50 protein-coding genes, 2 tRNA genes and 3 pseudogenes (1 of these 55 only partly in view) are annotated in these 57345 nt (G+C 60.1%); 35 read left to right on the forward strand and 20 right to left on the reverse strand.

Translation table 11 applies throughout. The annotated features are described in order from the left end of the window. Positions 1-22 precede the first annotated feature (22 nt). Positions 23-142: pseudogene (locus ACIOVD_RS04740) on the reverse strand (GTP-binding protein); the annotation flags it as partial. 88 nt (positions 143-230) lie between these two features. Beyond that, positions 231-1685, reverse strand: coding sequence for a tRNA uracil 4-sulfurtransferase ThiI (thiI, locus tag ACIOVD_RS04745; RefSeq protein ID WP_401126393.1), 1455 nt, complete (start codon positions 1683-1685; stop codon positions 231-233). Between the two features lie 331 nt (positions 1686-2016). Between thiI and glnA the strand changes: the two genes are divergently transcribed. The 4 genes from glnA to ntrC all read left to right on the forward strand — a co-directional run bounded on the left by glnA (position 2017) and on the right by ntrC (position 6778). Next, positions 2017-3423: a type I glutamate--ammonia ligase gene (gene glnA / locus ACIOVD_RS04750; RefSeq protein WP_095167345.1), complete on the forward strand. Its 1407-nt coding sequence runs from the start codon at positions 2017-2019 to the stop codon at positions 3421-3423. Between the two features lie 213 nt (positions 3424-3636). Continuing rightward, positions 3637-3999, forward strand: coding sequence for a hypothetical protein (locus tag ACIOVD_RS04755; RefSeq protein ID WP_159993224.1), 363 nt, complete (start codon positions 3637-3639; stop codon positions 3997-3999). Between the two features lie 260 nt (positions 4000-4259). Continuing rightward, positions 4260-5345, forward strand: a complete 1086-nt coding sequence (glnL, locus tag ACIOVD_RS04760; RefSeq protein ID WP_159993222.1) for a nitrogen regulation protein NR(II) — start codon at positions 4260-4262, stop codon at positions 5343-5345. Then, a complete protein-coding gene (gene ntrC, locus ACIOVD_RS04765; RefSeq protein WP_095167349.1) occupies positions 5342-6778 on the forward strand; it encodes a nitrogen regulation protein NR(I) in 1437 nt (478 codons plus the stop codon). Before glnL ends, ntrC begins: the two co-directional genes overlap by 4 nt. A gap of 512 nt (positions 6779-7290) precedes the next feature. Here ntrC and ACIOVD_RS04770 read toward each other — a convergent pair. Then, positions 7291-7731, reverse strand: a complete 441-nt coding sequence (locus ACIOVD_RS04770; RefSeq protein WP_095167351.1) for a hypothetical protein — start codon at positions 7729-7731, stop codon at positions 7291-7293. Between ACIOVD_RS04770 and ACIOVD_RS04775 the strand changes: the two genes are divergently transcribed. Then, on the forward strand, positions 7730-8185 hold the full coding sequence (locus tag ACIOVD_RS04775) for a tRNA (cytidine(34)-2'-O)-methyltransferase (protein WP_032862277.1): 456 nt from the start codon (positions 7730-7732) through the stop codon (positions 8183-8185). The two genes, ACIOVD_RS04770 and ACIOVD_RS04775, sit on opposite strands and share 2 nt — an antisense overlap. A 111-nt stretch (positions 8186-8296) precedes the next feature. On the opposite strand, the gene secB is transcribed toward ACIOVD_RS04775, so the two are convergent. Genes secB through ACIOVD_RS04790 form a run of 3 tightly spaced genes read right to left on the reverse strand, consistent with a single transcriptional unit; the run spans position 8297 to position 9488 of the window. Next, positions 8297-8779 carry a protein-export chaperone SecB gene (gene secB / locus ACIOVD_RS04780; protein ID WP_095167353.1) on the reverse strand — a complete coding sequence of 161 codons (483 nt, stop codon included), beginning with the start codon at positions 8777-8779 and terminating at the stop codon, positions 8297-8299. 39 nt (positions 8780-8818) lie between these two features. Next, complete coding sequence (grxC, locus tag ACIOVD_RS04785) at positions 8819-9073, reverse strand: glutaredoxin 3 (RefSeq protein WP_095167355.1); 255 nt, start codon at positions 9071-9073, stop codon at positions 8819-8821. A gap of 1 nt (position 9074) precedes the next feature. Beyond that, positions 9075-9488: a rhodanese-like domain-containing protein gene (locus ACIOVD_RS04790; protein WP_095167357.1), complete on the reverse strand. Its 414-nt coding sequence runs from the start codon at positions 9486-9488 to the stop codon at positions 9075-9077. 155 nt (positions 9489-9643) lie between these two features. Between ACIOVD_RS04790 and gpmI the strand changes: the two genes are divergently transcribed. The 5 genes from gpmI (at position 9644) to ACIOVD_RS04815 (ending at position 16204) form a co-directional block, all read left to right on the forward strand. After that, positions 9644-11173 (forward strand): 2,3-bisphosphoglycerate-independent phosphoglycerate mutase, encoded by a 1530-nt coding sequence (gpmI, locus tag ACIOVD_RS04795; RefSeq protein WP_401126398.1) that lies wholly within the window; start codon positions 9644-9646, stop codon positions 11171-11173. A gap of 243 nt (positions 11174-11416) precedes the next feature. After that, positions 11417-12712, forward strand: coding sequence for a murein hydrolase activator EnvC (locus ACIOVD_RS04800; protein WP_095167361.1), 1296 nt, complete (start codon positions 11417-11419; stop codon positions 12710-12712). Positions 12713-12743: 31 nt separating this feature from the next. After that, the gene (locus tag ACIOVD_RS04805; RefSeq protein ID WP_095167363.1) at positions 12744-14051 is read left to right on the forward strand and encodes a S41 family peptidase; all 1308 of its coding nucleotides are present in this window, start codon (positions 12744-12746) and stop codon (positions 14049-14051) included. 1 nt (position 14052) lies between these two features. Further along, positions 14053-14829 (forward strand): divergent polysaccharide deacetylase family protein, encoded by a 777-nt coding sequence (locus ACIOVD_RS04810; protein WP_095167365.1) that lies wholly within the window; start codon positions 14053-14055, stop codon positions 14827-14829. Positions 14830-14932: 103 nt separating this feature from the next. Continuing rightward, positions 14933-16204: a Vps62-related protein gene (locus ACIOVD_RS04815; RefSeq protein WP_401126400.1), complete on the forward strand. Its 1272-nt coding sequence runs from the start codon at positions 14933-14935 to the stop codon at positions 16202-16204. Positions 16205-16219: 15 nt separating this feature from the next. Here ACIOVD_RS04815 and ACIOVD_RS04820 read toward each other — a convergent pair whose 3' ends face one another. The 7 genes from ACIOVD_RS04820 to ACIOVD_RS04850 form a co-directional block, all read right to left on the reverse strand. After that, positions 16220-16975, reverse strand: coding sequence for a substrate-binding periplasmic protein (locus tag ACIOVD_RS04820; protein ID WP_401126402.1), 756 nt, complete (start codon positions 16973-16975; stop codon positions 16220-16222). A 66-nt stretch (positions 16976-17041) separates the two neighbouring features. Beyond that, the gene (hisF, locus tag ACIOVD_RS04825) at positions 17042-17812 is read right to left on the reverse strand and encodes an imidazole glycerol phosphate synthase subunit HisF (protein ID WP_017126987.1); all 771 of its coding nucleotides are present in this window, start codon (positions 17810-17812) and stop codon (positions 17042-17044) included. Positions 17813-17821: 9 nt separating this feature from the next. Next, the gene (gene hisA / locus ACIOVD_RS04830; RefSeq protein WP_095167373.1) at positions 17822-18559 is read right to left on the reverse strand and encodes a 1-(5-phosphoribosyl)-5-[(5-phosphoribosylamino)methylideneamino]imidazole-4-carboxamide isomerase; all 738 of its coding nucleotides are present in this window, start codon (positions 18557-18559) and stop codon (positions 17822-17824) included. Between the two features lie 92 nt (positions 18560-18651). Further along, the gene (locus tag ACIOVD_RS04835; RefSeq protein ID WP_401126405.1) at positions 18652-18912 is read right to left on the reverse strand and encodes a DUF2164 domain-containing protein; all 261 of its coding nucleotides are present in this window, start codon (positions 18910-18912) and stop codon (positions 18652-18654) included. Continuing rightward, entirely contained in the window at positions 18913-19551 is a 639-nt protein-coding gene (hisH, locus tag ACIOVD_RS04840; RefSeq protein WP_159993210.1) for an imidazole glycerol phosphate synthase subunit HisH, read from the reverse strand. After that, positions 19551-20144 (reverse strand): imidazoleglycerol-phosphate dehydratase HisB, encoded by a 594-nt coding sequence (hisB, locus tag ACIOVD_RS04845; RefSeq protein ID WP_095167520.1) that lies wholly within the window; start codon positions 20142-20144, stop codon positions 19551-19553. The genes hisH and hisB overlap by 1 nt, the downstream gene beginning before the upstream one ends. 243 nt (positions 20145-20387) lie before the next feature. Then, a complete protein-coding gene (locus ACIOVD_RS04850) occupies positions 20388-22049 on the reverse strand; it encodes an OFA family MFS transporter (protein ID WP_320333438.1) in 1662 nt (553 codons plus the stop codon). 251 nt (positions 22050-22300) lie between these two features. Here ACIOVD_RS04850 and ACIOVD_RS04855 point away from each other — a divergent pair, with 251 nt between their 5' ends. The 5 genes from ACIOVD_RS04855 to ACIOVD_RS04875 all read left to right on the forward strand — a co-directional run bounded on the left by ACIOVD_RS04855 (position 22301) and on the right by ACIOVD_RS04875 (position 27231). Beyond that, a complete protein-coding gene (locus tag ACIOVD_RS04855) occupies positions 22301-24526 on the forward strand; it encodes an AsmA family protein (RefSeq protein ID WP_401126406.1) in 2226 nt (741 codons plus the stop codon). Beyond that, positions 24523-25590 carry an A/G-specific adenine glycosylase gene (mutY, locus tag ACIOVD_RS04860; RefSeq protein ID WP_159993204.1) on the forward strand — a complete coding sequence of 356 codons (1068 nt, stop codon included), beginning with the start codon at positions 24523-24525 and terminating at the stop codon, positions 25588-25590. Before ACIOVD_RS04855 ends, mutY begins: the two co-directional genes overlap by 4 nt. Beyond that, positions 25587-25859, forward strand: a complete 273-nt coding sequence (locus ACIOVD_RS04865; RefSeq protein ID WP_095167384.1) for an oxidative damage protection protein — start codon at positions 25587-25589, stop codon at positions 25857-25859. Before mutY ends, ACIOVD_RS04865 begins: the two co-directional genes overlap by 4 nt. Before the next feature lie 103 nt (positions 25860-25962). Continuing rightward, positions 25963-26038 (forward strand) — tRNA-Phe (locus tag ACIOVD_RS04870). Positions 26039-26151: 113 nt separating this feature from the next. Then, positions 26152-27231: a hypothetical protein gene (locus tag ACIOVD_RS04875; protein ID WP_401126409.1), complete on the forward strand. Its 1080-nt coding sequence runs from the start codon at positions 26152-26154 to the stop codon at positions 27229-27231. A 49-nt stretch (positions 27232-27280) separates the two neighbouring features. Here the strand turns inward: ACIOVD_RS04875 and ACIOVD_RS04880 are convergent, their stop codons facing one another. After that, positions 27281-27730, reverse strand: a complete 450-nt coding sequence (locus ACIOVD_RS04880) for a hypothetical protein (RefSeq protein WP_095167388.1) — start codon at positions 27728-27730, stop codon at positions 27281-27283. Between the two features lie 260 nt (positions 27731-27990). Here ACIOVD_RS04880 and ACIOVD_RS04885 point away from each other — a divergent pair, with 260 nt between their 5' ends. The 16 genes and pseudogenes from ACIOVD_RS04885 (at position 27991) to ACIOVD_RS04960 (ending at position 43702) form a co-directional block, all read left to right on the forward strand. Then, positions 27991-29043 (forward strand): YhcG family protein, encoded by a 1053-nt coding sequence (locus ACIOVD_RS04885; protein WP_401126411.1) that lies wholly within the window; start codon positions 27991-27993, stop codon positions 29041-29043. A 71-nt stretch (positions 29044-29114) separates the two neighbouring features. Continuing rightward, complete coding sequence (locus tag ACIOVD_RS04890; protein ID WP_401126413.1) at positions 29115-30089, forward strand: alpha/beta fold hydrolase; 975 nt, start codon at positions 29115-29117, stop codon at positions 30087-30089. A 39-nt stretch (positions 30090-30128) separates the two neighbouring features. Then, positions 30129-30545, forward strand: a complete 417-nt coding sequence (locus ACIOVD_RS04895; RefSeq protein WP_095167392.1) for a hypothetical protein — start codon at positions 30129-30131, stop codon at positions 30543-30545. Between the two features lie 5 nt (positions 30546-30550). After that, positions 30551-31003 carry a hypothetical protein gene (locus ACIOVD_RS04900; protein ID WP_159993196.1) on the forward strand — a complete coding sequence of 151 codons (453 nt, stop codon included), beginning with the start codon at positions 30551-30553 and terminating at the stop codon, positions 31001-31003. A gap of 600 nt (positions 31004-31603) precedes the next feature. Further along, a complete protein-coding gene (locus ACIOVD_RS04905) occupies positions 31604-32377 on the forward strand; it encodes an ABC transporter ATP-binding protein (protein WP_095167396.1) in 774 nt (257 codons plus the stop codon). A gap of 13 nt (positions 32378-32390) precedes the next feature. Then, positions 32391-33146 carry an ABC transporter substrate-binding protein gene (locus ACIOVD_RS04910; RefSeq protein WP_095167398.1) on the forward strand — a complete coding sequence of 252 codons (756 nt, stop codon included), beginning with the start codon at positions 32391-32393 and terminating at the stop codon, positions 33144-33146. A 77-nt stretch (positions 33147-33223) separates the two neighbouring features. Further along, positions 33224-33919: an ABC transporter permease gene (locus ACIOVD_RS04915; protein WP_159993188.1), complete on the forward strand. Its 696-nt coding sequence runs from the start codon at positions 33224-33226 to the stop codon at positions 33917-33919. Continuing rightward, positions 33916-34605, forward strand: coding sequence for an ABC transporter permease (locus ACIOVD_RS04920; RefSeq protein WP_095167402.1), 690 nt, complete (start codon positions 33916-33918; stop codon positions 34603-34605). The genes ACIOVD_RS04915 and ACIOVD_RS04920 overlap by 4 nt, the downstream gene beginning before the upstream one ends. After that, positions 34586-35815 (forward strand): methyltransferase, encoded by a 1230-nt coding sequence (locus ACIOVD_RS04925; protein ID WP_401126417.1) that lies wholly within the window; start codon positions 34586-34588, stop codon positions 35813-35815. The genes ACIOVD_RS04920 and ACIOVD_RS04925 overlap by 20 nt, the downstream gene beginning before the upstream one ends. A gap of 354 nt (positions 35816-36169) precedes the next feature. After that, entirely contained in the window at positions 36170-36991 is an 822-nt protein-coding gene (locus tag ACIOVD_RS04930; RefSeq protein WP_401126418.1) for an FkbM family methyltransferase, read from the forward strand. 78 nt (positions 36992-37069) lie between these two features. Further along, positions 37070-37145, forward strand: a tRNA-Thr gene (locus ACIOVD_RS04935). Between the two features lie 172 nt (positions 37146-37317). After that, positions 37318-38652 (forward strand): tyrosine-type recombinase/integrase, encoded by a 1335-nt coding sequence (locus tag ACIOVD_RS04940; protein WP_401126420.1) that lies wholly within the window; start codon positions 37318-37320, stop codon positions 38650-38652. Between the two features lies 1 nt (position 38653). Continuing rightward, the gene (locus tag ACIOVD_RS04945; protein WP_401126422.1) at positions 38654-38983 is read left to right on the forward strand and encodes a hypothetical protein; all 330 of its coding nucleotides are present in this window, start codon (positions 38654-38656) and stop codon (positions 38981-38983) included. A gap of 897 nt (positions 38984-39880) precedes the next feature. Then, a pseudogene (locus ACIOVD_RS04950) lies at positions 39881-40861 on the forward strand (integrase domain-containing protein). Further along, positions 40858-41133, forward strand: a pseudogene (locus ACIOVD_RS04955) (hypothetical protein). Before ACIOVD_RS04950 ends, ACIOVD_RS04955 begins: the two co-directional pseudogenes overlap by 4 nt. 196 nt (positions 41134-41329) lie before the next feature. Continuing rightward, a complete protein-coding gene (locus ACIOVD_RS04960) occupies positions 41330-43702 on the forward strand; it encodes a TOTE conflict system archaeo-eukaryotic primase domain-containing protein (protein WP_401126424.1) in 2373 nt (790 codons plus the stop codon). A 393-nt stretch (positions 43703-44095) separates the two neighbouring features. Here the strand turns inward: ACIOVD_RS04960 and ACIOVD_RS04965 are convergent, their stop codons facing one another. From ACIOVD_RS04965 to ACIOVD_RS04980, 4 genes are all read right to left on the reverse strand, one after another. After that, a complete protein-coding gene (locus ACIOVD_RS04965) occupies positions 44096-45433 on the reverse strand; it encodes an MFS transporter (RefSeq protein WP_095167408.1) in 1338 nt (445 codons plus the stop codon). Positions 45434-45543: 110 nt separating this feature from the next. Beyond that, positions 45544-46482, reverse strand: coding sequence for a hydroxymethylglutaryl-CoA lyase (locus ACIOVD_RS04970; RefSeq protein WP_095167410.1), 939 nt, complete (start codon positions 46480-46482; stop codon positions 45544-45546). After that, positions 46479-47672 (reverse strand): CaiB/BaiF CoA transferase family protein, encoded by a 1194-nt coding sequence (locus ACIOVD_RS04975; RefSeq protein ID WP_401126426.1) that lies wholly within the window; start codon positions 47670-47672, stop codon positions 46479-46481. Before ACIOVD_RS04975 ends, ACIOVD_RS04970 begins: the two co-directional genes overlap by 4 nt. Before the next feature lie 115 nt (positions 47673-47787). Further along, the gene (locus tag ACIOVD_RS04980; protein ID WP_095167414.1) at positions 47788-48699 is read right to left on the reverse strand and encodes a LysR substrate-binding domain-containing protein; all 912 of its coding nucleotides are present in this window, start codon (positions 48697-48699) and stop codon (positions 47788-47790) included. Positions 48700-49254: 555 nt separating this feature from the next. On the opposite strand from ACIOVD_RS04980, the gene ACIOVD_RS04985 reads away from it, so the two are divergent. Genes ACIOVD_RS04985 through ACIOVD_RS04995 form a run of 3 tightly spaced genes read left to right on the forward strand, consistent with a single transcriptional unit; the run spans position 49255 to position 53489 of the window. After that, positions 49255-50799, forward strand: a complete 1545-nt coding sequence (locus tag ACIOVD_RS04985; protein WP_401126428.1) for an OmpA family protein — start codon at positions 49255-49257, stop codon at positions 50797-50799. Between the two features lie 18 nt (positions 50800-50817). Then, positions 50818-52656 carry a hypothetical protein gene (locus ACIOVD_RS04990; RefSeq protein ID WP_401126430.1) on the forward strand — a complete coding sequence of 613 codons (1839 nt, stop codon included), beginning with the start codon at positions 50818-50820 and terminating at the stop codon, positions 52654-52656. After that, positions 52656-53489, forward strand: a complete 834-nt coding sequence (locus ACIOVD_RS04995; protein ID WP_401126432.1) for a hypothetical protein — start codon at positions 52656-52658, stop codon at positions 53487-53489. Before ACIOVD_RS04990 ends, ACIOVD_RS04995 begins: the two co-directional genes overlap by 1 nt. 246 nt (positions 53490-53735) lie before the next feature. On the opposite strand, the gene ACIOVD_RS05000 is transcribed toward ACIOVD_RS04995, so the two are convergent. Continuing rightward, the gene (locus ACIOVD_RS05000) at positions 53736-55022 is read right to left on the reverse strand and encodes an OprD family porin (RefSeq protein ID WP_095167420.1); all 1287 of its coding nucleotides are present in this window, start codon (positions 55020-55022) and stop codon (positions 53736-53738) included. A 291-nt stretch (positions 55023-55313) separates the two neighbouring features. Beyond that, positions 55314-56009: a DsbA family protein gene (locus ACIOVD_RS05005; protein WP_401126435.1), complete on the reverse strand. Its 696-nt coding sequence runs from the start codon at positions 56007-56009 to the stop codon at positions 55314-55316. 228 nt (positions 56010-56237) lie between these two features. Here ACIOVD_RS05005 and ACIOVD_RS05010 point away from each other — a divergent pair, with 228 nt between their 5' ends. After that, positions 56238-57345, forward strand: partial view of a TonB-dependent receptor gene (locus ACIOVD_RS05010; protein WP_401126437.1) — the 5' portion only. Its footprint extends 989 nt past the window's final position; the window shows 1108 of its 2097 coding nt (coding positions 1-1108); it begins with the start codon at positions 56238-56240; its stop codon lies beyond the right edge, outside the window.

Raw genomic sequence — 57345 nt, forward strand, 5'->3', positions numbered from 1 at the left:
TGCCGGATTGAAGCAAGAGTTAGTCTACCAGGGTGGTCTTACCATGGTCAACGTGAGCAAAGATGGCGATGTTGCGTAGATTTTCGATCACTTGTGTATCTCGATCAGAGGATTCGGTGTGCTGACAGGTCGTGGCAGCGATTTACAGTAGAGTCAGGCCTTGCCGTTACAGCTTGACGGCAGAGTCGGGGGGCCGGTGACGCAGGCCACAGGCAAACAGCCCCGGGCTCTTAGCTCGGTCGATAAACGCGCACATTGGCATGCCCCTCACTGAGCAAATGGTGGGCATGCAGGCGACTCATCACGCCTTTGTCGCAATACAGCAGGTACTGGCGAGTAGGGTCCAGTTCCTTGAAACGAGCGTTCAGTGCATAAAACGGCATCGTTTGTACCTCGACGCCAGCCAGGGCGAGCGGGTCGTCTTCAGCAGCATCCGGGTGACGGATGTCGATGACGATCTGACCTGCCAGCGCTTCGCTGACTTCTTCAATTTGCACGTCCTGGCCCAACTCGTCGATTACCCGATCGATCGGCACCAGTTTGGCGTTCTCGAGCGCACGCTCAAGGACTGCCATGTCGAATTCTTTCTCTTCATGCTCCACGCGTGGACGCTTGGCGTGGGTCTTGGGGTTCACCGAGATGACCCCGCAGTACTCTGGCATGTGCTTGGCGAAGTCGGCGGTGCCGATTTCGTTGGCCAGGTCGATGATGTCCTGCTTGTGACTGGCGATCAGCGGGCGCAACACCAGCTTCTCGGTCACGCAGTCGATCACCGACAGGTTCGGCAGCGTCTGGCTGGAAACCTGGGAGATCGCCTCACCGGTCACCAGCGCCTCGATGTCCAGTCGATCGGCGATTCGCGAAGCAGCGCGCAACATCATACGCTTCAATACGACGCCCATATGACTGTTATCTACTTTGCCGAGAATTTCTCCCAGCACTTCCTCGAACGGCACACTGACAAATAACACGCGTTGCGAGCTGCCGTACTTCTTCCAGATGAAGTGCGCCACTTCCATCACGCCCAATTCGTGGGCACGCCCGCCGAGATTGAAGAAGCAGAAGTGCGCCATCAGCCCGCGCCGCATGATCTGGTAGGCCGCCACCGTGGAATCGAAACCGCCGGACATCAGTACCAGGGTCTGTTCCAGGGCGCCCAGCGGGTAACCGCCGATGCTGTTGTGCTGGTTGTGGATCACAAACAACCGTTTGTCGCGAATTTCGATGCGGACTTCAATTTCCGGGTCTTTCAGGGAAATTCCGGCGGCGCCGCACTGGCGACGCAGTTGGCTGCCGACGTATTTCTCGACATCCATGGAGCTGAATTCGTGCTTGCCGGCGCGCTTGCAGCGCACCGAGAAAATCTTCCCTGCCAGCGCCTCGCCAAAGTGCTGCTTGCACTTGGCGACCACGTCGTCGAAGTCACCCAGCGGGTACTCGTCGACCTGCAGGAAATGCGCGATGCCCGGCATGCAGCTCAGGCGCTCGGTCATGTCCTTCAAGGCTTTGGGGTCAGTCAGCTGCGTTTCCAGCTCGAGATTGTCCCATACACCGTTCACCACCACAGCCGGGTCCAGATCGCGGAGCACGGCACGGATGTTCTTGGCCAACTGACGGATGAAACGCATCCGTACCGGGCGGCTTTTGATGGTGATCTCGGGGAAGACTTTTACGATTAGTTTCATGAAAACAGCGCGCGCTGGGCCAGCCGAAAAAGGGGGGCGCGGATTATAGCGGAAATTGCTCAAGGTTTAACCAGTTAATGTGCAGAAGGTTTTCAGTGCACCAAAACGGGTCATTTATGCTTTTGAGCGCTACATTAGGGGGCGCGATTTTGCCCTTTTTCACGCTTTGCGCCTTTATAAGCGTGATATTGGGGCAAAAAACCCAACTCGGGGCACTGGCATGCAATTTGCTCCCTTGTGAGGCAGGTTGCCTTGGCAGAGTATTCGCGCCGGCATCACCCACATTCTAAGGGCATCCACTACTCAAGCCCGAAGCCACCCGGAGGACACTATGTCGAAGTCGGTTCAACTCATCAAAGATCATGACGTCAAATGGATTGATCTGCGCTTCACAGATACCAAGGGCACTCAGCACCACGTGACCATGCCGGCTCGCGATGCGCTGGATGATGCTTTCTTCGAAGAAGGCAAAATGTTCGACGGTTCCTCCATCGCTGGCTGGAAAGGCATCGAAGCTTCCGACATGATCCTGATGCCGGACGACAGCACCGCTGTCCTCGATCCGTTCACCGAAGACCCAACCCTGATCATCGTCTGCAACGTGATCGACCCTTCGACCATGCAAGGCTACGACCGCGACCCACGTGCGATCGCCAAGCGTGCCGAGGACTACCTGAAGTCCACCGCTATCGGTGACACCGTATTCGTCGGTCCTGAGCCTGAGTTCTTCATCTTCGACCAGGTCAAGTTCAAGTCCGATATCTCCGGTTCGATGTTCAAGATCTACTCCGAACAAGGTTCGTGGATGTCCGACCAGGACGTGGAAGGCGGCAACCATGGCCACCGTCCAGGTATCAAGGGCGGCTACTTCCCGGTTCCACCGTTCGACCACGACCACGAAATCCGTACCTCCATGTGCAACGCCATGGAAGAGATGGGCCTGACCATCGAAGTTCACCACCACGAAGTGGCGACTGCCGGCCAGAACGAAATCGGTGTGAAGTTCAACACCCTGGTTGCCAAGGCTGACGAAGTTCAGACCCTCAAGTACTGCGTACACAACGTGGCTGTAGCTTTCGGCCGCACCGCTACCTTCATGCCTAAGCCTCTGTACGGCGACAACGGCTCGGGTATGCACGTTCACCTGTCCATCGCCAAAGATGGCAAGAACACCTTCGCTGGCGAAGGTTATGCCGGCCTGTCCGACACCGCCCTGTACTTCATCGGCGGTATCATCAAGCACGGTAAGGCCCTGAACGGCTTCACCAACCCGGCGACCAACTCCTACAAGCGTCTGGTACCAGGTTTCGAAGCACCAGTGATGCTGGCCTACTCGGCTCGCAACCGCTCCGCTTCGATCCGTATTCCTTACGTGTCCAGCCCACGCGCTCGCCGTATCGAAGCTCGCTTCCCGGATCCGGCTGCCAACCCGTACCTGTGCTTCGCCGCACTGCTGATGGCTGGCCTGGACGGCATCCAGAACAAGATCCACCCTGGCGACGCTGCTGACAAAAACCTGTACGACCTGCCGCCTGAAGAGGCGAAAGAGATCCCACAAGTTTGCGGCAGCCTGAAAGAAGCCCTGGAAGAGCTGGACAAAGGTCGCGCGTTCCTGACCAAAGGCGGCGTGTTCTCCGATGACTTCATCGACGCTTACATCGCTCTGAAAAGCGAAGAAGAAATCAAGGTTCGGACCTTCGTACACCCACTGGAATACGAGCTGTACTACAGCTGCTGATCCAGTAGCGCTGCGGCACGCGGCGTGACAATGAGGCCTCCTACGGGAGGCCTTTTTTTATGGAAAATTCCGACACCACGAAACATCGACTGCTCGCTGATTCAGCGTCGCGCCTGACATCCAGTGCAGGCCCGGGCACTTAGTCTTTCACAAGGCCGCACCGCAACACCCCAGCTCGCCCGCCCTTCCCCTTACGTCAAAAAGGAATCTGCCATGCGCTCATTGAGGTGGTGCCTGCTTATATGGCTCGCCCTGTCTGCCGCCGCGCTGAGCGCACCGCGCCCCACCTACTGCGTACTGGCCCTCAGCGAGCTGACCGACGGCCAGGCCCTGCGCGCCAATAACGGTTCATTCAGCGTTGGCGTACAGATCCAGCCACCGCTGCAGGCCACTCATCGCTTGCGCCTGCTGCTCGATGGCCAGCCCTACGGCCCAGCGAGCGAAACCACCCGACTGCACCTGCTGAACATCGATCGCGGCGAGCACAGCCTCGCAGTGCAGGTGTTGGCCGCAGACGAGGTGATCCAACAGAGCCCAACCCTCAGGTTCACCGTGCTGCGAGTACGCAAGCGCTAGGGCAGGCAAACTCATTTTGCAGCGATTGAGGCGCCATTCAGGTTTGCGCACTATATTGGTGCAACGACTTGCACGCTTGCCACTTATCAACCCATTTTGGTTCGAAAATACCCGGCAAAGCTGGCAGAACGCCACGCAAGGCAACTTAAAGCGCCCATTTCAGGGAGTTATTGCTTCTTTTCGGAGCCTTGGTTTGGTTTTTGCATTTTCCTCGCAACAGCGCCTCCTTCTCGCGCGCGCCTGCTCCAAAAGAGGTCCTCATGACCATCAGCGACGCACTGCACCGCTTGCTACTCGACAACTTGACCACCGCGACCATCCTGCTCAATGCCGAACTGCGTCTTGAGTACATGAACCCGGCGGCGGAAATGCTCCTGGCCATCAGCGGCCAGCGCAGTCATGGGCAATTCATCAGCGAGCTGTTCACCGAGTCGACCGAAGCGCTGAACTCCCTGCGCCAGGCGGTCGAACAGGCCCACCCCTTTACCAAGCGCGAGGCGATGCTCACCGCCCTGACCGGCCAGACCCTAACCGTCGACTACGCGGTGACGCCGATCCTGAGCAACGGTGCCACCCTGCTGCTGCTTGAAGTGCACCCGCGCGACCGACTGCTGCGGATCACCAAGGAAGAAGCGCAGTTGTCCAAGCAGGAAACCAGCAAGATGTTGGTGCGCGGCCTGGCCCACGAGATCAAGAACCCGTTGGGCGGGATTCGCGGTGCGGCCCAGTTGCTGGCCCGCGAGTTGCCGGAAGAAAGCCTCAAGGACTACACCAATGTGATCATCGAGGAAGCGGATCGCCTGCGAAACCTCGTCGACCGCATGCTCGGCTCGAACAAACTGCCATCGCTGGCCATGTGCAACATCCACGAAGTGCTGGAGCGCGTGTGCAGCCTGGTGGAAGCGGAAAGCCAAGGCTGCATCACTCTGGTGCGCGACTACGACCCGAGCATCCCGGACGTGCTGATCGACCGCGAACAGATGATCCAGGCCGTCCTCAACATCGTGCGCAACGCGATGCAAGCCATCAGCAGCCAGAACGAGCTGCGCCTGGGCCGCATCACCCTGCGCTCGCGGGCCATGCGCCAGTTCACCATCGGCCACGTGCGCCATCGCCTGGTGACCAAGATCGAGATCATCGACAACGGCCCCGGGATTCCCGCAGACCTGCAGGAAACCATCTTCTTTCCCATGGTCAGCGGCCGTCCGGACGGTACCGGACTGGGCCTGGCCATAACCCAGAACATCATCAGCCAGCACCAGGGCCTGATCGAATGTGACAGCCATCCAGGCCACACCACCTTCTCGATCTTTCTGCCACTGGAACAAGGAGCCACATCGACATGAGCCGTAGTGAAACCGTGTGGATCGTCGATGACGACCGTTCTATCCGTTGGGTCCTGGAAAAAGCCTTGCAGCAGGAAGGCATGACCACGCAGAGCTTCGACAGCGCCGATGGCGTGATGAGCCGCCTGGCGCGCCAGCAACCGGACGTGATCATCTCTGACATCCGCATGCCGGGTGCCAGTGGCCTGGATCTGCTGGCACGGATTCGCGAACAGCACCCGCGCTTGCCGGTGATTATCATGACCGCGCACTCCGACCTGGACAGCGCTGTCGCGTCCTACCAGGGCGGCGCGTTCGAGTACCTGCCCAAGCCGTTCGACGTCGACGAGGCGGTGTCATTGGTCAAGCGCGCCAACCAGCACGCCCAGGAGCAACAGGGCCTGGAAGTGCCCGTCGCCCTGACCCGCACCCCGGAAATCATCGGCGAAGCGCCAGCGATGCAGGAAGTGTTTCGCGCCATCGGGCGCTTGAGCCACTCCAACATTACCGTGCTGATCAACGGCGAATCCGGGACCGGTAAAGAGCTGGTGGCCCACGCCCTGCACCGCCACAGCCCACGGGCGGCCTCACCGTTCATCGCCCTGAACATGGCGGCGATCCCCAAGGATTTGATGGAGTCCGAGCTGTTCGGCCACGAGAAAGGTGCATTTACCGGCGCCGCCAACCTGCGCCGTGGACGTTTTGAGCAAGCCGACGGCGGCACGCTGTTTCTCGATGAAATCGGCGACATGCCGGCCGACACCCAGACCCGCCTGCTGCGGGTCCTGGCCGACGGCGAGTTTTACCGGGTCGGCGGCCATGTGCCGGTCAAGGTCGACGTGCGCATCATCGCCGCGACCCACCAGAACCTGGAAACCCTGGTCCACGCCGGCAAGTTCCGTGAGGACTTGTTCCACCGCTTGAACGTGATCCGCATCCACATCCCACGCCTGTCGGACCGTCGCGAAGACATTCCGACCCTGGCCAAGCACTTCCTGGCCCGCGCCGCACAAGAGCTGGCGGTGGAGCCGAAGTTGCTGAAAAGCGAAACCGAGGAATACCTGAAGAACCTGCCGTGGCCAGGCAACGTGCGCCAGCTGGAGAACACCTGCCGCTGGATCACGGTGATGGCTTCGGGGCGTGAAGTACACATCGGCGACCTGCCGCCGGAGTTGCTGAGCCTGCCGCAGGACTCGGCACCGGTGACCAACTGGGAACAGGCCCTGCGCCAATGGGCCGACCAGGCGCTGGCTCGCGGCCAGTCGAGCCTGCTGGACAGCGCGGTGCCGGCGTTCGAGCGCATCATGATCGAAACCGCCCTCAAGCACACCGCCGGCCGCCGCCGCGATGCTGCGGTTTTGCTGGGTTGGGGGCGTAATACCCTGACGCGCAAGATCAAGGAACTGGGGATGAAAGTTGATGGTGGGGACGATGATGAAGGGGATGAGGGTTAGATCCTTCACCGACCTGTAGATCCATTCGCGGGCAAGCTCCGCTCCCACAGGTTTTGCACAATCCTGTGGGAGCGGGCTCGCCCGCGATGCTTTCAGGGCAATCGTGCACCGACTGAAAGCACCGTGACCCGCGATCGCGCACGGCAACAGATCCGAAATCCCACCTGCACCTGCAATCAAACCCCTATCAAAAAAACACCAAAGCCCCGAAATACAGGGCTTTCGCCGCCCAACACAACATTTTGTTTCAACTCGTTAAAACCTGGCACGCCCCCTGCAATAGTTCATTCAGTGATTCAGTTCACTACCCGGTTTCGGGGACCTTGGTACAGGCAGGCCGGGGATTCCCCTCTTTACATCGGGCTCACACCGCACAAGCGACGAGCCCAAGCAGTTTTGGGGCCCTTGATACAGGCAGGTCAGGGGTTCCTTCTTTACACCGGGCTCACGACGCAACGCGTGAGCCCTGCCGTTTCGGGGTCCTTGGTACAGGCAGGCCGGGGATTCCTCTTTTATTGCTCCTGGAGATGGATCTCCAACCGCCAGCGATCATCCACCTCGCTGCCGGCCCAATCGCCCTTCAGCGGCCGGGCCGCCACCAGCGTCAGCAACAACCCCTTGTCACTCAAACGCACCCGCCAGTTCACATCCTTATCGTTGAGCTTGAGCTGGCCTTTCTGTGCCTGCCCCTGGGCCTCGAACAGCAGCGCGAGGCTGCCGTCGATCAGTTCACCATGGGTCTTGGGCGCGTGGTTGAACCACACCACCAGGCCATCCCCGGTGACCTCGACCTGCTGCAGCTCGGTCGGCTCGGGGGTGGTCAGGCGACCGATCATCAATCCCACCATCAGGCCGACAATCGCCAGCGAGGCCATCACCCGCGGCAATAGCTTCGATCGCCGATCCACTTCCGGCGTAGAATGCCGTCCATCTTTACCTTCGGAGCCGTGCATGTTTCACGTCATCCTTTTTCAACCAGAAATTCCGCCGAATACCGGCAACGTTATCAGGCTGTGCGCCAACAGCGGCTGCCACCTGCACTTGATCGAGCCACTGGGCTTCGAGATGGATGACAAGCGCCTGCGTCGGGCCGGCCTCGACTATCACGAGTATGCCACCTTGCAACGGCATGCCGACCTTGCCAGCTGCCTGGAAAGCCTTGGCCATCCACGCCTGTTCGCATTCACCACCAAGGGTTCGCGGCCGTTTCACGACGCCAGTTTCGCCGAGGGCGATGCGTTCCTGTTCGGCCCGGAAAGCCGTGGCCTGCCGGCCGAGGTGCTAGACGCCCTGCCCGACGGCCAACGCCTGCGCCTGCCGATGCGCGAAGGCTGCCGCAGCCTGAACCTGTCCAATACCGTGGCGGTCGCCGTGTACGAAGGCTGGCGGCAGTTGGGCTTCAAGTAACCCACCGGCGATTTTTCGCCTGGCCAAAACAATCGCGGGCAAGCCCGCTCCCACAGGTTTTGCACAATCCTGTGGGAGCGGGCTTGCCCGCGATGTTGTCAGCCGCGCTGCTTACTGAACGGTCTGAGCGCCGTCCTGCTGCATGCGTTGCACTTCTTGCGCGTACAGCGCGTCGAAGTTGACCGGGGCCAGCATCAGGGCCGGGAACGAACCACGGGTCACCAGGCTGTCCAGGGCTTCGCGAGCGTACGGGAACAGGATGTTCGGGCAGAACGCGCCCAGGGTGTGGCTCATCGAACCTTCGTCGAGGTTCTTGATCAGGAAGATACCGGCCTGCTGGACTTCGGCGATGAAGGCCACTTCGTCACCGTTCTTCACGGTCACGGACAGGGTCAGCACCACTTCGTGGAAGTTGTCTTCCAGTACTTTCTGACGGGTATTGAGGTCCAGACCGACGCTCGGCTCCCACTGCTGGCGGAAGATCGCCGGGCTTTTCGGGGCTTCGAAGGACAGGTCACGTACGTAGATGCGCTGCAAGGAGAATTGCGGTGCGGTTTCTTCTTCGCTAGCTGCAGTGTTCTGTTGGTCAGTCATCTCAGATCCTTTCTGATCTTGGGTCTTATAGGGAAGGAATTAGGCCTTGAGCAGCGCGTCGAGCTTGCCAGCGCGGTCCAGGGCAAACAAATCATCACAGCCACCGACATGGGTGCTGCCAATCCAGATCTGCGGCACGGACGTACGCCCGGCCTTGCTGGCCATTTCGGCACGCACCTGTGGCTTGCCATCGACCTTGATCTCGTCGAAGGCTACGCCCTTGTTTTCGAGCAGGTACTTGGCGCGCGAGCAATAAGGGCAGTAATCGCTGGAGTAGACGACGACGCTGGCCATATCACTTCACCAGCGGCAGGTTATCGCCCTTCCAGCTGGAGATCCCGCCGGACAGCTTGGCGGCGGTGAAGCCGGCCTTGAGCAGTTCGCGCGCGTGGGTACCGGCTGTCTGGCCCATGGCATCGACCAGGATGATGGTCTTGGCCTTGTGCTTTTCCAGCTCGCCGACGCGGGCAGTCAGTTTGTCGTGCGGAATATTCAGCGCGCCAACGATGTGACCAGCGGCGAAATCCTTGGCCGCACGGATGTCGATCACCACACCAGCGTCCTTGTTGACCAGACTGGTCAGCTCACCGGTGCTCAGGCTGCGACCGCCGCCCTGCATTTGATAAGCGATCAGCAACGCCAGCAGTACGACGAAGATACCGACGAGCAGATAGTGGTTAGTGGCAAATTCAATCAGGTGAGCAACCATCGAAGGAGGTTCCAGGGCGTTAAAATGTCGGCCAGTATACACAGCCACTATGGTGGGCCAAACCCCGTCCGGCGGTGACGCCGCCGGAACTTAGCTTTAAACTGCCACTCCCTTTTTTCATCGCCCCTTTTTTAACTCAGCCACGAGTGGAATCTATGACTACCACGCCTAAACCTTTGGTCCTGATGATTCTCGACGGCTTCGGTCACAGTGAGAGCGAAGAATCCAACGCCGTGTTCGCGGCCCGCAAGCCTGTCCTCGACCGGTTGTGCGCCACCGTACCGAACGGCCTGATCTCGGGTTCAGGCATGGACGTCGGCCTGCCGGACGGCCAGATGGGCAACTCGGAAGTCGGCCACATGAACCTCGGCGCCGGCCGCGTGGTGTATCAGGACTTCACCCGCGTGACCAAAGCGATCCGCGACGGCGAGTTCTTCGACAACCCGACCATCTGCGCCGCCGTGGACAAGGCCGTCGCCGCCGGCAAGGCTGTGCATTTCATGGGCCTGCTGTCCGATGGTGGCGTGCATAGCCACCAGGACCACCTGATCGCCATGGCCGAACTGGCCTTCAAGCGCGGTGCCGAGAAGATCTACCTGCACGCTTTCCTCGATGGCCGCGACACGCCGCCGAAAAGTGCCCAGTCGTCGATCGAACTGCTGGATGAAGCCTTCAAGACCCTGGGCAAAGGCCGGATCGCCAGCCTCATCGGCCGTTACTTCGCCATGGACCGCGACAACCGCTGGGACCGCGTCTCCCAGGCTTACAACCTGATCGTGGACGGCAACGGCGAATTCAACGCCGCGACCGCCCAGGAAGGCCTGCAAGCCGCCTACGAGCGTGGCGAGAGCGACGAATTCGTCAAGGCCACCACCATCGGCGAGCCGGTCAAGGTCGAAGACGGCGACGCCGTGGTGTTCATGAACTTTCGCGCCGACCGTGCGCGCGAGCTGAGCCGGGTGTTCGTCGAGGACAATTTCAGCGAGTTCGAACGTGCCCGCCAGCCGAAACTGGCCGGCTTTGTCATGCTCACCCAATACGCCGCCAGCATCCCCGCACCGTCGGCCTTTGCCCCGGGCAGCCTGGAAAACGTGTTGGGCGACTACCTGGCGAAAAACGGCAAGACCCAACTGCGGATCGCCGAAACCGAAAAATACGCCCACGTGACCTTCTTCTTCTCCGGCGGCCGCGAAGAACCGTTCCCGGGTGAAGAACGCATCCTGATCCCTTCGCCAAAAGTCGCCACCTACGACCTGCAGCCAGAGATGAGCGCGCCGGAGGTCACCGACCGCATCGTCGACGCCATCGAGAACCAGCGTTACGACGTGATCGTGGTCAACTACGCCAACGGCGACATGGTCGGCCACAGCGGCGTGTTTGCTGCTGCAGTGAAAGCGGTTGAATGCCTGGACCTGTGCGTCGGCCGGATTGTCGAAGCCCTGGAAAAAGTCGGTGGCGAGGCGCTGATCACCGCCGACCACGGCAACGTCGAGCAGATGGCCGACGAATCCACCGGCCAGGCCCACACCGCCCACACCACCGAGCCGGTACCGTTCATCTACTTCGGCAAGCGCGACCTCAAGGTCCGCGAAGGCGGGGTCCTGGCCGACGTAGCACCGACCATGCTCAAGCTGCTGGGGCTTGAGCAACCGGCCGAAATGACCGGCACCTCGATCCTGGTGTAACCCGCCCCATCAAACACCGCCAAACCCTGTGGGAGCGAGCTTGCTCGCGATAGCAATCTGACAGTCAACATCTACGTTGAATGTTATGGCGCCATCGCGAGCAAGCTTGCTCCCACATTGGTTTTGGGGTGTTTTCAGAGGTAACTCTGCTCCAGTTATCACACCGCCCCAATTGGGCGTTTTTTTTGCAACGCTTGCCGGGCATACTAGGCTGTCTTTTTTCCCCCGGTGTCGCCCGCCTCTATGCTCCGCGTCCTGATAGCCCTAGCTCTGACCTGCCTGCTCCAACCGGCCTTGGCTGACGAGCGCGCGCAAACCCAACAACAGTTGGACGCCACGCGTCAGGATATTGCCGAGCTGAAAAAGCTGCTGGGCAAGTTGCAGGAAGAAAAGTCCGGGGTGCAGAAGGACCTCAAGGGCACCGAGACCGAGATGGGCAAGCTCGAGAAGCAGGTCGATGCCCTGCAAAAAGAGCTGAAGAAAAGCGAATCCGAGCTGCAGCGACTCGATACCGAGAAAAAAAAACTCCAGAGCGCGCGCACTGAACAGCAACAACTGATTGCCACCCAGGCCCGCGCGGCCTATCAGAACGGTCGCCAGGAATATCTCAAGCTGCTGCTCAACCAGCAGAACCCGGAGAAATTCGCCCGCACCCTGACTTATTACGACTACCTCAGCCAGGCGCGCATGGAGCAGTTGAAGAACTTCAACGAAACCCTGCGCCAACTGGCCAATGTCGAGCAGGACATCGCCCTGCAGCAAGCCCAACTGCTGGTCCAGAAAAGCAGCCTCGACAGCCAGCGCGACGAGCTGGACAAGGTCCGCAAGGAGCGCCAGCAAGTGCTGGCCAAGCTCAACACGGACGTCAAGGACCGCGACCAGAAGCTGCAGGCCCGCGAGCAGGACCAGGCCGATCTGTCCAAAGTCCTGAAAACCATTGAGGAAACCCTGGCACGCCAGGCCCGGGAGGCAGAAGAAGCGCGGCAAAAAGCGCTGATCGCCCAGCAGGAAGCGGAAAAAAAGCGTTTACGTGAGGCACAGGCCGCGGCAGACGCCCCGACCGATGCCCCACGCAAAATTACCCGACCGACACCCGGCGCCCTGGTCTCCAGCGCTGGCGAAACCTTCGGCGGGGCATTTTCTGCAACGCGGGGAAAACTTCCTTGGCCAGTTGATGGTCGATTGCTTGCCCGCTTTGGTGAAAGTCGCGGCGACGATGCCCGCACCAAGTGGGACGGCGTGATGATCAGCGCCTCCGCTGGCAGCCAAGTGCATGCCGTGCACGGCGGACGCGTGGTGTTCGCCGACTGGTTGCGGGGCGCCGGCTTGCTGGTGATTCTCGACCACGGCAACGGTTTCTTGAGCTTGTACGGCCACAATCAGACGCTGCTCAAATCGGCTGGCGACGTGGTCAAGGCCGGCGAGTCCATCTCCACTGTCGGTAACAGTGGCGGCCAGGACACGCCCGCGCTGTATTTCGCTATTCGTCAGCAGGGTCACCCGAGTGATCCAGCACAATGGTGCCGTGCGCAAGGATAAGCGCACCATCTAACTCAGGAGTTCGTTCGACATGCTGCATTTGTCCCGCCTCACTTCGCTGGCCCTGACGATCGCCCTGGTGATCGGTGCGCCCCTGGCGTTTGCCGCTGAACCGGCCTCGTCGACCTCGGCTGCGACCACCAAGGCGCCATTGCCGCTGGATGAGTTGCGTACCTTTGCCGAGGTCATGGACCGGATCAAGGCCGCGTATGTCGAGCCGGTGGACGACAAGACCCTGCTGGAAAACGCCATCAAGGGCATGCTCAGCAACCTCGACCCACACTCCGCCTACCTGGGGCCGGAAGACTTCGCCGAGCTGCAGGAAAGCACCAGCGGTGAGTTTGGCGGCCTGGGCATCGAAGTCGGCTCCGAAGACGGCTTCATCAAGGTGGTGTCGCCGATCGACGACACCCCTGCCTCCAAGGCGGGCATCCAGGCGGGCGACTTCATCGTCAAGATCAACGGCCAGCCTACCCGCGGCCAGAGCATGACCGAAGCCGTGGACAAGATGCGCGGCAAGATCGGCGAGAAAATCACCCTGACTCTGGTCCGCGACGGCGGTTCGCCGTTCGACGTGACGCTGACCCGCGCGACCATCCAGGTCAAGAGCGTGAAGGCGCAGTTGCTGGAGTCGGGCTACGGCTACATCCGCATCACCCAGTTCCAGGTCAAGACCGGCGAAGAGGTCTCCCAGGCCCTGGCCAAGCTGCGCAAGGAAAACGGCAAGAAGCTCAGCGGCATCGTGCTCGACCTGCGCAACAACCCAGGCGGTGTCCTGCAATCGGCGGTGGAAGTGGTCGACCACTTCATCACCAAGGGCCTGATCGTCTACACCAAGGGCCGGATCGCCAACTCCGAACTGCGCTTCTCGGCCACCGGCAAGGACGAAAGCGAAGCAGTGCCGATGGTGGTGCTGATCAACGGCGGCAGCGCCTCGGCCTCGGAAATTGTCGCAGGTGCCCTGCAGGACCAGAAACGTGCAGTCGTGATGGGCACCACCAGTTTCGGCAAGGGCTCGGTGCAAACCGTGTTGCCACTGAACAACGACCGCGCGCTGAAGATCACCACCGCACTGTACTTCACCCCGAACGGGCGCTCGATCCAGGCCCAGGGCATCGTTCCGGACATCGAAGTGCGTCGGGCCAAGATCACCAGCGAGCAGGACAGCGAGTACTTCAAGGAAGCTGACCTGCAAGGCCACCTGGGCAATGGCAACGGCGGCGCCGACAAGCCAAGCGGCTCCGGCGGCAAGGCCAAGCCGATGCCACAGGACGACGACTACCAACTGGCCCAGGCGCTGAGCCTGCTCAAGGGCCTGAGCATTACCCGCGGCCGCTGAGATGCGCCTGCGGTTGCTCCTCGGCCTGCTGTGCTGCCTGGCCGGCGTTGCCCATGCAACGCCCGGGCAGGCGCCACCCCACAAGGCCTACCTGAGCCTGATCATCGATGACCTGGGGCAGAACCTGCCCCGGGACCGCCGCGTGCTGGCGCTGCCCGGACCAGTCACCGCAGCGATCATGCCCGACACCCCCCACGCCGCTGAATTTGCCCGCGAGGCCCACCGCGCTGGCAAGATCGTCATCCTGCACATGCCCATGGACCCAGCCACCGGCCCGTTCGCCTGGCACCCCGAACTGCCCGTCGAAGAACTGCGCAAGCGCCTGGACGCTGCGTTCAAGGCCGTCCCCTTCACCGCCGGCATCAACAATCACATGGGCAGCCGCATGACCGCCCAGCGACCGGCCATGGCCTGGTTGATGGCCGAGCTGCAACGCCGGCACAAGCTTTTCGTCGACAGCCGCACCAGCGCCCAGACCGTCGCCGCCGCCGAGGCACAGAAGATCGGCCTGGCCAGCGCTTCACGCGATGTGTTCCTCGACGACGAACGCACCGAAGCGGCGATCTACAACCAACTGCAGAGCGCCATAAGCCTGGCGCGCAAACAGGGTTCGGCGGTGATGATCGGCCATCCCTACCCGCAGACCCTGGCAGTGCTGGAACGCGAGCTGCCCAAGCTCAAGGCCCAGGGCATCGACTGGATTGATATCCGGCAGATGATCAGCGTGCGCGGCAATCGCGCCATGACTGCCCATGGCAAAGATGGGATTTATCGCTAACCAGCAGCGGGCCACTACATAGTTACCGCCAGGCGTCTCAGCCAATTCTGGATATTGAAACCCGCAGCCCAATTGGGCTGCCTTTCAATTACCAGGAATGACCATGAACCCACATGAAGATGACGCGGCACCCTCAAGGCCAATGGAATCAATCAAAGTTGAAAACCTGCTGATCAACTTTACGACCGAATTTCTCCGGATCTGGGATAACAAAGGCTCACGCTCGAAACCCGGTGGCTTTTGGCGCCCCAGCCCTGCCCCTGACTCGCTGCCAGGCTTTTTCCCACTCGGTGACCTCGCCGTATCCGGCCACGACAACATCAATAATCGAAGAGTAGTGGCCGTCGTTTGCGAAGGCGAGCCGCCAAGTGCTGGCGCTAACCAGGGCAAGGCACTGAGCAAGCCCGATGATTTTGAACAGGTCTGGAAAGACACGGGCTCAGGCGCCAAAACGGACTGTTCAATATGGCGCCCCGTACCACCTGAGGGCTACGTGGCACTTGGGTTGGTGTGCGCTGACGGTCTCGATAAACCTTCAGTCAACTCCGTGCGTTGCGTGCGGGCAGATCTTGTCGTGGCGGCATCCATCGACACAATGATCTGGAGCGACAAGGGCAGTCGCGCCAAGCAGGACTTCAGCGTGTGGAGTGTCCTGCCACCGGTCGCGGCCGCAGGAGAGATTCATTTTGCGCCAGGCACATTCGTCGGCGTCAACAGCTATACCAAACCAGCAACGCACGCCGCCGCGCATGCACTGCGCATGCGCATTTCGCTCAAAGCCGAACCTTCGCCAGTGCCTCCGTCCCTGACCGGATACGAACCCCCCACCTCAAGCCAATCCGCCACAGTCACCCAGACTGCGCGGCTCCCCTGGTTCGCGATCAAGGATCCCAACCTGAGCGCCTTCGAGCAGTTTCGTACTTCTCCCTACTACCTATTACATAGAAAAGAGCAGTACGTATTGATCGGCCACGGCCATAACACCAGCTCCTCGGGAAAAACCTTCAAATGGACCGATGAGGCACCCACCGCCGAAAGCCTCGAAACCTTCTCTCGCCTGACCTCTGTCGAGGTGGGAGTGGAATGGAGCTCCAGGTTGCCGGAATTTTCCATATCGCTGCCACCGACCTTTTCAATCGAGTTCTCGGCAAAACTGGGCAACAGCTTCTCCCCCGTCGGCATCCAGAACAGCAGGTTGATCGGCCCCCTGGCGACACACGTGGTTACCATCGTTGCGAAGAAGCGCGTCGTCGCGGTTTATCGCACACAGTTTGACTACCAATTGCTACGCAGCAACGGCACACAAGTGGCAAGCGAGGGCAGTTACTCGGACTACGACAAACTGCATTTGAGCGAATATCCGCCGGAACAATAGCGCAGGGTCAAAAAACTACAGATATCGCCCCATGATCTCGTCGACCCCGCCTTCCTTGCGCAACTGATCGAGCGCAGCCTGCAGTTTGGCGACGGTTTCGTCAGGCACCTCGCGGTTCAACGCCAGATACAACTGCGCGCTATGGAAACGCAGGACCGTCTTGAGGCCCGTGACCCCGTCCTGGCGCGCCAGATAGCGCCCGGCAGGGTCCCCGGTGGCCCACAGGTCAATCTGGCCATTAAGCAGTTTTTTCGCGTTGTCCTGATCGCGCAGCACCACGATCGGCTTGAGTCCCTGCTTGGCCAATGTCTCGGCGATGGCGTCGCCCTTGTAGGCGCCGACCTTGTATTTGCGCGCATCTTCCAGGGTCTGCAGGGTGATTTTGCTGTCAGCCTTGGCCAGCATGATCCAGTCATCCGGACCAATAGGACCGACCCACTTGAAGAGATTTTCGCGGTCGGGCAAGCGCGCCATGACGAACACCCCGTATCCGGGATTTTCCAGGGCGAGTTTGTAGACTCGCTCCCAGGGGAAACGCAGAGTCAGGCTGTAGGTGATGTTGGCCCGCTTTAACATCTCGCGAACGATGTCCACGGCGATGCCATTGATGTTCTCGTCCTGAGCGAAGTTTTTGCCGTTCTTCGCCATGTTGTAGGGCGGGAAGTTTTCCGTCAGCAAGACCAGGTCGATATCGGTTTTTTCAGCGGCCCGTAGCACGCCGCAGAACAGTAACGAAGTACTGGCAAGAACGAGGAAAAGGCGTCTGAGCATGTCGGCTACCGCAATCCATTGGCGTGCCCAAGCTTGCCTTGAGCCCGCCATGCTGTCCACTGGCCTTTATCGAACCACAATCCCGCGCGCCGCCATGTAGGCCTTCGCTTCCGGCACGGTGTATTCGCCGAAGTGAAAGATACTGGCCGCCAACACTGCACTGGCGTGACCTTCGAGGATACCGTCAGCCAAGTGCTGCAGATTGCCGACGCCGCCGGAAGCGATCACCGGGATCCCCAGGGCATCACTGATGGCGCGGGTCACGCCCAGGTCGAAGCCGTTTTTCATGCCGTCCTGGTCCATGCTGGTCAGGAGGATTTCCCCGGCCCCCAGGCCTTCCATCTTCTTCGCCCACTCCACCGCATCCAGCCCGGTGGGTTTGCGCCCGCCGTGGGTGAAGATTTCCCAGCGCGGGGTTTCGCCCGGCAGGGAGACTTTCTTCGCGTCGATGGCCACGACGATGCACTGCGAGCCGAAATGCTGCGCGGCTTCGCCGACGAACTCCGGGTTGAACACCGCCGCGGTGTTGATCGAGACCTTGTCCGCACCGGCATTGAGCAGGTTGCGAATGTCTTGCACGGTGCGTACACCACCGCCCACGGTCAGCGGAATGAACACCTGGCTGGCCATGCGCTCGACGGTATGCAAAGTAGTGTCGCGGCCATCGACGCTGGCGGTGATGTCGAGAAAGGTAATCTCATCGGCACCCTGCTCGTCGTAGCGACGAGCGATTTCCACCGGGTCGCCGGCGTCACGGATGTTTTCGAACTTCACACCTTTGACGACCCGGCCGTTGTCCACGTCCAGGCAAGGGATGATGCGTTTGGCCAGCGCCATGGTCAGTCCTCAGCCTTGGTACGAGTCGCAGAAGGCTTGCGCCTCGGCAACGTCGAGGGTGCCTTCGTAGATCGCCCGGCCGGTGATGGCGCCGATGATGCCCGGTGCGCGAGCGTCGAGCAGCGACTTGATGTCACCCAGGTTGTGGATACCGCCGGAGGCAATTACCGGAATCCGGGTGGCCGCAGCCAGGGCAGCGGTGTACGACACGTTGCAACCCTGCATCATGCCGTCTTTGGCGATGTCGGTATAAACGATGGCAGACACGCCATCGGATTCGAATTGCTTGGCCAGGTCGATGACGTTCACGGTGCTGATTTCAGCCCAGCCGTCAGTGGCGACAAAACCGTCCTTGGCGTCCAGGCCAACAATCACCTTGCCCGCAAATGCGCGGCAGGCTTCGGCGACGAAGGCCGGATCTTTGACTGCCTTGGTGCCGATGATCACGTAGCTCACGCCTGCCTTGACGTAATGCTCGATGGTTTCCAGCGAGCGGATGCCACCGCCGATCTGGATCGGCAGGTTCGGGTAGCGCTTGGCGATGGCGGTCACTACTTCGCCGTTGACCGGCTGGCCTTCGAACGCGCCGTTCAGGTCGACCAGATGCAGACGACGGCAACCGCCCTCTACCCACTTGGCTGCCATGCTCACCGGGTCATCGGAGAACACTGTGGAATCTTCCATGCGGCCCTGGCGCAGACGTACACAGGCACCGTCCTTGAGATCGATAGCGGGAATAATGAGCATGCTTTTTCCTTCGTCAAAAGAGCTGCAAGCTGCAAGCTATAAGCTGCAAGCAGGCACGCGTACTAATTCTTGCAGCTTGAAGCTTGTCGCTTTCAGCTGCTCTTTTCGAGCGCCCACAGGTCGTTTTCGATGCTTTCAAACCTCTCTTTGAGGTGTGTCTGCACATCGAAAATCGCCCTGTTGTAATAGTGCGGAGCAATTTCGCGGGTAAACAGCTCAAGGATTTCGCCCGCTTCGAACGAACCCAGGTCCAGTTCGAAGCGGTCCTCCATGAAGCGCTTGATCTTGTGATTGGCCTCGTTCTCCTGTTCAGGAGTGAGGGTCAGGATCGGCGGCTTCTTCTTCACGGCCATTTACCAGCGACCATCCCACGCCGCGAAGTTCTGCAGCAATTGCAGGCCATGGGTATGGCTCTTCTCAGGGTGGAACTGCACCGCGAAACGCGAGCCTTCGGCCAGCGCAGCGGCGAAGTCGACGCCGTAGTGACCGCCACCGACCACCTGCCGCGGGTTACCGGCGGCGATGTAGTAGCTGTGCACAAAATAGAAGCGCGCCAGGTCCGGGATGTTGTGCCACAGCGGGTGATCCACCACCTGTTGCACTTCGTTCCAGCCCATGTGCGGGACTTTCAGGTGTTCGCCGTCTTCATGCAGGCCCTTGCCGAAGAACTTCACCGCACCTGGAAACAGGCCGATGCAGTCGACGCCGTCATTCTCTTCACTGTGTTCGAGCAGGGCTTGCATGCCGACACAAATGCCGAGGAACGGACGGTCCTGGCTGACTTCGCGCACCAGCGAGTCGAAGCCCAGGCGACGGATCTCGGCCATGCAATCGCGAATCGCGCCAACACCGGGGAAAACCACCCGGTCGGCTTCGCGAATCACATTGGCATCGCTGGTGATCAGCACCTTGCCGGCACCTACGTGTTCGAGGGCCTTGGCCACCGAGTGCAGGTTACCCATGCCGTAATCGATAACCGCGACCGTCTGCATTACAGAACGCCCTTGGTCGAAGGCATTTGCCCGGCCATGCGCTCATCGAGCTCGACGGCCATGCGCAGGGCGCGGCCGAAAGCCTTGAACACGGTTTCGATCTGGTGGTGGGTGTTGGTGCCACGCAGGTTGTCGATGTGCAGGCTGACGTTGGCGTGGTTGACGAAACCCTGGAAAAACTCCTGGAACAGGTCGACGTCAAAACCACCCACGGTTGCGCGGGTATAGGGAACATGCATCTGCAAGCCAGGACGGCCGGAGAAGTCGATCACCACGCGCGACAGCGCTTCATCGAGCGGCACATAGGCGTGGCCGTAGCGACGGATGCCTTTCTTGTCGCCGATGGCTTTGCTGAAGGCTTGCCCCAAGGTGATACCGACGTCTTCCACGGTGTGGTGGTCGTCGATATGCAGGTCGCCCTTGCACTCGATATCCAGGTCGATCAGCCCGTGTCGGGCGATCTGGTCCAGCATGTGCTCAAGAAAAGGTACACCGATATTAAATCGGGCCTTTCCGGTGCCATCCAGGTTGATCGAGGCTTTGATCTGGGTTTCCAGAGTGTCGCGCTCGACGGACGCCATACGTTCGGCCATCACCAGCTCCGCAAAATCATTGGGCGAAAAAGGCATCCATTATAGGCACGGCGGCGGCAAACAGAAACACGCCAAATGATATCCCTGACCGGTTGAAGCCAATGTGGCCGGGGATATACCTGTCATGACATGTATGAGCCTGAGCGCTGTCGAGCGTGGTGTATCAGGCACACCGCGCTGCCGTTTGTCGCGAGCAAGCGTTGCTCCGACGGGGTTCGCGGTGTGCCGGGTAGTGCGCGTTGACTAGTGAAACAGCACTGCCGTCTTCTGCAGGGTCACCCATACGCCCCACGCCAGCGGAATCCCCACCACCAGCCAGGCCGCCACGGCCAACGGCACGCTGGCCGACGACGCCTTCCACTCCAGCACCGTAGTGCTGTCGGCGCCTTTGTCGTGCCCCAGGGCCTGTTCTGCTGCGAGCTCGGCGTCGGTCATGAAGTACTTGTCTGCCACTGGACGCACCAGCAGGTTGCAGAGGAACCCCAGCACCAGCAAGCCGGCGAGAATGTACAAGGTGATGTCATAGGCCGCTGCACGCTCGACGCCGATGCTCAACTGATACTCACGCAGGTAGTTCACCAGCACCGGGCCCAGCACGCCCGCCGCCGCCCAGGCCGTCAGCAGGCGACCGTGGATCGCCCCGACCATCTGGGTGCCGAACAGGTCGGCCAGGTACGCCGGCACCGTGGCGAAACCACCGCCGTACATCGACAGGATGATGCAGAACGCGGCGACGAACAGCGAGACGTTGCCCAGATGCCCGAGGTTCGGGATCAGCGCATACAGGGCAAAACCCAGGGCGAAGAACACAAAGTAGGTGTTTTTGCGCCCCAGGTAGTCGGAGAACGACGCCCAGAAGAACCGCCCGCCAATGTTGAACAGACTCAGCAACCCGGTAAAACCGGCGGCGATGGCCGCGATCGAGGCCAGTTGCCCGGCGTCCAGTTGACCGAATGCCAAATCGTTACCCAGCAACTTACCGCCGAACACTTCCTGCAGCAGCGGCGAGGCCATGCCGAGAATGCCGATCCCGGCCGATACATTGAGGCACAACACCAGCCATACCAGGCGGAACTGCGGGGTTTTCCATGCCACATTCACGTGCACGTGACGATGGGTAATCATCGCGTTGGCGACTTTTTTCGCCGGCGGGGTCCAGCCCTCAGGCTTCCAGCCGGTCGGCGGCACGCGGTACGACAGCGCCCCGCCGATCATGAACACGAAGTAAATCGCCGCCATCACCAGGAAGCTCTGCCAGACGCCGACTCCGCCTGGCGAGGCGAAATGCCCCATCAACGCGGCTGCCAGCGGCGCACCAACCATGGCCCCGCCACCAAATCCCATGATCGCCATGCCGGTGGCCATGCCGCGCTTGTCCGGGAACCACTTGATCAGGGTCGACACCGGGGAGATGTAGCCCAGGCCCAGGCCGATCCCACCGATCACCCCGGAACCGAGCCACATCAGCCAGATCTGGTGGGTATAGATACCCAGCGCGGAAACCAACAGGCCACCACACCAGCACAGTGCCGACACCACACCGGCCTTGCGTGGCCCGGCATGTTCCAGCCAGCCGCCCCAGATAGCCGCCGAGCAACCGAGGAAGATGAAAAACAGGGTGTAGATCCAGCCGAGCATCGAGATCGGCCAGTCACACTGGGACGAGAACACCTGGGCGATAAAGCTCATGTCCGGCGCGCACGCCACGGGCGCGGTCACACCCAGGGCCTTGGACAGCGGTAGCCAAAACACCGAAAAGCCATAGGCCATGCCGATGCACAGGTGAATGGCCAGTGCGGCCGGTGGCACCAGCCAGCGGTTGAAACCGGGCTTGGCGATGATGCGTTCCTTGGACAGGAACGTCGGCGGGGGCGCAATAATGCCCGCCTCGGTGCTCGTGCTCATGTGTGTTTCCCCCAATTATTAGTATGGTTCGCCCGCCACTCCTCACCCACAGCCTTGTTTGCACATTGGCATGGCCGTTTTATCGAGTGAGGGTGCGTCTGGCGCGACAACCGGTCGCAGCGAGGCAGGCGGACGGGCGAAGATTACCATTTGCCCGTGAGAGAAAAACCAGTCACTGACCAGTCGTCAGTTTCGGAGCGCTATACTCCCCCGCTAAATTTCGAATTCGACTCTCTACAAGGACTCGCCCCATGAAAGCGTTCGGCAAAATCCTGGGTCTGGTACTTCTCGGGCTGTTGCTGGTCATTGTGGCCCTGGGCTTTGCCCTGACCCACTTCTTTGATCCCAATGACTACAAAGACGAGATTCGCCAGATTGCCCGCGACAAGGCCCACATCGAGCTGACGCTCAATGGCGACATCGGCTGGAGCCTGTTCCCCTGGCTCGGCCTGGAACTGCACGAAGCCAGTGTCGCGACCCTGAGCAACCCCAAGGCACCGTTCGCCGACCTGCAGATGCTCGGTCTTTCGGTGCGGGTCCTGCCGTTGCTGCGCCGCGAAGTACAGATGAGCGATGTCCGGGTCGAAGGCCTGAACCTGCGCCTGAACCGCGACAAGGATGGCCACGGCAACTGGGAAGACATCGGCAAGGCCGTGCCGGTCGCGGGCCAGCCCGAGGTAGCGGCGACCAGCAGCGACACCACTGCCAGCGCTCCGGTCCCGACAGAGAAACCCGCCCAGCCGATTCGCCTCGATATCGACAGCCTGACCGTCAATAACGCCCGGGTGGAGTACACCGACGAGCGCACCGGCAAGCAATTCACCGCCGAGAGCATCCAGCTGAGCACCGGTCCCGTGCACGATGCGACCAATATCGACGTCAAGTTGACCGCGTTCCTCGCCAGTAACCAACCCGCACTGCGGGTGCGCACCGAGCTCAATGGCGAACTGCGCTTCGAACGCGCGCTGCAGCGCTACAAGTTCGAAGACATGAAACTGTCAGGCGAACTGACCGGAGAACCGCTGCAAGGCAAGGCCGTAACCTTTGCCGCCCAAGGGCAGGTATTCCTCGATAAAGCGGCGAACGTCGCCGAATGGACGGGCATCAAGCTGTCCGTCAATCAATTGCGCGCCCTCGGTGAACTGAAGGCCAATGACCTCGACAAGACCCCGCAAATCAGCGGCGCCCTGTCGATCGCCCAGTTCGACCTGGCCAAGTTTGTCGACAGCATCGGCCAGAAACTCCCGGCCATGGCCGAGGGCAGCCTGAGCAAAGTCGAACTGGTCAGCCGCCTGGCCGCGACCCCCACCAGCCTGTCGCTGGACAACATCAACCTGAAACTCGACGACAGCACCTTCAGTGGCCGCATCGCCGTCGAGGACTTCGCCAAGCAAGCGCTGCGCGTGCAGCTCAAGGCCGACACCTTCAACGCTGATCGCTACCTGCCGCCCAAGTCCGCCGATGCCAACAGTGCAGCGGTGGCCCGCCAGGCGGAAGTCAGCAGCACCGAAGCCGATGCCCTGGCCGGCGCCGGCAGCACGCCCCTGCCGAACGCCCCGACCAAGGGTGCGTGGAGTAACGACAAGCTGATCCCGGCCGAGCGCCTGAGTAAGCTCGACCTCGACGCCGACCTGACCTTCGGCCAACTGACCCTCAGCCAACTGCCAATCCACAACGCCGCCCTCAAGGCCACCGGCCAGGGTGGCTTGCTGACCCTGCAAAACCTCAGTGGCGAGCTGTACAACGGCACCTTCAACGCCAAGGGCACCCTCGATGTGCGCCAGCCGGTGCCGGCCTTGAGCATGCAGACAGCGATCAACCGGGTGCCTGCGGAAAAAATTCTCGAGAGCCAAGGCAAAAACCCACCGGTCAAGGGCCTGATCACGCTCAACAGCCAGCTCACCGCCAACGGCAACAGCCAGAAAACCCTGATCGACAGCCTCAACGGCAACGCCAGCTTCGTCATCAACAATGGCGTGCTGCTCAACGCCAACCTCGAACAGCAATTGTGCAAAGGCATCGCCACCCTCAACCGCAAGACCCTCAGCGGCGAGCCACGGGGCAAGGACACGCCGTTCCAGGAACTCAAGGGCAACCTGACCTTGCGTAATGGCGTCGCCAGCAATCCAGACCTGAAAGTGCGTATCCCGGGGATGACCGTCAACGGCAACGGCGACGTCGACCTGCGCGTGCTGGGCATGGATTACCGCGTCGGCATCATTGTCGAAGGCGACCAGCGCGACATGCCGGACCCGGCCTGCCAGGTTGGCGAGAAATTCGTCGGTATCGAGTGGCCGCTGCGCTGCCGCGGCCCCCTGGAACTCGGCGCCAAGGCCTGCCGCCTGGACAACGAGCGCCTCGGCCAGGTCGCCAGCAAACTGGCCGGCGACAAGCTCAGTGAGAAAATCGATGAAAAACTCGGCGACAAAGTCAGCCCGGAACTGAAGAACGCGCTCAAGGGGCTGTTCAAGCGATGAGAGCCGAGCAATTTTCAACGGCGGTGCTGGACTGGTACGACCGCCACGGCCGCCATGACCTGCCCTGGCAACAGGGCATCACCCCCTACCGGGTGTGGGTCTCGGAAATCATGCTGCAGCAGACCCAGGTCAGCACTGTGCTGAACTACTTCGACCGTTTCATGGCGTCGTTGCCCACGGTCCAGGACCTGGCCGCCGCACCGGAAGATGAAGTGCTGCACCTGTGGACCGGGCTGGGCTACTACACCCGCGCGCGCAATTTGCAAAAGACCGCGAAGATCATCGTCGAGCAGTACGGCGGCGAATTCCCCCAGGATGTGGAAAAACTCACCGACCTGCCGGGCATCGGCCTGTCCACCGCGGGCGCAATCGCCAGCCTGAGCATGGGCCTGCGGGCGCCGATCCTCGACGGCAACGTCAAGCGGGTGCTGGCGCGCTTTACCGCACAAGAGGGTTATCCAGGCGAGCCCAAGGTTGCCAAGCAGTTGTGGGCCACCGCCGAACGCTTCACCCCCCACGACCGCGTCAACGCCTACACCCAGGCGATGATGGACATGGGCGCCACGCTTTGCACCCGCAGCAAGCCAAGCTGCCTGCTGTGCCCGCTGGAAAAGGGCTGTGAAGCGCACATGCTCGGCCTGGAAACCCGCTACCCGATCCCCAAGCCGCGCAAAACCGTACCCCAGAAACGTACGCTGATGCCGCTGCTGGCCAACCGCGACGGCGCCATCCTGCTTTACCGGCGCCCCTCCACCGGCCTTTGGGGCGGTTTATGGAGCCTGCCGGAGCTGGATGATCTCGGCGACCTGGAGCACCTGGCCCTGCAACACTCGCTGCAACTGGGCAAACACACCGAGCTGGCGAACCTGATCCACACCTTCAGTCATTTCCAGTTGGCCATCGAACCCTGGCTGGTTCAGGTCGAGGAGGCCGGCCATCACGTGGCCGAGGCCGACTGGCTCTGGTATAACCTCGCCACCCCGCCGCGCCTGGGCCTCGCCGCCCCGGTGAAAAAACTGCTCAAGCGCGCGGCCGACGTATTGAACGCAGGAGAGTCGTCATGACCCGCACCATCATGTGCCGCAAGTACAACGAAGAACTGCCGGGCCTGGAGCGCGCGCCCTTCCCGGGTGCCAAAGGCCAGGACATTTTTGACCACGTATCGCAAAAGGCCTGGGCCGACTGGCAAAAACACCAGACCCTGCTGATCAACGAAAAACGCTTGAACATGATGAACGCCGAAGACCGCAAATATCTTCAGGGCGAGATGGACAAGTTCTTCTCCGGCGAGGATTACGCCAAAGCCGAAGGCTACGTGCCGCCTGCTGAGTAATTGCGTAGATACCGGGGTCGGATCGTAAGCGACGGTAATAATTAAAATTTTTTTGAAAACTTGCTTGACGACCCCCTGAAAAACCAGTTTAATGCGCCCCGTTGCCCAGATAGCTCAGTCGGTAGAGCAGGGGATTGAAAATCCCCGTGTCGGCGGTTCGATTCCGTCTCTGGGCACCAAATACCGAAAACCCTGAATCGCAAGATTCAGGGTTTTTTTATGCCCGTAGAAAACTGAAGATGCTCAAATAGCCCGTCGCCGTACCCGCATCTTCACAAGGACACCTCTACGCATGGACAGGCAACCCACGGGCAACCCCGGCCCATCCGAACCTTTCCAGGCCCTGGACAAGGTTTTCCAGTTCATCGAAAAGCACAACTGGAAACTGTTCCACTTCGCCTCCCTGGCTTTCGGCTTCCTGATCTTCCTGATCTATTTCGGCCAAAACCACTTCTACCCCGACTTCGACCTGTTCGGCTTCGTATCGCTTCTGGCGGCAGCAGCCATCATGGGGTGCGTCATCGTGCTGCTGATCGGCTTTGGCTTCACCGCCCCCGGGTGGATCTGGTCAGAAGTATTCTTCAGCGACAAACCCGTGGATGAAGAGCTGAAGTATCGAATCAACGGCAACACTCCCAAGACAAATCTCGACCGACGCCTGATCAACCGCTATTTTTTCGCCCCCGGGTTCTGCAGCCTCGCCGTCTTGTGGCTGGCTCTGTATTTTTTACAGGACGGCCACGCCTTTACCCTCGGCTTGCTGGCCGGGCCACTGGTGATCGGCATCGCGTTCGGCCTACCCCTGCAAAAAAACTACGAACTACCGTCCTATAGCTGGCTGAAGTTCGCCATCACAGCCTTCCTGACATTCCTTACCGGCAACCTCGTCGCACTGCTGGCAACGACAGCCCTGGCCAGGGGAGCCCCCGGGATGGTCAAAACCCTGGGCGAATACCCGTTCATGGCCGTGTGCTTTTTGGCCTTGCTGATACTCCTCACGGTCATTACAGCCGTGATCCGGCAAAACCAGCGCCATGTGCTGATCGTCAGCCCACTGCTGGCCCTCCTGCTGATGTTTGGGGCCAATACCTGGAGCGTCCTGCCCGGGAAAATCATCAGCGCCCTGGGGCTCGGCAATTATCAGGCAGAGCAGGTACTGCTGAGCAAAGAGCTCTGCGAGAAATACCAGGCGATCGAGAGCTATGGAGTCAAGGACGATTGCGCCCTGAACCACGTTCACGTGGTCTGGTCGATGGGTGGCCTTAGCGTGATCAAGTGGTCATTTGCAGATCAGGAGATCAAGGTCAAAGTACCCAGTGCGGTCATCCTCTCCATCAGGCTGGCGGCACCAGACGCGCCTGGCAAACCCTGAACCACCACGGCCCTGTCCTCAGTGACAGGGCCGGGACGGCTGCAGGCAGCTACTGGGCATCATTCCAGTGAAAGACCAGATTACTTGCCCCGCCACTGCCAACATCTGCGGTATCACGCCGCTCCTCGCCATTGCGCGTGGCGATCACCGAATACTTGCCGGCGGGCAGCTTCACGTAGACCAGGGGACCGGCGTTATCCAGCGTCAGCACGGCTTGCCCTGGCGCCTTTTGCACCACTACATCGACATCGGCGGTGTATTGGTTCTGCGGGCCCACGGCAAAGGTCATGTGCAGGTTGTAGCCCTGGGCTTGCTCAATGGTTCGGGACTCGTCGAGGCCGATGCCGCCTGACAGGTAGGTAATCCCGTTTTGCTGCTGTGGCTGGGCTTGCACCCCGGCGCTGTCGATCGGCTCATAACTGGCGGCTTGCGCCAGTACGGGGAACAGCAACAAACCGACCGCCGCGAGTGGTAACAGGAACAAACGAACACGTTTCATGATGACAACTCCCGGGTTCTGTAGAACCCAATCGTTATCCCTTTTCGATTTCCGCCAGCACGGCCAAGTTTCAGACTGATTTGAACTTGAGCCCACCACGAAAAGGACTACAGGACTCACCTGTCGAACTTCGCCCCCTATGGCTGGATTCCAGCGCAACTACAGGTCTTTCCTGCAGACTTCCAGGCCCCGCCCTGCATCCAGTCCCACCCCACGACTGAGAAGCTCTCCCGCCTGTTCTTCCCAACGCGGAGCCCCTCATGAGCGCCATCGAACCTCAGTCCCAGGAGCCACAACTTGCCTCACTGCTGGGTAATCTCGGCGACCTGATCCGCGAGGCGCGGCGCAAAGTATTGCGCGCAGTCGATACCACCCAGGTGCAGACCTGCTGGCAGATCGGGCGGCATATCGTCGAGTTCGAGCAGCAAGGCGCCAAGCGAGCGGGTTATGGCAAGCAACTGCTGGCGACGCTGGCGAGTGTGCTGACGGCGGAGTTTGGTAAAGGCTTCGACAGCTCAAACCTTCGCTACATGCGCCTGTTCTACCAGGCATTCCCAATTTGTGACGCGCTGCGTCACGAATTGAGCTGGACCCATTACCGCGCCTTACTACGCGTCGAAAACGACCACGCCCGCCACTGGTACATGATCGAATCCGCCACCCAGAACTGGTCGACCCGGGCCCTGGAGCGCCAGATCGGCACGCTCTACTACGAGCGCCTGCTGGCCAGCCGCGATCGCTCGACCGTGAAGCAGGAAGCCGCGACCCATATCCAGCAACTGCCAGCCACCCCCCGGGATTTCATCCGCGACCCGGTGGTGCTGGAGTTTCTTGGCCTGCCCAATGCCGGCTCGGTGCTGGAAACCGATCTGGAACAAGCCTTGATCAATCAGTTGCAAGGCTTCCTGCTGGAACTGGGCAAGGGTTTCGCCTTTATCGCCCGCCAGCAACGCATCAGCACCGACAGCAAAGACTTCTACATCGACCTGGTGTTCTACAACTACTTGCTCAAGTGCTTCGTTATCTTCGACATCAAGCGTGGCGAACTGAGCCATCAGGATGTGGGCCAGATGGACATGTACGTGCGCATGTACGACGACCTCAAGCGCGGTCCGGAAGACAGCCCCACCGTGGGCATCATCCTCTGCGCACAAAAGGATGAGTCGGTGGTCCGCTACTCCATGCTGCAAGGTCACGAACAGCTATTCGCCAGCAAGTACAAACTGGTGCTGCCCAGCGAGGAGGAACTGCGTGCGGAACTGGATCGTGAGCGGGTCATGCTCGAGCAACGGCTGATCAACCGACACCATTGACCAACCGGACGGATTGTCGACCCGCCAAAGGCAGACTATGGTTGGCAGCTACCCGCAAAGGTTGCGCGCCAATGAATTTGCAGGAAAGCCCTTCACTGACACCGACTCAAATCGAGCTGGAACTGCTGGCCAAGCCGCTTATGACTTCCTTCCGGGAGCCCGCCGCCGACGGTTTTGCCCTGGGTGGTTTCACTTGGCGGCATGCCGGCACCGACCAGTCCCGGGCAGTGGTGATCATCAACGCTGCCACTTCGGTGCGTTGCCGCCACTACTCGCGCTTTGCCGAATACCTGTGCGCCCATGGCTTCGACGTCATCACCTATGACTACCGGGGTATTGGCGAGTCGCGCCCAGCCTCGCTGAAAAACCTCGACGCCAGTTGGTCGGATTGGGGCCACCTGGACTTCGAGGCCATGCTCAAGCGTGCACAGCGCGAGTTTCCTGGCCAGCCCATCGATGTCGTCGGCCATAGCTTTGGCGGCTGTGCCGCGGGATTGGCGAACTCGGGGCCGGTGATCCGGCGCCTGGTGACCGTCGGTGCACAATTTGCCTACTGGCGCGACTACACCCCGGACCTGCGCTGGCGGATGTTCGGCAAGTGGCATGTGGTGATGCCGCTGGTGACCTGGCTCTGCGGTTATTTCCCCGGCAAACGCCTGGGCTGGCTGGAAGACACTCCGGCCGGCGTGGTGCGCGACTGGAGCCGATCCGCGCCGCGCTTCGAGCAGTGCCCCAGCGGCCGCGTGCTTGCCGCAAAAGTCGGCCAGCTACCTTTCGTCGCCGTTACCGCGAAAACCCTGGCAATCAGCCTCAGCGACGATCCCTACGGCACCGTTGCCGCCATCGAGCGCCTGCTGGGCTACTTCACCCGCAGTGCCAACACTCACCTGCGAATCGCCCCGCAAGACATCGGCGAGCAACAAGTCGGACATTTCGGCTTTTTTCGTAGCCCATACCAAGCCACACTATGGCCCATTGCATTGTCCTGGCTGCAACATGGCGAACTGGCCCCCGATCATCCCGGGCGGCGAGTCCCCCGTAGCTGACCGGCCTGCACCCTCTCGACGAAACACGGAACGACGCCCATGGCATCCGCGAACAAGCAGCAAAAACGCGCCACCCGCGCCAAAGCCAAGGCCAAGCAGAACCGCACCCAACGCGCAGCCGCGCCGGTGGACCTGGACCCGAACGACGATCGCATCGACTTCGAGTCAGTCGACCTGACCGAGCTGTTCAAGAAAATGATCGACGCCGAAAAGACCAGCCAGCAAGCCATGTGCAGCGCCTTCCTCGAAGACCCGCTGCTGGAACTGGTGTACGAGCAGGAAGGCGAAGAAGGTGCCATGGACTTCATCCTGGCGGCCCTCATCGAATATCGCCAATGGTCCACCGAGACCGACGAAGCCGGCGCCCTGGCGTGGATCGAATCGCCAGCCTTCCAGGCTGACTACGTGGCGGCGTCCGACGCCATCGCGGCCAACACTCAACAGAAAGCGAACTGAATTACATGGCATCCCCGAACAAACAGCAAAAACGCGCCAAACGCGCCAAGGCCAAGGCCAAGCAGATCCGCATGGTCGGCAGAAAGCCGCTGGCACTGGATGACGAGACAGGCCACCTGGACGCGCCGATCCCCGAGTACACCCTGGCGATGTTCAGCAAGATGCACGCCGCAGAGGCCACCAGCCGCAATGACATGCTGTTGACCCTGCTGTCGAACCTCAGCGAGATCATCAACGAGCACCCAGACCTGCTCGACATGGAAAACGCCGAGAACGAAGCCATGGCCGCCACCCATCTGGCCGCCGACATGCTGATCGACTACCGCATGTGGGCCGACGGCATGGACCGCGAAACCGCCCAGGCCTGGCTCACCGAGCCGCAGTTCATCAGCGACTTCGGCAACGCCCTGGACAGCTACCGCGAATCCCTGGGCGAACCGGACGAAAAGGCCGAGTAAACCCTGCAGTCCGCTAACCAGAACGGCCGCTCGTCATCCCTGACAGCGGCCGTTTTTCGCCTCTCCGGATAACTCAATTCCATTGCAGGGCGGCGCTTCTCGCAAAAACAAACCAACCTGTCGCTTTCTAATTCCGCACGAAACAATTGCGCCAAAATGTGTCATGACCTCACATTCCGCGGCCTGCACAAAGACCGAGCTCCAATGCTAAGTCATTGAGATTAATAGCACTTCGCCAGAACATTAACGTGCCATCCAGCCACCGGATGAATCGGCGCACCAAAAACACACAGAAAAAACCACTGGTGCACAATAAACGTGCCGATCAGGAACGAATGTCCGCTTAGCGCTTCCAACACCCGGCCAAAGCTGGCACCATCGCGCCTTTTTTTACGCTCCCCCCACGCAAACATGGCTTCAAACAGATGTTCGGTTGTTGATGGCGCGACAGTCTGCTGCGTCGATGCGACAACCGCGCACCACTTCCCGTGTGCACCCCGTGGGGCTGTTGGCCGCCATTCCAACGCTATGCTAGCTTGGCGCCTCGCCAGGAAGGCTGCCCAACAGCACAGGCACAACCGAACACAATGAGGACCGTACATGGCTGAGGCCACGCCCGCGCTTGAAATCCGCAACTTGCACAAACGCTACGGCCAGCTGGAGGTGCTCAAGGGCGTCTCGCTGACCGCACGCGACGGCGACGTGATCTCGATCCTGGGTTCCTCCGGCTCCGGCAAGTCCACGTTCCTGCGCTGCATCAACCTCCTGGAGAACCCCAACCAGGGGCAGATCCTGGTGGCTGGCGAAGAACTCAAGCTCAAGCCGGCAAAAAACGGCGAGCTGGTGGCCGCCGACGGCCGGCAGATCAACCGCCTGCGCAGCGAAATCGGTTTTGTGTTTCAAAACTTCAACCTGTGGCCGCACATGAGCGTGCTCGATAACATCATCGAAGCACCGCGCCGCGTGCTGGGGCAGAGCAAGGCCGAGGCCATCGAAGTCGCCGAAGCCCTGCTGGCCAAGGTTGGCATCGCCGATAAACGCCACGCGTACCCGGCGCAACTGTCCGGCGGCCAGCAACAACGCGCGGCCATTGCCCGCACCCTGGCGATGCAGCCCAAAGTGATTCTGTTCGATGAACCCACTTCGGCACTTGACCCGGAAATGGTTCAGGAAGTACTAAACGTGATCCGCGCCCTGGCCGAAGAAGGCCGCACCATGCTGCTGGTCACCCATGAAATGGGCTTCGCCCGTCAGGTCTCCAGTGAAGTTGTGTTCCTTCACCAGGGCTTGGTAGAAGAGCAAGGATCGCCACAGCAGGTGTTTGAAAACCCGCTTTCGGCGCGCTGCAAACAATTCATGTCCAGCAACCGCTAACGGAGCTACCCGCATGCAGAACTACAAGAAATTCATCCTGGCCGCTGCCGCCACCCTGGTGTTCTCGGCCAACGCAATGGCTGCCGAAAAACTCAAGATGGGCATCGAGGCGGCCTACCCGCCGTTCAACAACAAGGATGCCAGCGGCCAGGTAGTCGGTTTCGACAAAGACATCGGCGACGCCCTGTGCGCCAAGATGAAAGTCGAGTGCGAAGTTGTCACCTCTGACTGGGACGGCATCATCCCGGCCCTCAACGCCAAGAAGTTCGACTTCCTGGTGTCTTCGCTGTCGATCACCGACGAGCGCAAGCAGGCCGTGGACTTCACTGACCGCTACTACTCCAACAAGCTGCAATTCATCGCGCCGAAAAACGTCGACTTCAAGACCGACAAGTCCTACCTCAAAGGCAAGACCATCGGCACCCAGCGCGCGACCCTGGCCGGTACCTGGCTGGAAGACACCTACGGTGACGACATCAAGGTCAGCCTCTACGACACCCAGGAAAACGCCTACTTGGACCTGACCTCCGGTCGCGTCGACGGCATCCTGGCCGACAAGTACGCCAACTACGACTGGCTGAAAAGCGATGCCGGCAAGAACTACGAGTTCAAAGGCGACCCAGTGGTAGAAAGCGACGAAATCGGCATCGCGGTGCGCAAGGGTGACAACGAATTGCGCAACAAGCTGAACGCCGCCATCAAGGAAATCGTCGCTGACGGCACTTACAAGAAGATCAACGACAAGTACTTCCCGTTCAGCATCTACTGATCCTGACGTGCCTGACCGGCGCGCCCACCCGGCGCGCCGGTCTTTAGCAAAGCCTGCTGCAACTTGAATAGACCTCCATGATTATCGAACTCCAAGGATTCGGCCCGGCGCTCGCCGCTGGCGCGCTGATGACCGTCAAACTGGCTCTCACGGCCTTAAGCCTGGGGCTGGTGCTCGGCCTGCTCGGCGCCTTGGCCAAGACTTCCCCGTACAAGTCACTGCAGTGGCTTGGCGGCACCTACTCGACTCTGGTACGCGGCATCCCGGAACTGCTCTGGGTGCTGCTGATCTACTTCGGCACCGTCAACCTGATGCGTGCCCTCGGCGAGTTTTTCGGCAAGCCTGACCTGGCGCTCAATGCCTTTGCCGCCGGCGTGATCGCCCTCGGCCTGTGCTTTGGCGCCTATGCCACGGAAGTGTTCCGTGGGGCGATCCTGGCCATTCCCAAGGGCCACCGCGAAGCGGGTGTGGCCCTGGGCCTGTCGAAATGGCGGATCTTCACCCGGCTGATCATGCCGCAGATGTGGCGTATCGCCCTGCCGGGGCTGGGCAACCTGTTCATGATCCTGATGAAGGACACGGCCCTGGTCTCGGTCATCGGTCTGGAAGAAATCATGCGTCACGCGCAGAACGGCGTGACCATGACCAAACAGCCGTTCACCTTCTATATGGTTGCCGCCTTCATGTACCTGGGGCTGACCGTCATCGCCATGACCGGCATGCACCTGCTGGAAAAACGCGCCGCTCGCGGCTTTGCCCGGAGCAACCAATGAACTGGGAAGTGATCATCAAGTGGCTGCCGAAGCTGGCCCAGGGCGCTACCCTGACCCTGGAACTGGTGGCCATCGCGGTCATCCTCGGCCTGCTGCTGGCCATTCCGCTGGGCATCGCCCGCTCGTCCAAGCTCTGGTACGTGCGCGCCCTGCCCTACGCCTACATCTTCTTCTTCCGCGGCACGCCCCTGCTGGTGCAGCTGTTCCTGGTCTACTACGGCCTGGCGCAGTTCGACGCGGTGCGCAGCAGCGCGATGTGGCCCTACCTGCGTGATCCGTTCTGGTGCGCCACCGCCACCATGACCCTGCACACGGCCGCCTACATCGCCGAGATCCTGCGCGGCGCGATCCAGGCCATCCCCCCGGGTGAAATCGAAGCCGCCCGGGCACTGGGCATGTCGCGGCCCAAGGCGCTGTTCTACATCATCCTGCCGCGTGCCGCGCGCATCGGCCTACCGGCCTACAGCAACGAAGTGATCCTGATGCTCAAGGCCAGCGCCCTGGCCAGTACCGTGACCTTGCTCGAACTGACCGGCATGGCTCGCACCATCATTGCCCGTACCTACCTGCCGGTGGAGATCTTCTTCGCCGCCGGTATGTTCTACCTGCTGATGGCCTACGTCCTGGTCCGGGGTTTCAAGCTGCTGGAGCGCTGGTTGCGCGTCGATGCCTGCCAGGGACGCTGAGCCGTCGGTGCTGACGGGCGAGCAGTTGCTCGCCCGCTTCAACGCCCTCGATGCCTTCCTGAGCGAGCACCAGGCACTCTGGCGCCCGCGCCCGTTTACCCAGCGCCAGTTGCCATGGGAAACCACCCACCCGCAACTGGCCCAGTGGTTACGCCAGCGCTCGCTGCAACACGCCGAAGACCACCACAACCATCCCGAACAGCTACTCGCCCCGGCACCTTTCCCGGCGCTGGCGGCGCAGTCGGCGGCCCTCAGCGTGCTCGCGCAATTCCCTGCCAATGCCATCCAACCCGCCGCGCCGCGCCTGAACGTCGACGTTCCGGGGCGCAAATGGCAGCAGATCGAAGCCTTTGCCGCCTGCCTGCAGTTCGCCGATCAACCCCGGCACTGGCTGGACTGGTGTGCGGGCAAGGGCCATCTGGGCCGCCGCCTGCTGCAAGCCGGCCAGCAACTGACCTGCCTCGAGCATGACCCGGCGCTGATCGCCAGCGGCCAGGCCCTGAGTCAGCACCATCGGCTGACTGCCCGGCATCTGCAGCAAGACGTGCTGGCAGCCGATGCAGCGGCCCAGGTCAGCGCCGACCTGACGCCAGTGGCCCTGCACGCCTGTGGCGACCTGCACGTGCGCCTGTTGCAACTGGCGAGCGCCGCCGGCTGCCCACAACTGGCCGTCGCCCCGTGCTGCTACAACCGCACCCAGGCCAGCCAATACCAAGCCCTGTCCAGCGCCGGCAAAGCCTCCAGCCTGCAGCTTTCCCTGGACGACCTGGCCCTGCCGCTCAGCGAAACCGTGACCGCCGGCGCCCGGGTCCGACGCCAGCGCGACAGCTCCATGGCTCGCCGCCTGGGCTTCGACCTGCTGCAACGACAACTGCGCGGGCTGGACCAGTACCTGCCGACGCCGTCACTGCCCAGCGCCTGGCTGGACAAACCCTTCGCCGACTACTGCCGCGACCTCGCCGCACTCAAAGACTTATCCACAGTCGGCACCCAGGACTGGCCGGCACTGGAAGCCGCCGGCTGGCAACGCCTGGCCGAAGTGCGCAACCTGGAACTGGTACGCGGCTTGTTCCGCCGCCCACTGGAACTGTGGCTGGTCCTCGACCGCGCGTTATTTCTCGAATCCCAGGGCTACCAGGTTCGCCTCGGCACCTTCTGCGAAAGTGCGCTGACGCCGCGCAATCTGCTGCTGCTAGCCGAGCGCCATTAAGGGGCATTTTGTCGCAGCACAGCCTGTGGATAACTCTGTTGATGAAAATCCATCTGGGCCTTTGGATCCAAGGCTTTTAGGGCTAAAAGGTCCTTGGTCATTTTTTGTTCACATTAAAAAACGAACGAAAAAACAGCCAGTTGCGACTTGTTGAGAATTCCTGCAAAAAATCGGTCATCCAGAGCGCCAGACAACTGCCAGTTGTGCATAAGCTTTAAAACCAAAGGACATAACTGCCGAATCCTGGCCTCTAACATGCCAACAATTGCGCGCATCAGATGCAGTTGCTATACACAGTCATCGGGCGCCCAGCGGGTGCCATGAATCGCCGTAGCCGACTGACAGGAAGCGCCAGTGACGTTCATTTCCTATGCACAGAACTTCGAAGACATTCGCCTGTGGCGCGCCCTGAAGCACTTCGAAAACGGCTTCTACATCGACGTCGGCGCCAATCAGCCCACCGTGGACTCGGTCACCAAGGCGTTTTATGAACGCGGCTGGACCGGCATCAACATCGAGCCGGTGCAGGTCTACCACGACGCCCTGTGCCAGGAGCGGCCCAAAGACATCAACCTGCAATGCGTGGCCGGCGACAACGCCGAGGCCCTGACCTTCTACGCCATCGCCGACACCGGCCTGTCGACCGTGGAAGCCAGCGTCGCCAAGCAGCACCGCGACGCCGGCATGGAGGTGCGCAGCCATACCGTCGACTCCCGCACCCTGACCTCGATCTGCGAAGAACACGTCAAAGGCCCGATCCACTTCCTCAAGATCGACGTCGAAGGCCACGAGGAAACCGTGCTGCGCGGCATGGACTTCAGCCAATGGCGCCCCTGGATCATCCTCATCGAAACCCCCTGGACCCGCGACCAGACCTGGGAACAACTGCTGCTCGACGCCGGTTACCACTCGGTACTGTTCGACGGCCTCAACACCTTCTACCTGGCCGAAGAACACCTGCACTTCAAGGGCGCATTCGAACTGGCCCCGTGCAACCTCGACGAGTTCCAGTTCTGCTACGGACACAGCTTCAGCTACCCCCTGACCGACCTGGAAACCGCCCTGCACAACGAACGCCAACGCGCCGACCGCGCCGAAGCCGAACTCCACGCCCTGCGCAACAGCCGCTCCTGGCGAGCCGTAGAAAAGCTCAAGAAAGTGCTGCGCAGAGCCTGACCCTGAGCGCTACGCAAAAATAGTCAGAATTCAGGGGTTTACAGACGCAAAGCAATCGCTATAATCGTCGCCCAACACGCCGGTATAGCTCAGTTGGTAGAGCAACTGACTTGTAATCAGTAGGTCCCGGGTTCGACTCCTGGTGCCGGCACCATACAAGGTTTCAGAGAAGGCTTTAAAAATCTCTGGAACCCCCGAAAAACCCGCCTTCTGGCGGGTTTTTTCGTTTTTGGGTTCTGTCGGGTTACGTCAAAATCTGGTGGATTCCAGCCGTTTTAAGGGTAGAGTTTGGGATACAGGTCACTTCGATAAAAGGGAGTACCCTTATGTCGCGCACCACAGCTCCGCTCTCCGACGCAGCCTGCCGCTTGGCAAAACCTACAGACCGCGCCTACAAGCTTTTCGACGGCGATGGCCTCTACCTCCTAGTCCAGCCCAATGGCCGCAAAGGCTGGCGGCTCCGTTACGTCAAACCTGACGGACGCGAAGGACTGACCTCGTTCGGCAACTACCCCGTCATTGGCCTCGCCGATGCGCGCCGCAAGCGCTTGGAGGTCAAGCGAATGCTGGTGGATGGCGTTGATCCTATAGAGACCAAGCACCAAGCCAAGGCGGAAGCCGTAATCAAAGGCAGAACCTTTGAAAGCGTTGCGCTCGACTGGCATACGGAAATGTCGGCCAAGTGGGCACCAGGCCATTCCAAGACAGTGATGAGCCGCCTCAAAACCCACGTATTCCCGCTGATCGGCGCCCGCGCCATTGTCGACCTCGACACCCATGACCTTATGCAGCCCTTGGAAGCGATCAAGAAGCGCGGAACGATAGACGTTGCTTTAAGGGTACAAAATTACCTGCAGAGCATCATGCGCGAGGCAAAAGGCCTCCGGCTTATCACCATAAACCCTGCTTACGATCTCGAAGGCTCGATCAAAGCCCCCCGGGTGGTACATCGCCCCGCTCTACCCTTATCGCGACTGCCGGAACTACAGGAGCGGATCGACACCTATAAAGGCCGGGCACTTACCCGTCTGACGGTGATGCTCTCGCTGCATGTGTTCGTCCGCTCCAGCGAACTGCGCTTCGCCCGTTGGAGCGAGTTCGACCTCAAGCGCGGCACCTGGGAGATACCAGACACTCGACCCGCGTTGGTCGGAGTACCCTTTTCAACAAGGGGAACGAAGATGGCCGGGGACATCCACCTTGTACCCTTATCGCCGCAAGCCGTGGCTTTGCTTGAACAGATCCACGCCCTCACCGGAAAATTCGACCTAGTGTTTGCAGGCGATGCCAAGCCCTGGAAACCGATGTCCGAAAATACCGTGAACAACGCGCTACGGGCGATGGGATACGACACCAAAACCGATATCTGCGGACATGGGTTTCGTTCGATGGCCTGCAGCGCACTGATCGAGTCAGGACTGTGGTCGGAGACAGCTATTGAACGGCAGATGAGCCACAAGGAGCGCAACAACGTCCGCGCCGCTTACATCCACAAGGCTGAGTTCATCGAGGAACGCAGGCTGATCATGAACTGGTGGAGTCGGTATCTGGAGGCCAACCGGCAAGAGCATGTCACTCCACACGAATTCGCCAACCAGATTGGGGTTAACGTTACTCGGATGAAGGCGAAGTCTGGCACTGGCGCAGAAAGGAAGAATTGACATGGATATCTCAACCGCACAAAGCATCAAGCTCGCCATCGTGTCGGCAACCGGGCTGTCAAAAGACGCGCTGCATATCTATGTGGGCATGGTGGTCTATTTAACGTTGATCGTCGGCACCCGACGATTCAGGCCATACATTGGCTGGCTGGTTGTTTTCATCGTTGCGTGTGCTGGCGAGTGGGTAGATCGGCGAGACGATATTGGAAGCTTCGGATACTGGCGCTGGCAGGCAAGCGCTCACGACATTCTCAACACGTTGTTTTGGCCGACGGTGCTGACACTGCTTTGGCTTTTAAAGTGCCGCAGTAAAGCAAGCGTACATCCGTAAGACTCTCGCAATCTGCTCTGCCACGCGGGTCCATCCAAACAGGGCTGCAAAGCCGCCCTGCTTGGATGGACCTCACTTAAAAAATCTAAAGCCCACGCAACTGTCTGTGGAAAACCACTGATTTCCACCGGTGGATAATTTCATCCACAGCCGCAGAACTCCCGAAAATTCGAGCCTTGACCCAAATTATCCACAGGCGTAGAAAAGATCGGGCAAAGAGCTGTCGTTGACAGCAACCCAGGTAGCCAGAACCTTTAAGGCTACGCCACACCGTGGTGGTTCTCCCAAAGTGCGATTAGCGTCCGGCGGCTCGCACGGTCACAACGATGTGATGGATGCCTACTTTTACCAGGGTGCCCACTGCGGCAACTCATCCCCCTTTCATAGCTGCTCTGCAGCAACCTATCCGCTTGGCCATTCCCGTGCGCCAACCTGCGCCCGTCTCTTTCTCCCGGAAAGAGACGGGCGCTCCTACCGCTGCTGCAACCCACCTCGTACAAGGCTTTGCGGCATTCCCCCTCGTGACAATCGGAGTGACAAACACCGAAGTCACCAGCAACAGCGATGCAGATGATGGTGCCGCAGCCCACGGATTGGACCGCACCTGACTGACAGTCAGGCATGCCCCGGTCATCGCATAGCTGCCTTCACCCAACTCAGGATCTCGCGGCGCTGGTCTCGTCAGCTAGCGCAGCCTCCACCCGCCCACTTCTTTGGAGGTGTTCAGGAGGCCGGATCATGAGATGCCCAAGCTCCCGGTTGTAAAGAGCCGCCAGTCCCGCGTCAGTGGACAACCCTCACAGGTCGCAGAGGCCTTGATCCCTGATAACACTCAACATTCTTGGCGGGATGACGTGAGGAAAGCTACAAGGACTTGGTTTCGAGAGGAGTTTGGTCATGGGATTGGTCGGTAGACGAGATGGCCGGAATTTTGGCTATGGCCGGCAACTGAGTTATGCCGGGCCACAGGCGTTACGGGACATGTTTGGCGACGGGCATTACGGCACGGTCAAAGTGCACAGTGATCGCTGGCAGGCGTTTGTACGCTGGTGTCGGTCGAAGGATGGACCCGGGTTTAACGATGCGCGACAAATTGATCGGCAGACCTTGCTGGATTACGCCGGCCATCTGCGTCACTAAGTTGAACAAGGCGCTATCAGCATCGCCACCGCGCAAAATCGGTTGTCCAGCGTAAACCGGACCATGGCCGCACTTTGCGGTGATCAGTATGTGAAAGTGCCGAGTCCGAGCAAGACGCTGGGAATGCGGCGGAACAGTGTTCGTCGCTCGGTGCCGAAAGGCCAAGACCGCGAACACGTGAAGCGGATCGTCGACGTCCTCTGCGAACACCAAATGCCACGTGCGGCGGCCATCGCCCAGTTGGCGCGAGCCACCGGCATGCGCTTGCGCGAGGCCATCTTGGCCGACCTTCCGCGCCTGCGAAGAGAAGCCGAACACTACGACAAGATCAACATCCAGGACGGCACCAAAGGTGGCCGAAGCGGCGCAACCGCGCCTCGTTGGATCACGGTGGATGACCATATTCGCGAAGCGCTCACGTACGCCGGATAGGTCTCTCCCGACGGTAGCCGCAACCTGCTGGCACCGAACGAGAGCTACCTCGATTTCCAACCGAGTGTCATACGCCCCGCCCGAAATATCCTCCATACGCACAACCTCAAAGGCTTCCACGAATTGCGCGCGGCTTATGCATGCGAACGCTATGAGCAGATCACCCATCACCTAGCGCCCATCAACGGTGGCTGGTGCAGGCGCCTCGATCCACGCCTGGATCGAGAGGCACGCTTACAAATCAGCTATGAGCTAGGACACGGTCGAATCGACGTGGTATCGGCGTACATCGGTGGTCGGGTATGAATAAACCATTCGATATGGAGATCTTCTTGGCTGGGGCACTGACTGGAGCACATGCCACACGAGAACGTCACATCCGCTAGGCCAAGACTATTCAAGCAGCCATTTCTGAACGCTGGAACCGAGATAATCCATGGACATGGCAAAGAAAGCATCTCGTTTGGTTTTTGAACCACCACATGAACTCAAACTCGAAATCGACGCGCTACTACTACCTGCTGACCACAAGCCTGATCACTCTGCGCCTAGGAAAATCCTGGAATTTTCAACGTTAGCCGAATGCCAGCAACTGCGCGCTCTGTATCCCTAACTGGCAGATTGAGCCAGCCAACAATTTGATTGGGATTAGGGCGAACCTCTTGAGCCCCTGAACCTAACCTCTGTTGTTTGATAACCTCTATGTTTTACTGATGGACTGAGGGTTGTAGCTCGAGGCTACAGGCTTCACCTGAGACGTAGAGGCTGAAGGCGGTGATAGACACTAGTCTGGTGGCGAAGCTAAGGGCTGAGAATGCAAGATTGGTTGCCTTGCTGGATGCTCATGGCATCGAATGGCGCCCGCCTGCTGAGCCAGTCAAGATAGCGATTGTCCAAGCAGAACAATCACAGCAACTCGATACTGATGGAAAGCTTGCCCTATTCCGAAGTTTGTTTCGTGGTAGGACGGACGTTTATCCCATCCGCTGGGAAAGCAAGGCAGGCAAATCAGGATACGCACCCGCTTGCGCAAACGAATGGAGGCCTGGCGTTTGTGAGAAGCCCCGAATTAAATGTGGCGACTGCGGTAACCGCCAGCTGCTTCCGCTGACCGATGAGGTGGTCTATCGCCATCTGGCGGGCGAAGTGGTCGTTGGTATCTACCCCCTACTCTCTGATGACACTTGTTATTTTTTGGCAGTCGACTTCGATGAGGCCGAATGGCGTGATGACTCCAAAGCTTTTGTGCAGTCATGCCATGAGCTGAACGTCCCGGTGGCGCTGGAAATATCGCGCTCAGGCCAAGGGGCTCATGGCTGGATTTTCTTTGAGCGTAATGTTCCTGCCTGCGATGCGCGCCGCCTCGGTGCTGCAATCATCAGTCATGCCTGTGAGCGCACCCGCCAGTTGGCGCTCAGCTCCTATGATCGACTGTTTCCAAACCAGGACTATATGCCCAAAGGCGGCTTTGGAAATCTCATCGCGCTCCCTTTACAAAAGCGGGCCAGGGCCCAAAACAATAGCGTTTTTGTAGACGACTCGCTTGAGCCTCATCCTGATCAATGGGCCTTCCTGGCATCGATTCAGCGCATGAGTCCAGAAGATATCCAGCCCGTTATTATCCAGGCGATGGGTAATCGGGACCCTCTAGGGGTCGCCTATGTCGATGACGAAGGTGATGCAGAACCTTGGAAAGATCGTGAATCGAGATCACGTAAATTGACATGCCCGTTGCCTGCTGCCGTCAACATCACGCTGGCTAACTTAATTTACTTTGAAAAGTCGGAACTGCCACAGCCATTGGCAAACCAGCTTGTCCGGCTCGCTGCCTTTCAAAACCCTGAGTTCTACAAAGCTCAGGCCATGCGCATGTCAGTGTGGAACAAGCCAAGGATTATCGGTTGTGCCCAGAACTTCCCCAAACATATTGCGTTACCACGTGGCTGTTTGGATGCTGCGCTGGAGCTTTTAGAGGAAAACGGGGTTACCCCTATTCTTAAAGACGAACGCTTCGCGGGCGACCCCATCGACGTGAGCTTTCTAGGGACCCTGCGTTCTGACCAAGAGGCTGCTATCAGCGCAATGCTAAGTCATGACACCGGTATCCTCTGCGCACCGACAGCTTTCGGTAAAACGGTGAGTGCTGCTGCGTTGATTGCCGCACGTGGCATTAACACGCTGGTGCTTGTGCATCGGACGGAACTGTTAAGGCAGTGGCAAGAGCGCTTGCAGGCGTTCTTGGGAGTCGGGAATGGTGTCGTTGGTACTCTTGGGGGCGGAAAAGCGAAGCTTACCGGCATCATCGACATTGCCGTCATGCAGTCGCTATCGCGAAAAGGCGAGATCAGCGATCAGGTAAAAAACTACGGCCAGATCATCGTTGATGAGTGTCATCACCTATCAGCAGTGTCATTCGAGGCACTACTGAGGAGCGCGACCGCGCGGTACGTATTGGGACTCACAGCAACCCCAGTGCGCCGAGATGGGCAGCAGCCCATTATTTTCATGCAGTGCGGACCGATCCGACATTCTGCTGCTCGACCAGCGAGTGGGCCCCATGACCTATCTGTCGTGCCTCGATTGCTGCCCAAACCAATAGTGGTCCCCGACGGCTTTGGGATTCAGGACGTTTTTCGGCGTCTAGCCGACGACTCTGAGCGAACAGCCAAAATCGTCTCGGAGATTGAGCTGGCGTACAACGCGGGTAGAAAAATTCTAGTGCTAACGGAGCGGACGGAACATGTGGATGCCCTTGAATTAGTATTGAAGCAGCGCGTGCATAACCTTTTCACGCTTCATGGGCGAGTGCCTAAGAAACAGCGGATTTCCCGTATGCATGAGCTTGAGTCCCTTCCCCCTGATGCTCCACGAGTGCTGTTGGCAACAGGAAAACTAGTAGGTGAAGGCTTCGATCATCCGCCGTTGGACACGCTGGTGCTGGCAATGCCCATCTCATGGAAGGGAATCCTTCAGCAATATGCGGGGCGGTTGCATCGATCACATGCCGATAAGGCCGACGTGCGAGTGATCGACTTCGTTGACGGGGGTAATGTCGCGCTGCTGAGGATGTGGGATAAGCGCCAGGCGGGTTACAAAGCGATGGGCTACCGCATGGCTGATTCTATGGCCACCATGGACCTACTCTAACTCTAACGTGGTTGACCGTTGACACATCAACGGCCCAATTCTCATAGGCCGCTGTGGGGGCAACTCCGGCCCTTCGCGGTTAGTCACGTCAAGCAAGATCCTCAGGCGTACGAGGACCTTGAGGTGGTTTTAGAGGTAGAACCTCACAGGCCTTTAAATATTAATAAGCTAATTCAATAGCTTATTAGATTGTTCGACTCCTGATGCCGCACCATACAAGGTTCCAGAGAAGGCTTTCAAAATCTCTGGAACCCCCGAAAAACCCGCCTTCAGGCGGGTTTTTTCGTTTTGGGGGTTCGCCAATCTCCAATCCACGCCCTTCAGTAGCCTCCACACCCAGAATGAGTGGATCCTCGATGCAAGGCGTACCGAAGGCCATGAAACCCTTCTCCCCTAGTCTTCGCTCTTATCCAGGGTACGCAACCTCTGCGGCAATCCCCACAGCAACAACGCTGCGGCGATCAGGCTGGTAACGCCGATGACGTAGAGCGCCGGTGTGGTACTGCCTGTCAGGTCCTTGATGCTGCCGACCATGACCGGGCTGACGATGCCGCCGAACTGGCCGAGGGTGTTGATCAGGGCGATGCCGCCCGCTGCGCCTGCACCGGCGCCGGCCAGGAGTTTGGAAGGCAGGGTCCAGAAGGTTGGGATGGAGGCGATGATGCCGGTGCCGAGCAGGGCCAGGGAGAGGATCAGCAGACTGGTATGGGCGGCGAAGATGCCGGCGCTGAAGAAGCCGATGGCGCCCAGGGCCACCAGTGCGCAGACAAATTTTCGGCGTTCGCCGCTGGCGTCCGACAGGCGACCGATGACTACCATGCTGATGGCGCCGCATACGTAGGGCACGGCGGTCAGCAGGCCGATGGTGACCGGGCTTTCGACGCCGGTACTGCGGATCAATTGTGGGGCCCAGAAGTTCAGGCCGTAGGAGGCGACCTGAATCAGGAAGTAGATCAGGCCGAGCATCAGGAAGCCGGGCATTTTGATCGCAGCCAGTAACGAGCCGCCGTGCTTGTTGCTCTCGTGTTGCGCAATGCGCGCCGAGAGGTAGATTTTCTCTGGCTCGCTCAGCCAATGCGCATCGGCTATGCGGTCCTTGAGCACCAGCAGTACCACTAGGCCGAGACCTACGCAGGGCACTCCGCCGAGCAGGAACAGCCAGTGCCAGCCGCGCATCTGCAGCAAGCCGTCCATGTGCTCCAGCACCAGCCCGGAGATCGGTGCGCCAAGTAGTCCGGCAAAGGCCGAGGCCAGGAACAGGGTCGAGGTAATGCGTCCGCGGTAGGTCTGCGGGAACCACAAGGTCAGGTAATACAGCACGCCCGGGGCAAAACCGGCTTCCATGGCACCGATCAGGAAACGCAGCACATAGAACTGCCACTCGGCGGTGACAAACACCATCAGTGCCGTCGCCACGCCCCAGGACATCATGATCCGGGCGATCCAGCGGCGGGCGCCGACCTTGTACAGCATGATGTTGCTAGGTACTTCGAACAGCACATAACCGACCACGAACAGGCCTGCACCCAGGCCGTAGGCGGTATTGCTCAGGCTCAGGTCCGCCTGCAACTGGAACTTGGCAAAGCTGATGTTGATCCGGTCGAAGAAGGCGAACAGGTAGCAGACCATGATCAGCGGCATCAAGCGCCAGGCGACTTTGCGGATCAGCGCCTTTTCCGCGCTGACAACCTCGGTGAGGCTGCTGTCTGGGGTTAGAACAGAAATAGACATGGGGATACTCCAGTTGGACTTCCCGGTGGGAGCCCGATTGTTGTTGTTATCTGGACGAGCGCGCAGGACCGCGTGCTCGCACCTATGCAAGGACAACGATGTACGGACGATCAGCCCGGTAGATTGGCCGGTGGCGGGTGCAGGTCGCAGTTGCGTCCGGCCTTGGCCACTTGCCCGGGCAATTCGTGGCCAAGCAGTGCGGGCAAGCGGCGCGACAGGGTCAACAGATGGGGCAGATCGATACCGGTATCGATGCCCATTTCTTCACACAGGTTGACCAGGTCTTCGCTACAGATATTGCCCGAGGCTCCTGGGGCGAACGGGCAGCCGCCGAGTCCGCCGAGCGCGGCGTCGAAGCGCCGGGCGCCAGCCTCGTAAGCGGCCAGGACGTTGCTCAGCCCCAGCCCGCGAGTATTGTGAAAGTGCAGGGTCAGGTCCGTAGCCGGGACGCGCGCCAGTACTCGATCGACCAGCCGGTGAACCTGGCGCGGGTTGGCCATGCCGGTGGTATCGGCCAGGGTGATCCCCTGCATGCCCAGCTCCAGGTAGGCATCCAGCAGGTGCATCACCCGGTCTTCGGCGATCCGGCCTTCGAATGGACATCCAAACGCCGTGGCAACCGAACCGTTGAGGGTCATCGAGGTGCCACTGGCCAGCGACACCACATCGCTGAACGCCGCCAACGATTGCTCGCAGCGCATGCGCATGTTGGCCAGGTTGTGGGTCTGGCTGGCCGACAGCACCAGGTTCAGTTCATCGACCCCCGCGTCCATCGCCCGCTGCGCCCCCTGCAAGTTGGGAATCAACGCGACATAGATGACGCCCGGGTGGCGCTGGATTCCGCGAAACACCGCGTAGCCATCGCGCAAAGCCGGAATCGCCTTGGGCGAGACAAATGAGCCGACCTCGATACGACTGAAGCCGGCCAGGGACAACTGGTCGATCAACTCGATCTTGTCCGTGGTTTCCACCCACACCGGTTCGATCTGCAGGCCATCGCGCGGCGAGACTTCCTGGACGATCAGGCGCTCGGAAAAGTCGCGGATCATTGCACCACCCCTGCATGCTTGAGTTGCTCAATGTCGCTCGTCGTCAGCCCCAGGCTTTGCAGCACGCTGTCGGTATGCTGGCCCAGCGCCGGGCCCGGCCAGTTGACCGCCCCCGGTGTTGCCGACAGCTTGGGCACGATGCCGGGCATCTTCACGCTCGTACCGCCGGGTAACTGGGCATCGAGAATCATCTCGCGCGCCTGGTAATGGGGGTCGGCGACGATGTCCGCCACATTGTAGATGCGCCCGGCCGGCACTTGCGCCTGTTCGAGGTGGAGCAACACTTGATCGATCGGCAGGCTTGAGGACCAGGCGCTGATCGCCGCGTCCAGCAGTGCGCTTTGCGCGGCTCGACCGTCGTTGTGGGCGAGTGCCGGATCGCCGCCCAGGTCGCTGCGACCGATGGCCTGCATCAGGCGCTTGAAAATCGGGTCGCTGTTACCGGCAATCACCACGTAACCAGCGTCCGCCGTAGGGTAGGTGTTGGACGGCGCGATGCCTGGCAACGCCCCACCACTGCGTTCGCGGACATGGCCGAGCATGTCGTACTCGGGCACCAGGCTTTCCATGAGGTTGAACACGCTTTCGACCAGTGACACATCCACAACCTGGCCATCGCCCTGTCCAGTCTTGACCCGCAGCAATGACATCAGCGCGCCCATTACCGCATGCATCGACGCCAGGGAATCCCCCAGGCTTACTCCGGTGCGCGCCGGAGGCGAATCGACAGTGCCGGTGGTGTAGCGGATGCCGCCCATCGCTTCACCGATGGCGCCGAAGCCGGGGCGATCGCGATAAGGGCCAGACTGGCCATAACCGGAGATGCGCACCAGGGTCAGCTTGGGGTTCAAGGCATGCAGCACATCCCAGCCCAGGCCGAGTTTTTCCAGGGCGCCGGGGCGCAGGTTTTCAATGAGCACGTCGGCACTCTCTGCCAGGCGCTTGACGATGGCGATGCCCTCTGCCGCTTTCAGGTTGAGCGACAGCGACTTCTTGTTGCGCGACTGCAAGTACCACCACAGGGAGGTGCCCTCGTGCAGCTTTCGCCATTTACGAAGCGGGTCGCCCTGCCCGATCGACTCGATCTTGATCACTTCGGCACCGAACTCAGCCATCAGGCGGGCGGCGAACGGGGCGGCAATCAAGCTGCCGATTTCAATGATGCGGATGCCTTGCAATGGCCCGGCCATGGCAGCTACCTCTTTTTGTTCTTGGAATTTGCGACCAAGACTAGAGGAGCAACAAAGCACAGATCCAACCGTAAGATCGCAATAGGCGTTCGCGAAAAACGAACGCTATCCGGCGTCAGCCATCCTTACGCTGCAGATGCTCGAACAACAGCAGGCTGACGGGTGACAGTGCGGCCTTGTCCCGGGCCACCAGGATCAAGGTGCGTTGCGCCCAGTCATCGCTCAAGGCTACCGCCACCAGCCCAAGGGCGCGGCCGAACAGATCAAATGCCTTGCGCGGCAACACGCCGATCCCCAGGTCAGCCTGCACCATGCGGCACATGGCGTCGAAGCCGGGCACATGAATTCGCACGCGCAGCGGTTCTCCCGAACTCCTGGCCGCGACATGGGTGCGCATGTTGATGGAGCTGGCGGCATGCAGGCCAATATGGTCGCAGCCCAGGGTGTCGCTGAACGCTACACATTGCCGGCTCGCCAATTGATGGTCGGGGCGCATCAGCACCACCAACTGGTCGCAGCGGTAAGGCACGCTGAACAGCGCCTGCAGGTCGGTGTCCTCGGAGCAGATGCCGATATCGGCCACGCCGTCGATCAGCCCTTGCACCACCCCGGCGCTGGGCCGCTCCTCAAGGTCGATCTTGACCTGCTGGTGATGGGCAACGAAGTCGTGCAGGTCCTCGGGCAGGAACTCGATGATGGCCGAGAGATTCGCCAGCATCCGCACGTAACCGCGCATCCCCTGGATATGCTCTTCCAGCTCAAGACCCATTTTCTCCAGGCCAAACAGCATGCGCCGGGCGTGGTGCAGCAAGGTTTCACCGGCGGCGGTCAGCACCATGCCCTTGGCGTTGCGCACGAACAAGCCGATGCCCAGCGCCTCCTCCAGCTCCATCAGGCGTTTGCTTGCCGCGGAAACGGCAATCGACTCCCGCGAGGCGGCACGCGTCAATGTGCCTTCTTCGCACACGGCGACAAACAGCTTCAAGGTGATCAGGTCGAGGCGTCGAATGAGGTTTCTGTGCAGCATGAGCAGGCTCTCGGTCACGGAACGCGGCCCAGAATACACGCGTTGGCTGCACCGACATCCGCCAGGGTGCCGGGCACTTGTGTCGGCGCGTTTCTCTCCTGCGATCCGGGAGAGTCTGTCAAAAGTCAGATTTGTCGTTTTTCAACATATCACAATGCCACTATTGTTCGTTTTCCCACTATCATGTGCCCCTAACCCTTGATCCAATTGCTGACGGCCCTGGTGTGCTAGATTTGTCGCCTCTACGCGGCACCTACGAACACGGACGTCCCGGCCTTTAACGCCTGGCACTTATACGGATATTCCCCTCCATGGGCTTTTGCCTGGGTCACTGCATCACCTGTTATTTGCCTGGAGTCCTGCGCACTGCACGCGGCTCGGGCTTCTGCGTGCCTGTCGTTTGTTGGCGCAGGGTTTCGAAAACGCGCACTGCGATCGATCAACAAGCACCGCGGAGATTTTCAATCGCCGGCGGGGCGTCACTCATTCAGCTGCTGGGCTGACAAGAATTCCCGTCTGATGGGCGGGTAAAGGAATGGGGAAAAGGACATTGGCATGCGTGTAAATGGAAGAGTGAAACCTACGGCCCTTGCGGTGGCGGTAGCGGTCGGCCTGAGTGGTTGTGCGCAGATCGACAATTACATGGGCGAGTCGTCGGGAACCACTGCCTGTATGACCGGCGCCGCTGTGGGTGCCTTGGTGGGTGTGGCCGTCGTGGTACTGACCAAAGGCGACGGCAAGGACATGGTAGTCGCTGGGACCGCTGGCGCGGGTGCCGGTTGTGGTGTGGCCCTGCTGTACCGCGACCGGGTGCAGAAACTGCAGGCCGTGGCCAAGCAGGAAGGCCTGGTGATGCAAGTCAACGAGTTGAACGCCAATGTCGCCGCCACCCCGAGCGCCGCGCCGAAGTTGCAAGCCGTTGGGGTTGAAGCCCAGGTCCAGTCTTCGGAGATGTTTGCCGTGGGTTCGGCAGAGTTGACTCCGGCCGGTCGTCGCCAACTGACGTCGCTGGCAACGGCGCTGACGGACAAGCAAGCGGACAAGGCCCCCGCTACCAAGAAAATTCTGGTGGTTGGACATACCGACGCCACCGGATCGGCTGATTTCAATCAGAAGCTGTCGGAGCAACGCGCGCGCGCCGTAGGCCAGATCCTTGCCGATGTCGGTATTCCCCGTCAGAACATTTACTACCAGGGTGCCGGTGCATCGCGTCCGCTGGCCAACAACGCCACCGAGCAAGGGCGCACCGAGAACCGCCGTGTCGAGTTCGTCGAAGTGCAGAGCGAGCAGTTGCTGGTAGAGCGCGTGCGCAATGAGCGCAGCAACGCCAAGTACCTCGCCCACGGCACCGCGCCTGCAACTACCGCCAAGCCGGCGACTACCAAGCCTTCGAGCAAGCCTGCGGTCGTGGCCAGCAAGCCCGCGAGCAAGACCCCAGCCCCAGTTGCCCAGGCACCCGCGCCAGCACCTGAGCTCAAAGCGCCCGTGGTTGCCGACAGCTCGCCGAACGTGCCGCTCAGCGGCAAGGGGGGTGTCGACTTCGGTGGCCGTCCAGTGACCGATACCCGCTCGCAACTGGCCATGGGCATCACCCCGAAAAGCTCGCCCTTCGCCATCATCGGCACCGCCAACGCTGCGGCCCCGCTCAGTTCTTGCGTTGCCGACATGCCGCGTATCGAGGGTCAGGTCAAGAGCCTGGCGGACGACAAGCCGCTGAAGGAATTCGCCACCACCGAGTTTTTCCCTGGCCTGAATGGCAAGCCATGGGCCACTGCGGTGAACGGTCACTCCGTGGCCGTAGGCCCGATTGCCGTGCTGCGTGACGGCGCCAAAGTGGCCCAGGCACCGAAGATGCAATTGATCACCGACTTCGCCGGCGCACAGAAAAAGCAGAGCCCGAGCTACGCCTCGGTGGCCAACAGCTACGAAGGTGAAAACCAGATTCTGTACCGCGTGTTCGCGATCGATCAGCAAAAGTCGCCGGTGAGCTGCATCGATATCGTGTTCGACAAACGCGCCGGCAATGCGGTCGCCGGTGAAATCTATTACCCGAAACAGGGTGACGCTTACGTCGCTCAGTTCACTCCCAAGCGTCGATAAGTAGAAAGGAACCCACCCATGCTCGAGATTTTCCGCGCGTTTTTTACCGCGTACTGGTATGTGATCATTCCGGTCGTGTTCACCACCCTGATGGCGATTCCGGTCATTGTTTACTGGTCATCCTTCAAATACTGGTGGATGAACCTGCGCATTCGCATGCCGGGTTTTGGCCGGATTCGCCACTGGGTCAAGAACCCAGGTGAAAAAGAAAAGGCCAGCGAAACCAACCTCAAGCCACTCGGTTTCCTGTCGTCTGAGAGGGAGTTGTGTGGGTTCTACGAGGCCTACTATCGCCAACACCAACCGTCGGAAGCCGCCTTCCGCCGCAACCAGGACTACCTGGGCAAGATCCACGAAGACGGTCGTCGCGAGAAAGGGATTGGCCTGTGGACCTTGATCGTGGTGCTGATGCTGATCGAAGCCACGGCCTTCGGTTTCGCCCTGGCGCCATTTGCCCTGACCCTGGCCACACCGAACACGGCCCTGGCGGGTGCATTCGCCATCGGCCTGGTAATTTCGATTATCGGTTTGTTCCTGTCCGAGTTTGCCGGCCGCGCGCTGTACAAAAACCGCGTTGTTGACCACATCATGTCCTACGAGAACCTGCGCCGCAGCGGCACCGGTGGCGACATGATGAGCACTGCTGTCATCACACTCGACAACACCAACATCGATGATGCAGACGCGCAATATCAACAAATGCTCAACCGGGTCAAAGTGGACAAGGACGGCGACAAGCCGGCCAAGCGCTACACCATGCTGATCGGTTATGGGATTTTCATCGTCGGGCTGGCCATTGCTGCGTTCTGGGTCCGTACTGAAACCCTCAATGCTCAGGAAACCGACCTGATCGCCAACCCGCCAGCCGTGAGCCAGTCGGCCGACGACTTCCCGGCCAACGATGGCGTTCCGCTGCCTGACGACATGCAGGCACTGTCCGATAGCGCCGCAGGCAAATCGGCGCAGGATCAGATCGATGCCTTGCACCGTGCATCCCTGGTGACCTTTGCCGTCTTGAGCGGGCTGTTCATCTTCATTCAGGCGAGCTCCACTTACCTGGCGTTCATCTTCGGCTTTGCCGGCACACATTCGCGCAAGGCGTGGGAACTGACCCACAAGTTCTCCAGCGCCAATGACTACATGCGTTATCACGCCAACAAAGCCCGCTGTGTCGCCAATGACGCGCAAGCTTCGCTGGGTACTCTGCAAGGCCTGCAATTAAAAGTGTTCCGTGTCAGCGGCACAGACCAGGAAAAACTGCGCTCCGATCTGCTGAATCGCACCTTCGAGTCTTACATCCACCAGGAAGACGAAAAGGCGGCGACCAAGGAAAAAACAGACACCAAAAAAGAAACCGACAAACAGAATCGGCAGGTCATCGTCGACTACATGTCCAAGATCGTTAAGGAACTCAAGGCAGCCATTGATGCCGGTGACGATGACAAAATCAACGACCTGATTGCCAGAGCCAACCCACGCTTCGAACAGATCAATGACAACGATCCGGAACTGAGCGACTACAAAAAAAGCTTCGCCGCCTTGAAGATCTTCTACGTTGCTCCCGCTCCGGCACCAGTCGCCGTCCCTGCTCCGGCTCCAGCCCCTGCACCGGTAGTCGCCCAGGTCGTGGCCGTCACCGTGGAAGCCGCCCCGGCTCCTGCACCCGCCCCCGTCGTCGCACCCGCACCCGCACCCGCAGCCGCTGCGTCGACCACCGGCTTCGACCACAACGCCTTCGGCGACCTGACCGCCTTCGATGAAGATGACATCGACTACGTGGCCAACAAGAAAGGCGTGGACGCCGCCACTATCCGTCGCGCGCGCAAGCTGCAAATGCTCGATAAGCAGGAGGTCTGATGAAGTTCAAGAGCCTGCTGCTGGCTCTGGCATTCGTGCCCGCTGCCCTGGTGGCAGCGGAGCGCAATGATGTGCCGAGCTGCTACGCCCAGACCAAGATCGAGCAGTTTCGCAGTGCGCCTTCCGGGCGCATGTTGACGGTGGTGGTCGACCAGACCACGCCGCTGACCCAGGACCTGCAGAAAACCGCCTGGGGCCACATCAAGCGCTTCCTGCAGCCGGGCGACAAGCTGCGCCTGTACTCGTTCAGCGCCTACCTCGACGGCCATTACACGCGCCTGCAGTTTGCCGGCGAACTGGAAAAGCCGATCGACCCGGCAGTGCTCGGCGATGTGCCGATGATGGCCAGCCGCAAGTTCGACAGCTGCATGAAGGGCCAATCGACCGTCTTCTATCAGCGCTTCGGCAAGGCCTTCGCCAGCGCCATGGGCAAGTCCAGCTCGGACATCCCACGCAGTGAAATCCTGTTCAGCCTGAAGTCCATCGGCGACGACCTCAAGAGCGCCGAAGGGGTCAATGAGAACGTCATCCTGCTGATGTCCGACATGCTCGAATACAGCGACTTTGGCAGTTTCTACAGCAACAACGGGATCCGCGAGATCAACCCGCAGGTGGAATTGGCGAAGGTCGAAAAGCAGAACCTGCTGGCTGACTTTGGCGGGGCCCGGGTCTATGTGCATGGGGCGGCATTCGTGCCGACCCAGATCAAGAACGGCTACCGCAGCGGCAAGATGATCCAGAACCTTGAAGGTTTCTGGAGCCAGTACTTCGCCAAGTCCAACGCAGAACTCAAAGGCTTCGGTAACCCCGAGTTGACGAGCGCGGTGGAGTGATTGCACCAATTGTGACTGCCTCACACTCGTATGTGGCGTGCGCCGAACTTTGTAGGAGCTGGCTTGCCAGCGAAGAACGTCAACGATGACGCAGCGCAATCAGGCGGATTGCGTTGTCCTGACGTCCATCGCGAGCAGGCTCGCTCCTACAGGGGGCGGGATGTTTTCAGCATAAAAAAGCCCCAACTCTCGCGAGTCGGGGCTTTTTTTTCAGCCTGGTATCAGGCCGCGATCACGCATGCTTTATCAGAACACGTTGATCGGGTAATCCACGTACACCCGCAGCTCGTTGCCGCTGACGTTGTACTCGCTGGATTTCTGCGACACGCGCAGGATCGAGCTACGCAGCTTCACGCTCAGGTCTTTGGCCGGGCCGCTCTGGACCACGTACTTGAACTGGTTGAAGATTTCGCGCTCGGTGCCACCGGTGCTGGTGGAGGTGGTGATGTTGTCGCCACGCACGTAAGCCACGTTGTAGGTCAGGCCTGGCACGCCGAAAGCGCCGAAGTCGAGGCCGTAGCCCAACTGCCAGCTGCGCTCGTCTTCAGCGTTGAAGTCGGACCAGTAGGAGTTGGCCAGGTAGATAGTGTTGCCACCGTCACCGACACGACCCTGGTCTTTCTGGTAGCCGCCGTAGGCGTAGCCCAGGTTGCTGTCACCGGTGCTGCGCTGGTGCGCCAGGGTGAACGAGTGCGGACCGGTGGCGAAGGTGCCTGCCAGGCTCCAGATCTTGTTGTCGTCGCCAGTGGCGCCGCTTTCACGAACGTAGGAGTCTTCCAGCTTGGTGCGGTAGCCGTTCAGGTCCAGGGTCAGGGACTGATCGCTGGCCAGCGGGAACACGTAGTTCAGGTTGATGTACTGCTTCTTCAGCACGTCTTCGACGTCGGAAGCGTACAGCGCACCCTTGAACTGCTCGGTGAACTGGTAGCTACCGCCCAACACGTTGATCGACTTCAGGCCACCGCTGTCACGGCCTTCGGCGCTTTTACGCGACTCGGCAGTGAAACGACCGGCGTTCAGTTCCAGGCCTTCGATCTCTTTGGAAGTGATCAGGGTACCGGTGTAGCTTTCCGGCAGCAGGCGGGAGTTGTCGTAGTTCAGCACCGGCAGGGCCGGCATCTGGTCACCGTAGGTCAGCACGGTGCTCGACAGACGGAATTTCACCGCCGCGCCAGCCTTGGACAGGTCGTTGGCTGCAGCGCCGCTGTCGCCTTGCTTGAAGAAGTCGATGCCACCGGCACCGCTACGACCCTTGCCGCCGTCCAGGCGCAGAGCGTACAGACCGAAAGCGTCCACACCAACACCGACGGTGCCCTGGGTGAAGCCCGAGGAGAAGGTGCCAATGGCAGCCTGGCCCCATTCGGCCTTATCGTCGTTACCATCCTTGTAATCGCGATTGATGTAGGCGTTGCGCAGCAGCACTTTCAGGCTGCTGTCTTCAACAAAACCCTTGGACTCAGCTTGGTCATTGGCCATTGCTTGAGTCGCGCTCAACATCCCCAGTGCGATCAGACTAATACGCTTATTCAACATGTTATTTTCCTTATTACGGGTTGATACGCGCTGTGACCGCTGGCTGAAATGGCTGCTTTTGCGCTCTTTTTTCATCCCTAAACAAAAGGGCCCGCCCACACAAAAGCGTGGCGGGCCCTTTTTTATTGTTTTGAGTCGTGGCTACGTGCCACAGGCGTTGGGGCGAATCCTATCCGCGCATGTAACTGTGTGTCAATTTCGTGAATCGTCTGTAATAAGACGAAAATTGTCTAAGAAATCAGTTGCCGGCGGTACTCATAGACTCGTGGATAAGCCGCTGAGCCCGCACGATCAATGGGCACAACCGTCCAGCCCACAGGTCGGAGCCACTGCCGCGCTATCAAGCGCAGGCTGTTTCAGCGACTGGCCCAGCCATTGGGCAAAGGCTTCAGGCTTGCCCAGCCAAGGGCTGATATCGATCAGGGAAAACTGCCCGCCCTGCTCCAGCACCAGCGTCGGAAACCCTTGCCCGCCAACCTCTGCCAGCAGCCCCCGGCTGTACTTGAAGTGGACCTGCAACTCGTTGGCCAGGACCTGTTTGAACTCAGCATCAAAGGCCTCGGCGTCCAGGCCGATGGCGGTGGCCAGTTCCCGCAGTACCGCCTCATCGGCAATGCGCCGACCTTGCACATAGTGTGCGCTCTGCAAGCACCCGAGCAGTTCCAGGCCACGACCACCAAGCCGTTCCGCTGCCAGCACTGCTGCGGTCGGTGGCGCCGAATCGAAGACTGCCGAATGATCGCGCAGCAGGCCGTCGAAATAAGCCTGGCCAAACGGTTGCCCGCTGTACTCGGCAATTCGCCGGTCGTGGGGCATCACATAGTCACGCAATTGCGCACTCACCGGCTGCCGGTTGGCTCCGGTCATCATGCCGCCGCCGTGCAGCAAAACCGGCAAAACCGCCTGCGCTGCCTGCACCAGGGGTTTAGCGCCATAGCACCAGCCACACAAGGGATCGTAAATGTAATGAAGGGTCGGGCCAGACATCCGGGGCTCCAGCAAAGGGTCAGAATTAGTGGCAAGCAGGTTATGCCGGACGCGATCCTGGAAAAACCTCGCCTCGCGACTTGGTTTGTTGCACAGAGCGGTCGAATCGCCAATGAAATAATTAGTAACAATCAATTCAGGCAAGGCATCAGGAATAATTAACGGAAGTAAATAGCAAGCATTACCATTCGCACCCTCGAATGACCTACCCCTCCGGATGCGTTTCAAATGCCTGCCCCCTTCCGTCTTACGTCCGTCACCCTGGGGCTGTTTGCCTCGTTGACCGGCGGTTTTACCTACGCTGCCACCACTGAATTGCCTGCCACCTCGATCAGCGCCGAAGCGGACGAAGTCGACGACCCTCGGGTCAAGGAAGTCAGCACCGCGACCCGCACCGCCACCCCGGTGCGCTACGTCCCGCAGGCCATCGACTCGGTAAAAACCGCCAACCTCTCCGACTACGGCACCAACGACCTGGGCACGGCCCTGGGCGGCATCCCCAACGTCAGCAGCGGCGCCGACACGCGCTTCGACAGCTTGCGCATTCGCGGTTTCGACGCCAGTAACGACTTCTACCTCGACGGCATCCGCGACGACAGCCAGTACGTGCGCGACTTGCACAACATCGAGCGCATTGAAGTGCTCAAAGGCCCGGCCGCAGTGCTGTACGGCCGTGGCAGCCAGGGCGGGATCGTCAACCGGGTGAGCAAGTTGCCAGAGTTCGGCCGCCGCTCGACCATCGAAGCCCAGGGCGGCAGCGAGGACATGCGCAGCCTGTATGCCGACCTGAGCACCGACCCGAGCGAAAACCTCAGCCTGCGCCTGAACATGGGCAACCTGGATGAAAACAGCTTCCGCGACGGCGTCAGTGGCAGCCGCCAACTGTTCGCACCGTCGATGAGCTGGCAACTGACACCGGACCTGAACTGGTTGGTGCAGTACGAATACAGCCGCTACAACCGCACGCCCGATCGCGGCATCCCGGCCATCAACGGACGGCCCGCCGATGTCGGCCGCGATACCACCTACGGCACCGATAACGATTTCATCGACGACAAGTCGCAATCCCTGCGCTCGAAACTCAGTTACGAGCTTGCCGACAACTGGCAACTGCGCCACACCTTGGGGGTGTTCAAGCTCAACAGTGATTTCGACAACACCTATGTCACCAATGTGAACACCACGACCAACCAGGTGGTTCGCCAGCATTGGCAACAGGACCTGACCACCCGCAATGTGTTCAACAACCTGGAACTGGAAGGCGGTTTCAGCACCTTCGGCCTCGAGCATCGCCTGCTCAGCGGGCTGGAACTGGGCAGCCAACGCCGCGATCCGA

It is taken from the genome of Pseudomonas sp. NPDC087626 (genome assembly GCF_044743405.1).
GTDB lineage: Bacteria > Pseudomonadota > Gammaproteobacteria > Pseudomonadales > Pseudomonadaceae > Aquipseudomonas.

Excerpts from the sequence above, each read along its gene's own strand:
- hisB (WP_095167520.1), bottom strand. The coding sequence starts at position 20,144 with ATGGCCGAACGTATGGCGTCCGTCGAGCGCGACACTCTGGAAACCCAG.
- thiI (WP_401126393.1), bottom strand. The coding sequence starts at position 1,685 with ATGAAACTAATCGTAAAAGTCTTCCCCGAGATCACCATCAAAAGCCGC.
- mutY (WP_159993204.1), top strand. The coding sequence starts at position 24,523 with ATGAGAGCCGAGCAATTTTCAACGGCGGTGCTGGACTGGTACGACCGC.
- ACIOVD_RS04945 (WP_401126422.1), top strand. The coding sequence starts at position 38,654 with ATGGATATCTCAACCGCACAAAGCATCAAGCTCGCCATCGTGTCGGCA.
- ACIOVD_RS05005 (WP_401126435.1), bottom strand. The coding sequence starts at position 56,009 with ATGTCTGGCCCGACCCTTCATTACATTTACGATCCCTTGTGTGGCTGG.
- ACIOVD_RS04965 (WP_095167408.1), bottom strand. The coding sequence starts at position 45,433 with ATGTCTATTTCTGTTCTAACCCCAGACAGCAGCCTCACCGAGGTTGTC.
- ACIOVD_RS04980 (WP_095167414.1), bottom strand. The coding sequence starts at position 48,699 with ATGCTGCACAGAAACCTCATTCGACGCCTCGACCTGATCACCTTGAAG.
- ACIOVD_RS04775 (WP_032862277.1), top strand. The coding sequence starts at position 7,730 with ATGTTTCACGTCATCCTTTTTCAACCAGAAATTCCGCCGAATACCGGC.
- hisH (WP_159993210.1), bottom strand. The coding sequence starts at position 19,551 with ATGCAGACGGTCGCGGTTATCGATTACGGCATGGGTAACCTGCACTCG.
- ACIOVD_RS04920 (WP_095167402.1), top strand. The coding sequence starts at position 33,916 with ATGAACTGGGAAGTGATCATCAAGTGGCTGCCGAAGCTGGCCCAGGGC.
- grxC (WP_095167355.1), bottom strand. The coding sequence starts at position 9,073 with ATGGCCAGCGTCGTCGTCTACTCCAGCGATTACTGCCCTTATTGCTCG.
- ACIOVD_RS04885 (WP_401126411.1), top strand. The coding sequence starts at position 27,991 with ATGAGCGCCATCGAACCTCAGTCCCAGGAGCCACAACTTGCCTCACTG.
- glnA (WP_095167345.1), top strand. The coding sequence starts at position 2,017 with ATGTCGAAGTCGGTTCAACTCATCAAAGATCATGACGTCAAATGGATT.
- ACIOVD_RS04850 (WP_320333438.1), bottom strand. The coding sequence starts at position 22,049 with ATGAGCACGAGCACCGAGGCGGGCATTATTGCGCCCCCGCCGACGTTC.
- ACIOVD_RS04755 (WP_159993224.1), top strand. The coding sequence starts at position 3,637 with ATGCGCTCATTGAGGTGGTGCCTGCTTATATGGCTCGCCCTGTCTGCC.
- ACIOVD_RS04875 (WP_401126409.1), top strand. The coding sequence starts at position 26,152 with ATGGACAGGCAACCCACGGGCAACCCCGGCCCATCCGAACCTTTCCAG.
- ACIOVD_RS04975 (WP_401126426.1), bottom strand. The coding sequence starts at position 47,672 with ATGGCCGGGCCATTGCAAGGCATCCGCATCATTGAAATCGGCAGCTTG.
- ACIOVD_RS04900 (WP_159993196.1), top strand. The coding sequence starts at position 30,551 with ATGGCATCCCCGAACAAACAGCAAAAACGCGCCAAACGCGCCAAGGCC.
- ACIOVD_RS05000 (WP_095167420.1), bottom strand. The coding sequence starts at position 55,022 with ATGTTGAATAAGCGTATTAGTCTGATCGCACTGGGGATGTTGAGCGCG.
- ACIOVD_RS04855 (WP_401126406.1), top strand. The coding sequence starts at position 22,301 with ATGAAAGCGTTCGGCAAAATCCTGGGTCTGGTACTTCTCGGGCTGTTG.
- ACIOVD_RS04970 (WP_095167410.1), bottom strand. The coding sequence starts at position 46,482 with ATGATCCGCGACTTTTCCGAGCGCCTGATCGTCCAGGAAGTCTCGCCG.
- glnL (WP_159993222.1), top strand. The coding sequence starts at position 4,260 with ATGACCATCAGCGACGCACTGCACCGCTTGCTACTCGACAACTTGACC.
- ACIOVD_RS04770 (WP_095167351.1), bottom strand. The coding sequence starts at position 7,731 with ATGCACGGCTCCGAAGGTAAAGATGGACGGCATTCTACGCCGGAAGTG.
- ACIOVD_RS04990 (WP_401126430.1), top strand. The coding sequence starts at position 50,818 with ATGCTCGAGATTTTCCGCGCGTTTTTTACCGCGTACTGGTATGTGATC.
- ACIOVD_RS04810 (WP_095167365.1), top strand. The coding sequence starts at position 14,053 with ATGCGCCTGCGGTTGCTCCTCGGCCTGCTGTGCTGCCTGGCCGGCGTT.
- ACIOVD_RS04820 (WP_401126402.1), bottom strand. The coding sequence starts at position 16,975 with ATGCTCAGACGCCTTTTCCTCGTTCTTGCCAGTACTTCGTTACTGTTC.
- ACIOVD_RS04790 (WP_095167357.1), bottom strand. The coding sequence starts at position 9,488 with ATGGTTGCTCACCTGATTGAATTTGCCACTAACCACTATCTGCTCGTC.
- ACIOVD_RS04995 (WP_401126432.1), top strand. The coding sequence starts at position 52,656 with ATGAAGTTCAAGAGCCTGCTGCTGGCTCTGGCATTCGTGCCCGCTGCC.
- ACIOVD_RS04940 (WP_401126420.1), top strand. The coding sequence starts at position 37,318 with ATGTCGCGCACCACAGCTCCGCTCTCCGACGCAGCCTGCCGCTTGGCA.
- ACIOVD_RS04905 (WP_095167396.1), top strand. The coding sequence starts at position 31,604 with ATGGCTGAGGCCACGCCCGCGCTTGAAATCCGCAACTTGCACAAACGC.
- ACIOVD_RS04910 (WP_095167398.1), top strand. The coding sequence starts at position 32,391 with ATGCAGAACTACAAGAAATTCATCCTGGCCGCTGCCGCCACCCTGGTG.
- ACIOVD_RS04800 (WP_095167361.1), top strand. The coding sequence starts at position 11,417 with ATGCTCCGCGTCCTGATAGCCCTAGCTCTGACCTGCCTGCTCCAACCG.
- ACIOVD_RS04865 (WP_095167384.1), top strand. The coding sequence starts at position 25,587 with ATGACCCGCACCATCATGTGCCGCAAGTACAACGAAGAACTGCCGGGC.
- hisA (WP_095167373.1), bottom strand. The coding sequence starts at position 18,559 with ATGCTCATTATTCCCGCTATCGATCTCAAGGACGGTGCCTGTGTACGT.
- gpmI (WP_401126398.1), top strand. The coding sequence starts at position 9,644 with ATGACTACCACGCCTAAACCTTTGGTCCTGATGATTCTCGACGGCTTC.
- ACIOVD_RS04835 (WP_401126405.1), bottom strand. The coding sequence starts at position 18,912 with ATGGCCGTGAAGAAGAAGCCGCCGATCCTGACCCTCACTCCTGAACAG.
- ACIOVD_RS04880 (WP_095167388.1), bottom strand. The coding sequence starts at position 27,730 with ATGAAACGTGTTCGTTTGTTCCTGTTACCACTCGCGGCGGTCGGTTTG.
- ACIOVD_RS04890 (WP_401126413.1), top strand. The coding sequence starts at position 29,115 with ATGAATTTGCAGGAAAGCCCTTCACTGACACCGACTCAAATCGAGCTG.
- ACIOVD_RS04815 (WP_401126400.1), top strand. The coding sequence starts at position 14,933 with ATGAACCCACATGAAGATGACGCGGCACCCTCAAGGCCAATGGAATCA.
- ACIOVD_RS04915 (WP_159993188.1), top strand. The coding sequence starts at position 33,224 with ATGATTATCGAACTCCAAGGATTCGGCCCGGCGCTCGCCGCTGGCGCG.
- ACIOVD_RS04925 (WP_401126417.1), top strand. The coding sequence starts at position 34,586 with ATGCCTGCCAGGGACGCTGAGCCGTCGGTGCTGACGGGCGAGCAGTTG.
- secB (WP_095167353.1), bottom strand. The coding sequence starts at position 8,779 with ATGACTGACCAACAGAACACTGCAGCTAGCGAAGAAGAAACCGCACCG.
- ACIOVD_RS04895 (WP_095167392.1), top strand. The coding sequence starts at position 30,129 with ATGGCATCCGCGAACAAGCAGCAAAAACGCGCCACCCGCGCCAAAGCC.
- ntrC (WP_095167349.1), top strand. The coding sequence starts at position 5,342 with ATGAGCCGTAGTGAAACCGTGTGGATCGTCGATGACGACCGTTCTATC.
- ACIOVD_RS04985 (WP_401126428.1), top strand. The coding sequence starts at position 49,255 with ATGCGTGTAAATGGAAGAGTGAAACCTACGGCCCTTGCGGTGGCGGTA.
- hisF (WP_017126987.1), bottom strand. The coding sequence starts at position 17,812 with ATGGCGCTGGCCAAACGCATCATCCCTTGCCTGGACGTGGACAACGGC.
- ACIOVD_RS04805 (WP_095167363.1), top strand. The coding sequence starts at position 12,744 with ATGCTGCATTTGTCCCGCCTCACTTCGCTGGCCCTGACGATCGCCCTG.